Genomic DNA, 57,671 nt, shown 5'->3' on the forward strand with positions numbered 1-57,671 from the left:
CATAACCTCAAATATATCATCTTGCTTCGGCTGTCACCCTTCTTTTATTACTCCAGCATACTTTTTGATACACCACCATGAATAGGGTGGTGTTCTAAAAAGTATGCTGGCATCAGACATAGCCATAATTGACATAGAAGAATACCAAATCAAACACCTTAAAGTGGTTATCAAACTTCTTTGAGAAGCAGCAGGTCTTTCGAACGGCTCGTCGCAATCGGTGCCTAAGGCGACAGTTATTACCTTCTATGCCTACCGTATGCTGCTTGCCGATTTGTTTCTTGTCAGGCTTGAATGCGGTTATAAAGCTATCCCAGTTATCCATGCTAATAGAGCCATAGCTGACTTTCAGTTGTTTAAGACGGGCTCTTAGCTTCTTAGCTGTTTTCAGGTCACGTTTGCCCCAAACATAAGCGACAATCTCATTGGTAGCGCGGTCATAAGCATAAATAAGCCAAACTTTACGCTTCTTGCGATACACGTAAGTCCAAAACTCATCAACCTCTAAGCGTTCATAATAGCGCTTCTTAGGCGCAATCTTATAAACAGATGAGCCTATGGTGCTAAGCACTTTACCAATGCTAACTGAGGCTATAATAGCAATGTCTCTAATGCCACAGCCTCTCACTGTCATTAGCCGTATTTTATCTTCTATTCTAGAGTGACAGCCGTTATAAGTTAGGGCATGATCGCCAATAAACTGGCGTTTGCAGTCCTTACATTGATAGTTCTGCTTGCCATAGCTTTTTTTGCCGTGTATCGAAAAACTGGGACTGTGACAGTCGGGGCAATTGATCTGTATTTGTGTCTTCATAACCTCAAATATATCATCTTGCTTCGGCTGTCACCCTTCTTTCATCTCCTCAGCATACTTTTTGATACACCACCATGAATAGAAGTAATTTTTGATAGGAATAGATTTTACAATTGACTGCCGTGCGCTAACGCATAGGCTGATAGATGATATTGATGAGAGTTCTGAGAATTAATGACTGACAAGCCTGTAAATTGACCGCTTAAAGCATGACCTAATGCTTGTAGGCTAGCACCTGTGGTCGCGACATCATCAAATAATAATAAGCGTTTAACCGGAGGATTTTCGGTTAAAGCAAAGGCGTTTTCTAAGTTGGTTAAGCGCTCGGCACGTGTCAGCCCTTGTTGACTGATAGTATCATCGATACGTTCTACGCCTTGCCAAAGTGGAATGTGCCAATGCTTAGACAATTGCGCGGCTAAAATACTGACAGGGTCAAAACCTCGTTTAACTAAACGTTGTTCCGTCGTTGGCATCGCAACAATGACACTATTGTCCTGATGACAGCCGTGCGGCCTAGGCAATTGACGCAATACATGTAGCAATAACGGCAACTTGGTCATATCTTCATGATACTTAAAAGCACGAATAGCTTGGCGTATTGGATAATCGTAATAGGTTGCTGCTTGAATAGAGAGAACAGTACCCGCAGCGATATCAACTTCGAAAGGTTTGGGTAGCCATGCGAGACTGTGATGGCAATGTGAGCAGAGCAAGCCGCTATTAAAACGGTCATTAACCTACTGACGCAGTTTGGTAAAGAATGAATGCTTGTTTGGCGGACTTGATGAGGAGTGATTTTGTGGCAGGTGGGATTGCAGTGTACTACGATAAATACGGCATAACTGACAGCGTACGTCTCCATACTCTGCCAGCCATAGTCCGCTTTGATAAGGCGCTAAACGGCGCATCTATCGATACCTATCAGCGCGTTTATCCTAAAAACCTTTCCAGTCATTTAGCACGATACCAAAACCAATCGAAGTATTTTCATGGTTATAATCAATAATAGATTCGCCATAACCTTGGAATAATTGAATATAGCCGTTAACGTTTTTGGATAATGGATAGACATAGTCGATTTGGGCAGCACCCTTGTTGGTACTCGGATTATAACGCAAAGTACCGCTTAGGCTTTGCTGCTCTGGCAAATCATATAAAAATTTGATATCGCCATAGCCCATGTAATCTTCGATGTCTGGATTGTCCTCGCTGCTAGAGCTTTCGTTATTGACGCGGGCCCATAGGCGCGGTATGACCGACAATTTGCCCCACTCTGCCCCTGCCATCAGATAAGCACGGTTCCACGAGCGCGATAAGGGATCATCTTGCCCATTAGAGTGGTGAATCGCACCCGCTCCTAACATGCGCAGACGGCCACCAAAAGGTAGGTCAGCTGTGACCGGCTGGGTCAAAAATATCTCCGGCTGATAATCGGTAGCACGAAATGGTCGCGAGTTGTCTTCGTTATAAACCTGCCAGTGCGACTCTTGGGTATAACCAAACCATAAATCGGCACTGGTATCAAACAAATCTTCCATCACTTTGGTTTTTAATGACAGCTGGAACTTTAGCTCTGTATTACGGGTGTCGTTAGAAGTTAAAAGCGGATCAGGTCTAAGCTGTGAGGGCGTACTTGGGTTTAAATTGGGATCAAAGGTATAAAATAACGGTAGCAAATAAGTTGGTCGGTGTGGTCTGACTGTCCAGGTGCCGCGCTCGCTGTTTTTATCCAAATCATAAGCCAAACTTAACGGCGTATATTTTTCGATATCAGCTTGGGTGACGCCGACGTTCTCTAATACTTCCGCCTCCCTTTGCGTCAGTCCTACCGTATCCAAACTTTCGCCAACACCAGCTTCGTTATTTGCCGCAGTATTACTGTTTGCAGAAATAGTGGTGTTTTCTTCTACTAGGACAACTTGCGGATTACCAGCAAGGGTACTTTGTAGGGTTTTTGCCAAATCAACGGGTTGTTTAGTCGTGGTGTAGCTCGGCGTTTTACCTTGCTCAGCGACTTTATCAAAACAAGCCAAACGCGCACCACTGGTTTGCACTTGTGTACATTCATAAAACAGTCTTGCTTGCTCGGCGACAAACTCCTTACTAATCACCATGTCGCTTTGAGCCGCTGCATTTGGATTGACCACGCGCTTATTAACAACTTTTGCCGCCTCATCAGTATCATACTCAAATGCGATACTCTCTACCGGTAGCTCTTCATAGCTTTGAGTGCCATTAGCGGCGTTGGCTTGTAAGGTAAAACAAGCAAGCGCCGTCCCAACCGCCATGGTTAAATAGCATTTGGACCGCTGACTGTTATTATTTTTGCCTGCTGTGTTAAGCACTAAAGAGGGACGCTGCGGCGTAATAGGAGAAAACATAAGTGTCCTTTATCTAACTGGCATGCGTGCCAGCAGAGTCTATGAGATAATTGATATAACCATTAGCATGATTGCTAAAATAGAGTAAAAACCAAAGAAAACCAATAAATATGGACGTGTCAGGTAGCTATTACTTGTGGTAATGCGCCTTTCGCAATGTTGCTTTATTGTAATGAAAATAAGGGCACTATACTAGCGTTATTGCGAGCAAATTCTGATGTAAATAATAAGGTAAGTAGTTAAATGAATAGTAATAAATAACGTTAAACCAAGGATTTAGCGTCTATATTAAAAAGGCTATTTAGTAAGATTGAAAAAGACAACGTCCTATTATCAAAGGACGTTGGCTTTTTAATGGGTAGAAATGATGTGGAATTTATCTACATTTAAACGATTAATTTAGCGCGGTTAAGGTTTGCTCAAACGCTGCGCGCCCGATTTCACCCACTTGCTGATTGACCAATTGCCCGTCTTGATAATACAGCAATGCTGGCGGACCAAATAGTTTATAACGCGCTAAGATTGCTTTTGAATCAGCCGTAGTCTCCGTGATATCAAGTCTGACCAATTGCCAATCTTGCATTTGCGCAGGGCGATTATGAAATAAGTTTTTATCCATAATCCGGCACTCAATACACCATTCGGCGGTGACATCGACCAGCACTTTAGGATTGGCGGCGACAATAGTGTCTAGCTCAGCCAGCGTCGTGACCGTCTTATCGGTTGCATTACTGGTGGCTGGTTGACCAGCAGTTGTCTGCAGCACCGGAACCGCAGTTAGGGAGGCAAGCGGATGTAAACTATCATCATTACCCAAGGCGGCGCCGACGATTAAACACGTCGCCCAAATACCGGCGGTTAAGCTTAATGCTTGGGTCAACATTCGACCTTTGCCTAGCCAGCTCCACGCCCACATCGCTACGACCATAAACCATAACGCCCAAACCATCAGCATCACAGGTGAGATAAAGACGCGCTCAATTAATAGCAATGCCACGGCAAAAAGTAGCAGAGCAAAGCCTTGCTTGACCCAGTTCATCCACTCACCCGCTTTTGGCATGATTTTACCTTGGGTCGCGCCGATTAAAATAAGCGGCGCTGATAAACCAAAACCGAGCATAAATAAAGCCGCAAAGCCAAGTAATGGACTTCCAATCGTTGATACAGCAAGCAGCGCCCCAAATAAGGGTGCCGAAACACAAGGCGATACCACGAGTGCTGATAAGAATCCCGCAATTAAACTGCCGCCCGTACTACCAAGCTTGCTATCCCCCGCTTGGCTTAGACCCTGCATTTTACTACTGATAAATCTCGGCAGACGAATGCTAAATACGCCCAACATATAAAGGGCTAATAAGACAAAAACGATGGCAAAGGCAATTAGTATAATCGGGTTTTGTAGCCAACCGATAATGCCTAACGATTCACCAAATATAGCAATGACCGCACCTAAAATACCATAAGCGATAGCAACACCAATCGCATAACTGGTGGTTAAAATGACACCTTTTTTAACTGTTGGGTTTTGCTGGCGAGCGACGATATTGGCGACAATCGGTAGCATCGGTAACACGCACGGCGTCAATGCCAAGCCTAATCCTGCCAAAAATAATAACACCAATGCCAACCACGGATGCGAGGCTAAGCCAAAAGGGTCGCTATCAATCGTGTTATCACCAACAACGGTATTGTTTGTTGCAGCAGCATTATTTATGACAGCGTCATTGTTCGCTGCTTCACTTGTGACATTATCGCCTACCACTTCTTCATCGGCTCCAGAGATGGTATTGATTGCACCAAGCTCTGCATCTAACGCTTCGTCATCTAACAATGCATAATCAATCACCTCGTCATCTGGCGTAGTTTGCTCTGTAGCAAGACTATTGGTAACTGTCCCATCTGTAGAGGCTTGCGCAGTTTCTACATTGCTGTTATTGCTCGCAGAAACTGTAGCAGTACTACTTGAACTATTGGCTGCCGATTGTGACGCAGCAGCGATATTGACCGTGGTTTTTATTTTCTCCGGTGGATAGCATAGACCCGCTTTGGCACAGCCTTGCCAACCTATCGTCACGGCGGCATTATTTATCGCCTTGCCATTACTACTACTCAAAATGGTAGTAGCAACCATATTGGCTTGGTCAAATACCAATACTTGCCCAAAGGTTGGATCATCAATGGAGACTGGCTTTTGGCTAAAGGTAAAAGGTGCAGCGCTCACGCCAGCAGGCAACGTTAGCTTAATTTGGTCTTTATAAACATAGTGCTCAGGTGTAATGTCAAAGTTAATCGATAAGCGCGTGCCATTATTGGTCGGTTTGCTGCTACTGCTAACTTGAAACGCTTCATCAACAGGCAAAAATTTCGGTTGGGCAGCACTTTTATTACCAAATAAATCACCCAATCCTGCCGCTTGCGATGCCACTGGCACGGCCGTCAGCCCAGTAGCTCCTAGCCCTGTCAATAATGAGCCCGCGCTGAAAGCGAACGCCAACAGATAAGATTTTTTTGACGGTTTATTTTGCGTCAATGACGGAGACTTTTCTGCGCTCTTAAGGGACATGAAGGGCTACCTATTATTTCCAATATTCGAATTGACCAATTCACTGTCTGTATGGACTTGTCTATTTACATCATTATTTATTTACGAGCTGTTTATTTACGTGGCTGTTTATTTACCAGCTGTGCCAATATTGACTGTGGTTTTAATTTTCTCTGGCGGATAGCATAAACCCGCTTTAGCACAACCTTGCCAGCCGATGACAACGGGGACATTTTTGGCGCCTTTACTATTATTGGTGCTCAGCGTGGTGGTAGCAATTATATTTTTTTGCGTAAAAACAGGCACTTTCCCAAAGGTAGGATCATTAATAGAAATTGGCGACTGGCTAAAGCGAAATGGCGTCGCACTGATGCCCTTTGGAAAGCTTAGCATCAGCTTGTCTTTATAAACGTAATGGCCGGGCGTGATATCAAAGGTAATCGATAACTGCGTGCCTTTAGACGTCGCTTTGGTAATACTATCTACTTTAAAAGCTTTATCGACTGGCAAGAACTTCGATTGTGCTGCATTGTTATTGCCAAACAATTCACCAAGCCCTGCTGCCTGCGCGCTCATTGAAATTGTTGATAAACCTGTCATCAACGAAGTGCTTATAAGCGCCATTGCCAATAGATGAGTTTTTTTAGCAAGGCGTTTATTGATAACTGGCGTGGCTGTTTTGATAAACATAAATAACTACCTTTGATAGCGGGTTTTAAAATTACTCTTAATAACTGTTTGTAATGACTTTTGATTAAAAAGGCTGAACGTATATGATGGGCGTCTACTTATCATGGTACTTACTAGCATAGTACTTATTTTATGCTGTAATAAAAAATATCAACCAATAAAGGGCTTTATTGGTTGATATTTAGAAATTTTAACGCCGCTTTAATCAGTAAAGTGTTAGAAAATGCTATGTTGCTCAGCGCTAATCACTTTAATCTAATCACTTTAAATCGCAGCTTATAACTGGGCATAAATATCGGCGTCCTGTCCTTCGCCGCCTTGCTGCCCATCAGCCCCTAATGAAAATAAATCATAAGGACGACCTTCGCTACCTGGCGCGACATATTGCAACTCGTTTTCCCAACCATCGGTCGGATAGCCACCTTTGATATAACCGCCATCGGGATAGTTTTTGGCGTCAGCAGGCGGTGTGGTTAGGGCTTCTAAACCTTGCGCCGTCGTCGGATAACGTGAATTATCAACTTTGTACATATCAAGCGCATTGGATACGGTCGCTAGCGCCGTTTCTGTGGTCTTGACGCGCGCTTTATCACTTTGTCCGACCACTTTTGGTACGACTAGACCTGCGAGAATGGCCAAAATCACAATCACTACCATAATCTCAATAAGGGTAAATCCAGACTGGCTATGACGCAATAACGCACGACCTTTCAGAGCAGCGGGCGTATTTTTATTCATATTTTCTGCCTGCAACTTCTCATTATTCCTAGCGTTTTTTGGCATGGTATCTACTTGCGTCGTGTCAATTATAGTCATCGCTTTTGTCATCGCTTTTGGTATCAGGTGATATAAATAATGAATATGCTGTTCAGAGCGTTTTAATGGGTTGGCTTCAGATTGATGAACCCTCAACCGTTTATCACTATAAACCATGCTTTTATTTTTATCCAGCGCTGCAATGGATTGTTATGAATATTGACTTTTATGGATACACGCCGTGAAATATTGGATGACCGCTATCCTTTATAAGCAGTTTATAAGCAAAGCTTTTAACTGGTACTTACTATAAGCCTTATGATCGGCTGCGCTCTAGTAAAAACGTACCGTTGTCAACAATCTACAACACTAAGCAAGGCTTAAGAAAGTTAGCGGAAGCTTTAGCAAGATAGATGTAATGGATTTTGAGCCAGCTACAGAGAAATTAATAAAGCTTAAGCGTTTACTAACCTGCCAAATCATTCATATTTACAATCGGTAGCATCACTGCCATGACAATAATCATGACTACCACGCCCATCAATACCAACATGAGCGGCTCAAGTAACGACAGCAAGGTGCTGATAAAGTTGGTCGCTTCCGCTTCTTGCATAGTGGCGGCGCGGCTAAGCATGTTTTCAAGCTCGCCTGAGTTTTCCCCACTTTTAATCATTTGCACCATCATCGGCGGAAAGTAGCTGGACTTTTCTAATTGACTCGATAAGCTTGAGCCTTCGGTGACTCTATCGGCTGCGGTGATAATGGTTTTTTGAATATGTAAATTGGTCGTCACCGCCGCCCCTATATGCAGCGCTTCAATCAGCGGTACCCCTGAGCGCACCAATATCGCAAGCGTACTGGCAAAACGCGCCGCATTAAGCCCTTTTGATAAGCGCGCCAGTATCGGCAGTCTTAGCACCATACTGTCTATGGTTAATTTGCCTGCTTGGGTTTGCGCAAAGCGATGAAACAAAAACGCCGCCCCTGCCAATACCAAAAGCATCAACCACCACCACTGGGTAATGATGTTTGATAAGTTCAGGACGATTTGGGTAATCAGCGGCAGCGCTTGCTCAGATTGCTCAAAAACTTTGACAATCTTGGGAACCACAAAGCTCATTAGCCCCATAATGACCCCGACTGCCATGACCATTAATACAATTGGATAGACCATCGCCCCTTGGATTTTCTTTTGTAGGGCAAAACGGTTTTCGGTGTAATCTGCCAACTGATTAAGGATTAAATCTAAATGACCGGACTTTTCCCCTGCCGCAATGGTGGCGATATAAAGCGGCGGAAAACTGGCGGCTTGTTGCAGGGCGCGTGCGAGGCTTAAACCTTCTAGCACATGCGAGCGCACGGCCAGCATTAATGATTTAATATGGGTTTTTGGTGATTGCTTAGCGACGGCAGCCAGCGTTTCCTCTAAAGGAATACCGGCGGCAAGTAAGACTGATAATTGACGAGTCAGCAGTGCTAGTTCATAGGCTGATGGCTTTTTATAGCGGTTTTTACTTTGGCTTTGCCGGTCATTGACGGCGGTGACTTCAACGGGCGTCCATTGTTTATCACGCAGCTGCTGACGTACTTGCCGCGCAGAATCGCCTTCAAGTAAGCCTTTTTGGACACTGCCATGGTCGTCTAACGCTTTATAATGATAAGCGGGCATAGCAGCAAATATCCTAAGGTGAGCAATTTAACATGCTGATAAACAGCAATCTTATAATAGATTTTAAAAAATAAATGTCTTAAAAAAGCGGCGTAGAATCGCTGCTATCCGGCATCAAGCCTTGTAATAATAAAACATCCAAATGCTGTTGTTGCAATTTTTTATCAAAATCATTGACCTCAGCAATCAGCATGCGCTCGATACGCTTATCGCTAGCAAAGACGCTAAGTCGCGCACAAATAACGGCCAATTGATAAATACGTTTTTTGCAATAACCATCCAAGCCTTGTAGCAACCTCACCATATGCGGCGTCTCAAGACTGGCGTATTCGTAGTCGTTCACGATTTGCGGAGCAAGGGCGGTAACCCCATAACTGATAGACAGATGGGCGCAAAAATAGCAGCTAAATAAGTAACCAACCACGTGTCCAATATAATAAGCGCGGTCATAGGTAAAACTACTGACACCAAAATGACCAAGCACATAACTGTTTAAGCTGCCTTGATCTACGATAGGTTTGTCGTGTTTGAGCTTACCAACGGTAGGAAAACGCAGTGGATTATGACCATCTTGCGTCGTCAGCTGCCAACCAGCGGGCTGCTGCGCCGGCATATGACGGACGATATCTTCGATAATATCATCGACCACGTGCAACTGTTGCCATAAACGCTCTAGCCCATCGGTATCCATCAGACCACGTTTATCAAGCTGCTGCGCCAGTAAATATTGCTGATATTCTGCAAACTGCGTTTTTAGCGTTTGCACCAGATACGTAGGACGAGTAGCGGCGGAGGCCATATATAGCTGGCGTGTGCGCTCATGCTGACGACGATAAAGCGCTAACCGCTGCGTGGCGACATTGGTTTCGCTGCTGTTCGACTCACTGCTGCTAAGAGTATTTAGACTTGCTTGCTCAAAACCTGATTCAACATTTGACTCAGTATTTGATAACGTAAATAACGCGAGCAGCGCCGCTTTATCAAGCGCAGGCGTAATATTGGTTTTTTGCTTATTTTTTGCCGTACGCGGTTTATTTTTTGCCTTACTTTTCACGTCTTTTTTATCAGCGTTGGCTGTCGAAGTAGCGGACGCAGTAGTACGCTGGCTATTTGAAGTCACGGTTGGCTTAGCGGTTGGTTCAGTCATAAAATACCATTAGCTGCAAAAATAAACTTTGCCCAAGTTATCCTAAATGAATAGTCTATCAGCGTTTAAAACCAACTACTTACCGATAGCGGCCAGCAGACAGTGCCATAAAATGCGCTAGAATCTCACTATGAAGCTTGGGCAAAACATGACTCTATAGTACCTTAACCTAAGTGCATTGTCAGCTAGCCATCGCCGAAATACTCAGTATCGAAATCAGTGATAAAGGTGGTGGTAAGCAATAGCTATGCTAAAAAGCGGGAGTTTTAATTAATAATGAGCATCGAGCAAAAAAGCGCTAAAGCCGATAAATAGCCTGAGCGCTTTTAAAAAGGTATAGCAATTAACAGCTAATTAAGAGAGCGTTTGTTGTTGATACTGCTGCCGATAAGCTTTAGGTGAGATGCCGTAAACACGCTTAAACGCTTGGCTAAAGGTTGAATCCGAGGCATAACCAACCAAACCGCTAATACGGCTGATACTGTTTTGCTGCAAACGCAAATAACGCGCGGCCAAGCGCAAGCGATAATCCATCAAATAGGTCAACGGCGGTATACCAACGACTTCTTTAAAGCGCTGTGCAAAGCTTGAGCGCGACATCCCTGCTACCTCAGCAAGCTTATTAATCGTCCAATTTTCGTTTGGCATCTCATGCATCGCAACCAGCGCTTTGGTTAAAAACGGATCTTTCATCGCTTTTAGCCAGTTCTCAGTGGCTTCAGGCAGACTCTCAATATATACCCGCAAACATTCAATCATCATAATACTTGCCCAATGATTGATGACCGCGGTTTTACCCATGCGCTCGTGCTCAGCCTCTAGCGTCAGTAGCCTAATCTCGACATCAATCACCTCAAACCGGCCATCATCTTCATCATTAACTTCCGGCAGAATTGATGGCAGTACGGACAATAAAGGCCGAATCATCGCCTTATCATACTTACACTCGATTAATATCAATGACGCCTCAGAATCACCGTCACCCTTCAAATCCAGCGTATGCTCTTTACAGCTCGTCAATAACTCATCTAACGGCTGCGCCTCATCACTATGATAGTTTAGCGCATAACTCACATGCTGATGCGCGCTTGGGATCATAATCATGTCACCGGCGCGCGTTTCTCGTGGGCCATTGCCGACGTCGATACAAAATCCACCCGACATCACCAAATAAAATAAAATCGTATCTTGCCTAGTGAGTGAATAAGACCAATTGCCCGTCACATTTAATCGATAATACTTCGTTTCGAATAAATGTACATTTTGTAGCAATACGCTTAGTGCGTCCATCCATCACTTCCTCAATCATGGGTAATTAAAATAGCAAAATTTAAAAATAGAAACAAAGCACTGATGACTGCAAAATCTTTTGAAATAATGGGGCAAAAAATTTTATTTTTATTTGATAGGTATTTTATTTTGGATAAAATCAAAGCAAAAATTTGAATAAGAATATCAAGTAAATAATTTAATGTGATAGCTTAATTAAACAAGGCTTAACAAATGATAGAACATTCGCGAGCCTATCTATCATAAGAAAAACAGCGAAAAAAGGCTAGCAGATGTTTAAGTCATTAAATGTCTCATAAGTTTTTAACTTATAACCACTAAAGCAGCATGATAACTTAAAAAGTATGCATTGATATAAAACAAACAGGCACAAAAAAATGCCAGTAAAGGCAAGCAGTGTTATTTTGATATTTTTGAATTTAATGAGGAAGGAGATACAGAATAAAATATGGGGCGACTGATGGGACTCGAACCCACGACAACCGAGATCACAACCCGGGGCTCTACCAACTGAGCTACAACCGCCATAACTATTGCCTGATAAGGCAAGATTGACAGGCTAAATGGTGCGCCTGGCAGGATTCGAACCTGCGGCCACCTCCTTAGAAGGGAGATGCTCTATCCAGCTGAGCTACAGGCGCTCTTAGAGGACTTTTATATATTTTGATTGGTTTATCATATCAGAAATATCTAACATAAAAAACTATATCATCATACATAAAAAAAAGCCTGTAAGGCTCTTTAAATAGATGGTCGGAGTGATAGGATTCGAACCTACGACCCTCTGGTCCCAAACCAGATGCGCTACCAAACTGCGCCACACTCCGAAATTCTCTATTATCTCGATAATTTGTTACTTAACTTGCTGTTGGTAATACCGCTAACTTGTTAATGTTCCTCGCTATCGAGGTGCACATATTAAGGGGTAAAGCCGATTGTGTCAACACCTATTTTTGATTATTTTAAAGAATTGTTAAATTCTTTCAAAAATGCGCCATTTTTATAACAATGGCGGCGTCGCAACGTTGGTTTTTTACTGACCTTAATACTACATTGCCAACAGCGCTTATTATACTACATTCAAATCTGGAAGCAAGTCACCGTTTACTTTTCCGGTCAGCACATTAAAGGGTATCAGCCATAATTTGGCATGATTGGACGGCTTTTTGTAGCTTTTATCATTGTCTGCGTCATTATAAGCTTGTTGCTGGAGCAGGATTGGTTGTCTGCTATCGTCCTGTACCGGATAAACCAGCCAGCCCTGCTCGGCGTGATAAGCCTGCGCGTAACTGCTCAACTGATAGGCGTCGCCCGCACTAATCGCCCCTGCATGCGGTAAATGCTTCCATTTAATATCAATCACATGGCTATAATTGCCTGATTGGGGTGAGCAAGCAGAGGTATGCGTTTCTGATTTTACGTCATCCTCACCCAGCGCTTTAATGTTAGGTCCAGTCTGCAAATGAGCACTTTTATAAATCAATAAATCAGGACGAATGGACAAACACGCCTGCCCTTTTACATCATGTAGCCACACTCGCTGTGCTTGAAACAAAGGCTTATAAGCCAAATCAATTTGCTGAAACTGGGCCGCTATGCGCAGGCTTGTCCATTGCTCGAACGCTTGATTCATATCAATCAATAAGCATAAACGCGGTTGTGCGGCGTTTTGCTTGGCTAATGTTTGCGGCTTAATGCCATTGCCAGTATGAGCGTCACATTGCTGCAAGAGCCAATAAGCCAAGTCTAATAACTGCTGCGCCGCTTGTAATTGCTGCTGAGATAAAGGCTGCAGTGCCAATTGCCTCTTTGCTTGCTGATAAAAAGACTCAAGCCGCTGTAGCTCATAACGACTTAACACTGCTACTTGTCGCCACTGCTGTAATGCGGGCAGTGACATTGATGGCGGAGATAACGGAGTAAGTAAATTCAGCGCGCTTTTAATCAAGCGATTACACAGCATCTCTTGGCTCAGTACACTGCTTTCACAGACAAACTTATGCGGCTGCATGCTGTTATGGCGCAACTGTTCTTTAATCAGCAAGCGACCTTGTAACGCTGCTTGGTTATGGATTTGCGCCTGATAGTGCTTCGTCGGCTGATAATGCGTCAAACGCTGTAAAAACTGCGCAATCAGCCAATCAGATAATGACATTGCTTTAGTCGTCGGTAGCGCGGCTAACTGATTGCTAAATTGGCCAAAGTTTTTTGTATTAGGAAGTTTATTTTTATCATGACTGCTACTGGTTAAATCCGCCAGCATATTCTGCACCCATTGCCGCGTTTGATTGATGTCATTGGTTTTAGCTAAACCGTATGGCTGTGACGAATTATGTTTGCTAGACGTTTTTGCTATTAACTTGGGCAATATCTCAAGTAACATCCCACTTGGCAATAAAATAATACCAATATAATGGCCGAATTTTAGCTGCCATTGTCCTTGCTGACGTTTAATGCTAAAAACGGCAAACTCTTGCGCCATTAGCCAATGAAAATCCGCTACGTGCGCAAAATCATGGGCTGTTAAACGTTGATGCTCAAACACCGTAATAATATTAGCACTAAGTGCAGCCGCACTGACGTTATTAGCAATACTCGCACTATTACTATTGCCACAATTAACGTTGTGATTAATGTGGCTGCCTATCGCTTTGTTATCAGACTGTAATACTCTACTCATCATAAGCTAGTAACCTTGTTAATATAAACGCTGATAGACAAACGGCTTGGCAAACTCAGCCGTATTATTGATTAAATCGGCATTAATTTTATAACTGCCACTACTCATAGACTGGCCGAGCAATGAATGCTGGTCGGCAAACATTGAGTTTGAATTATTAGGACTGGCTAAGTTATTGGCATTATCAATCAGCGCTTGGCTATCTTGTATAAACTGCGCCCTCAGCGGCTGCTGCTCATCTTGAAAGATATATTGCAAAACAGTGACTTGCCCGCCCACTGCTTGCGCCAATTGCGGAATGATTTGTTCAATAAGTGCCGTTTGCAAGTGCTCAAGACTCTTTACTGACCATAAGAATGCATGACCTAATTGTGCCTCTGCCCCAAGGGTTTGCGTAATACGATGATTTAAACCGGTTAAGATTTTCGCCAAATCTATTGTTTCTTCTGACTTAAACGCTTCTGTATTATCAGCTTTTAAGTCTTGATTGAGATAAATAACAGGTAATAATTCCGACTGCGGCGGACAATCAATAAAGCGAAAACGCCGCCGTAATGCCATATCAAGCGGCGCTAATGAATGGTCTTGGGTGTTCATGGTGGCATAAATATCAACGTTGGCAGGGACGTTAAAGGTTCGCCCTGAATAGGCCAAATTAACCGTCATCGCATTTGCCATGCCAGCGCGTTTATCGGGTTCAATCAAACTTAATAGCTCGCCAAAGACCCGTGATACGTTAGCGCGATTAATTTCATCAATCAGCATCGCATAACGCTGCTCGGGATCATTAGCAGCGCGTTGGCACAATTTCAAAAATGCACCATCTTGCACGTCATAACTCATTTGAGATGAGCTATTTTTTGTATGATCGGATGACGCCATCACCGGACGGATACCTTCGACAAATTCCTCATAACCATAGGCTTGATGAAAGCTGACCATACTAAAGCGCTGCTGACGGAACTCTTTATTTTGGCTATTATTCTCGCGCTGCGCCTGTTGAAACTCAGCTAATTGCTGCGCTAAATCACTTAACAAATCCACGCTTTCTGGCAGTAAATACCATGCACCGCTATGGTCTTTATCAAAATAGGCTTGGCTGGCTCGATTTTTATAACTCACCGTTTGTGAGCTCGTAGGCGTGTGCATTTGCAGCACAGACCAAGCGGTATTGCTTAAGTTTTTCTCGCGCGCATTTTGCGCCGCTTTATTGACAAAAAACTCATGATTGACAATTTCTGGTACCTTGACCAAGTCCTGTTTTTTCGACTTAAAATCCAAAAATATTAAGCAAACCACGTCACGCCAGCTTAACGGCTGCAAAAGTTGTCTCAATAACTCTTTGTCATTTATCTTTGGTAAGCAGTCAGTATATTGCTGTGCGATTTGGAGCAAGCGATAGGTTTTACCTGTACCAGCAACGCCTGTATAGATGATATTGGTTGGTTTGGAAGGAGACATATTTGGCATGACCTTATCTAGCATGGCATTGTCGAACATGAGAAAAAACGGCAAAATAGTTGAAATGTGCTAAAACCTGACGATTATAACGTGGCTCGCTAAAATTAAACGAGCTAACAAAAATGGCATTATTTCTCATACCTAAGATACCGTTACGTTAGTCATATTTTATACGCGCGGCAGTTCATGTTAATAATAGTAGCGATACGGCACTTAATGTACCATAACTAACATCGTTGCTAAGTTAAGTTGCGAAGATAAAAAGAATTTGTCGCCTTACCTATCGTTATCGTCTTAACATTTTTAACGCACTAGCAAAACACTGTAAATCCCACTTAAAATTGAGGAATGTTGTATGTCAGGATTATTAAAGAAACTCCCTAGCAAACTAAGTAGCAAACTACCAGCCAAAGTTTCTGACAACACCAAAGTGCCAGCTGCACAACCAAACACTACGCTAAAACCCATCAGCAACCAATTTACCAAACTGCTATCTGTCACCAAGTTTCTGCCTGCGGCCGCGCGCGCCAGCATTTTATCAAAAGCCTTTGGTAAAGTGGTGCCGTACGTGGGCACAACAGGTATTTATTATGAAAAAGTCGATCCCAATCAAGTGGTGGTCAGCTTAAATAATACCAAAGCGGTGCAAAACCATATTGGCTCCGTCCATGCCGTTGCCATCACTTTACTTGCGGAAACTGCAACTGGGTTTATTTTGGGTTTAAACCTACCCTCTGACCGCGTATTATTGATTAAATCTTACTCGGTGAATTTTTATCGCCCGATTAAAAAAGGTCAAATCGCCGCGGTAGCATCATTATCTGACGAGCAACGCTTGGATATTTTAAATACGCCAAAGGGTGAGATGGTCATACCGTGCGTGATTCATGACCGCGAGTCAGATAGCGACCGTGACCCTATCGTCGTTGAAATGACGTGGGCTTGGATACCCAAATCTGAGCTAGAAACACGCCGTCAAGGTAAAGCCGCTAAAGCGCTAGAAAACAAGCAAAATGACAATGAAAAAACCAAAGATGAGCAATCTAAGTCTGAGCAAAACGAGAGTGAAGAAAGTAGCAATCACTCAACGCAGGAACTCGAGAGCAATTAATTCAAACCTGTTAAAGAAGTAATTAGCTACCAAAAAATGGATTTGAAAAATATCACAATAATAAGGAGACAAGTATGTCTAGATATATCAATAAACTGACGACTCATTTATCTAAAGTAGTGCTGATTAGCGCCTGTTCATTAGGCTTAGGTTTTGCGGTTACGGCCAATGCCGCGCCAACAACTAATAATGCAACCGTCACCAAATCTAGCCCAGTATTTCTCGGTGATGGCGGCAACTATCCGTTTTCAGAAGCGGTACGTGTCGGCGATACGTTATATATGTCAGGACAGATTGGTTTTAAAGACGGTAAATTGGTCAAAGGCGGCGTCAAAGTCGAAGCCAAACAAGCACTCGATAATATCAATGAAATCTTGTTAAAGTACGGCTACCAAAAATCAGACATCGTCAAATGTATGGCGATGCTGACTGATATGGATGACTTTGATGACTTTAATAAAATCTATAAAGCAGAATTGGCTAAGCCTTATCCGGTACGCTCAGCTTTTGGTGTCGCAGAGCTGGCAGCGGGCGCAAGTGTTGAAATTGAATGTATCGCCGCAAAATAGCAATACTATTTAAAATAAACCAAACTGACTTTTTGATTAGCGGTTATTGAGCCAATTGCACCGACTTTTGACTCAATAACCGTTTTGCTTTATACAATCGTTTTTCTTTATACTATCGTTTTTTTATACAATCATAGCGTCATCAGTTAGGGCGCTTTCTTTGGTTACCCGCAGCACTTCTTCTAACGTCGTCCGACCCTCTATGACTTTGCGTAGTCCATCAGCACGTATCGATGGCGTTTGCTGACGGGCGTATTCTTCTAGCTCGTACTCGGCAGTATTACTATGAATCATCCGGCGCAAGGTATCGTCAATCGGTACCACTTCATAAATTGCCGTCCGCCCTTTAAAGCCTGAATTATTACATTTATCACAGCCCACTGGTTTCGGCAAATTAATAATATTCTCTGTTAATTTTTCAGTAGCCGTATTTGTAGCATTTGCCGCAATACCAATTTCAGTAAATAATTTGGCCTGTTCATTATCGGCAGCCTGCCAGCCATGACAATGTGTGCATAACGTCCGTACCAAACGCTGAGCGACGACACCAATCAGCGATGACGATAATAAAAATGGCTCTACGCCCATGTCCTGCAAACGCGTGACCGCACCGATGGCGGTATTGGTATGCAGTGTCGATAATACCAAATGTCCTGTTAAAGACGCTTGCACGGCGATTTCGGCGGTTTCTAAATCGCGAATCTCACCTACCATCACCACGTCTGGATCTTGTCGCAACATGGCACGCAGGCTCTTAGCAAAAGTCATATCAACTTTATTATTCACCTGCGTTTGCCCAATACCATCGAGCTGAAATTCAATCGGATCTTCGGCGGTCAAAATATTGCGGGTTTGGTCATTTAAATCGGTCAATGCCGAATATAGCGTGGTGGTTTTACCTGAACCGGTCGGTCCAGTCACCAAGATAATGCCATGTGGACGATGGATTAAGCGCTTAAGTTCGCTATAGTCATTATCAGATAGACCAAGATACGTCATATTGAGACGACCCGCTTGCTTGTCTAATAAACGCATGACCACGCGCTCACCAAAGCTTGACGGCAGCGTCGATACCCGTACATCGACCTCACGGCCTGCCAGTCTTAAACTGATGCGACCGTCTTGTGGTACACGCTTTTCGGCGATATCCAGTTTGGCCATCACCTTGATACGCGAGACCAGTAACGGCGCCAATTGGCGTTTTGGCGTGATAATTTCTTTTAGCTCTCCATCGACACGAAAGCGTACCACTAGCCGTTTCTCAAAAGTTTCAATATGAATATCTGAGGCATTTAAACGTATCGCTTCAGACAACAGCGCATTAATCAGACGAATAATCGGCGCATCGTCTTGTTGATCCATCAAATCTTCTGTTTCAGGAACGCTATCGGCCAGGCTATCGAGGTCAGGATGGTCTTCAAGCCCAGCGGCAATATGCTGCGACTCGCCCGTATTACCGGCATAGGCGGCATTCATACGTTTTTCGAAATCTTCAATGCTGATATTTTCATAATTTGGTACACCGCGTACGCCTTGCTGCTGTAAAAAACGCACCGCCTCATTAATGGCGGACAATGGCGTAGTTTTGGTCAACACCAAGGTCGGCGGCAACTCCGGATCAATAGCAAGAATGGCCAAAATTTGATGGCGTTTTGCAAAACTGTACGGCAGCTGCAGCATAAAGACGACCTAGTGAGTGGTTAATTTAAAAAAGAACTTAAAAAACAGCTTATAAAATAACTTTGAAAATGGCTTTGAAAACACAATAATACATGCTAAAAAACACTACTGACCTGACTATTTAAAGCCGCCTGCCTAAATCGTTAAACTGGATGAACTACCCACTACCTTAGAAGTAGGGGCTTTCTGCGCGGTTTTTGGTAAAGATTGTCAGTAAGCGCGTATGAGTTTGTTATAATAACATTTTGTTTTAGGCAAGTAGCAAGGCTTTGCTTGGATTTATGACTTTGCTTTTAAAGCAGTTATATTATTAGCATTTAACATCGCAAGCCTTTGGCCACATAACGCCTATTTACGTTTTGCCTCTACTACTATTTAATAAAAACTCTCATTAAACACAGTAACAAACTTAATAACCTCGTTAGTCACTTTTGTTCGCACGCTATTAGGATTATCCTTATGTCACAAGCCGCAAATGCTCCTGCCAACGCTCAATCATTTTCACAAAATGCCTTATCGAATGATACCTTTACGGTTGGCAGTCGTACATTCTCTTCTCGATTGTTGGTCGGTACTGGTAAATATAAAGATATGGCTGAAACCGGTGCGGCAATTGGCGCGTCAGAAGCTGAGATTGTTACCGTTGCCATTCGCCGCACCAATATTGGTCAAAATAGCAATGAGCCGAACTTATTAGATGTCATTTCACCAGATAAATATACCATCTTGCCCAATACCGCAGGTTGTTTTGATGCCGAAACCGCGATACGCACATGTAAGCTTGCTCGCGAGCTATTAGGCGGGCATAATCTGGTGAAGCTAGAAGTATTAGGCGATGAAAAAACCCTTTATCCAAACGTGATGGAAACTCTAAAAGCCGCCAAGGTGCTAATCGATGATGGTTTTGAAGTCATGGTTTATACCTCTGACGACCCCATCGTCGCTCAAGAATTAGAGAGCATGGGCTGTGTGGCAATTATGCCGCTTGGTAGCTTAATTGGCTCAGGTTTAGGTTTGCTCAATCGCCATACGCTTAGCCTTATTATCGAAAACGCTAATGTACCCGTATTGGTTGATGCTGGCGTCGGTACCGCTTCTGATGCCGCGATTGCGATGGAGCTTGGTTGTGATGGCGTGCTGATGAACTCAGCGATTGCCAATGCACAAAATCCCGTGTTGATGGCGCAGGCCATGAAACATGCTATATGGGCAGGGCGTCAGGCGTTCTTAGCAGGTCGTATGCCGATGCGCAAAATGGCCGCTGCCAGTTCGCCGCAGACCGGCTACTTCTTTCAGTAGTTTTTAGCTTAGATTTTTCAAGTTGAATCCTGCAGGGCAAACTTTCTAGCTTAAACCTTTAAAAGCACAGCTTAACACATAATGAAATAATAAAAATCCCGTGCGCCATGCTTTTTATATTAAGATATTTTTGTGACTACTTTTAGGTTTTTAATCGTTTTTGCTATATTTTTTAGTTTTACTATGCTTTACCTTTGCCTAACTGAATACTTATATAATTTATTGCCGTTTTTTATTCATCGTCATAAAAGGATTTATTATGCGACTTCTCACAGCAGTCGACCAGTTGTTTTTACTTCTTGAGTCGCGTAAACAACCCATGCATGTTGGGGGTCTATTTTTATTCGAATTGCCCGAAAATGCGGACAGCAGTTTTGTTTGTCAATTGGTCAAGCAGATGCAGCACTCTGAGGTGCCGCCGACTTTTCCTTTTAACCAAGTGCTTGAGCATTTGATATTTTGGAAAAAAGACAAACACTTTGATGTTGAGCATCACTTGCACCATGTAGCGCTACCACAGCCCGCGCGTGTACGCGAGCTTTTGATGTACGTATCAAGAGAGCATGGTCGCCTGTTAGATCGGGCAATGCCGCTATGGGAATGTCATGTTATTGAAGGAATTGAGCCAGAAAGCGAAGGCGCGCCTGAACGTTTTGCCTTATATTTTAAAATCCATCATTCGATCGTTGATGGCATCGCTGCCATGCGCTTGGTCAAAAAATCCTTATCGCAATCGCCAACCGAACCGGTGACGCTACCGATTTGGTCACTAATGGCACGTCATCGTAACCAAGTCGATGCGATTTTGCCGAAAGAGCGTTCGGCGCGGCGCATTATCAAAGAGCAAATATCAACCATTAAACCGGTATTTACAGAATTGCTCGATAACTTAAAAAATTTCGGTGATGACAGTTATGTCAGTACCTTTGCCGCGCCGATGAGTGTGCTTAATAAACGCATTTCAGCCTCGCGGCGCATCGCCGCGCAGTCCTATGAGATACAGCGCTTTAATGATATCGCTGAGCGCTTAAATATCAGTAAAAACGATGTGGTGCTTGCCGTTTGTGCTGGCGCTATTCGCCGTTATCTCCTGTCGATAGATGCGCTACCAAGCAAGCCTTTGATTGCTTTTGTACCCATGTCATTACGTACCGATAATAGTGTGGCGGGCAACCAGTTGTCATTTGTTCTTGCCAATTTGGGCACGCATTTAGACGATCCACTCAGCCGCATCGAGCTGATTCATCGCAGTATGAATAACGGCAAACGCCGCTTCCGCCGTATGAATCAAGCGCAGGTTATCAATTACAGTGTGATTTCTTATGCGTGGGAAGGCATCAATTTGGCAACTGGGCTATTTCCGAAAAAACAGGCCTTTAACCTGATTATCTCCAACGTCCCTGGGTCAGAAAAGCCGCTGTATTGGAACGGCGCGCGTCTGCAATCTTTGTATCCGGCATCGATTGTATTCAATGGACAAGCGATGAATATCACTCTCGCCAGCTATTTGGATAAGATTGAATTTGGCATCACCGCTTGCAGCAAAGCTCTACCGCATGTACAAGATATGCTCGTCCTCATAGAAGAGGAGCTGCAGCTGTTAGAGCGAACCAGTAAAGAGCTTGAATTTCAAGGCATTACGGTGACAGATAAAAGTAGTGACAAGAAAAATGGCAAAACAAAAAAGCTGGCGCCATAATGGAACCAGCTTTTTCAATATCAATTTTCTAAATCTTTAATAAGTTAAAACTACAAAATATCGCCCCACGTTGGGACAACCACTTGCATTAACGGTTTTAGTAATTTGACGTTACAAGCAAAGATAGAGCCTGAGGTCATTGAGTTGTGCGCGCCTGTATGGTCAACGACCACGCCGCGTGCTTCGGTCACGATAAGCTCACCAGCAGCAATATCCCACGGCTTAATAGACATCTCAAAATAACCGTCAAAACGACCAGCGGCGACATAACATAAATCTAGCGCGGCTGAGCCTAAACGGCGAATTTGACCGCCCGCTTCAGAGATTTTTTGTAAGCTTTCAAAGTGCTGCTTGGCATAAGAGATGACTTCACCATTGCGTTTACGCTCAAGCGGATGACCAGTAGTAAATAGACCACCGTCAAGGGTTTTACGTTCGCTCACTTGCATACGGCGATTGTTCAAGCGTGCGCCTTTACCACGGCTAGCCGAGAACATCTCATCACGTACAGGGTCATAGATAACACCGTGCTGGGTCACGCCTTTATGTTGCACCGCGATAGAAACACAAAACTGCGGTACGCCATGGACGAAGTTTTTAGTACCATCTAGCGGATCAATAATCCAGCACCAGTCAGCATCTTCGCCGCGACCTTCTTGCATACCAAACTCTTCACCCAAAAACGAGTGATTTGGATAGCTGGCTTTTAGGGTCTCAATCGTCAGCTCTTCACTGAAACGATCAATGCGCGTCACTAAACCATCAAGCCCTTTTGACTCAATATCTAGCTCGATTTTGTGGCGGTTTTGATGTGCATATAAAATCTCTTTACCAACTTTTTCAGCAGCACGCGCTGCGATAACGACCATGGGTTCCATAAATAACCTATTTGCTTGATGAATGAATACTACTTGAAAGATAGGACTGATAAAATGTACGAAAAATAAAAGCCGCTTAAAATTAAATCGGATTAATAACTCATGAAAACCATCGCCGCCTAGCGAACCAAATAAATGATTGCCAGCAGTAGTGCCGCCCAAGTTGTCAAATAATTCACACCTACGGCAAGTAGGCGAGGTTTAAACAAAAATGCTTTATTTTTCAATCCGCTATTTTAGCAATTTTTTTTGAGTGATAGGATTTTATTTTAGCAATTGCTGCAGCTGGCTTACGACCCCTGCAACATCCAGACCACAATCAGCCATTTGTTCTGTTGGCGAACCATGAGCGATAAAGCGATCAGGTATACCAATATTACAGATTACTGGGCGGCTATTTTTAAAGGCTATTGATTCGTTAAGTAAATATTCATTGATTGCACTGCCCGCGCCGCCCATAATCGTATGCTCTTCTAAAGTAGCGATATGGGTAACGCCTTGCTCGATTAAGCTTTCAAGCAAGTGCGTATCTAATGGTTTCACCCAGCGCATATTCACCACATGTACTTGGCAGTCTGTTTCTGTATTATCGTTAATCAGGCTCTCTGCTGCTTGCTGAGCCGTCGCCACCATGGTACCAAAGGCTAATAAGGCCAACTTATTAGGTGCGTTATCTTGACCTAAAACCGACTCTACCACCGCTTTACCAATAGGATAGACTTGCGCTGGCTGGGTAATCGTCGCGCCAACGCCAACTCCGCGCGGATAGCGCACAGCCGTACAGCCTTGATATTCATAGCAAGTATTTAGCAAGTGATAACATTCGTTTTCATCTTTTGGCGCGGCAATCAGCATATTCGGTACGCAGCGTAAAAAGGCAAAATCAAACACACCGGCATGGGTAGCACCATCTTCACCAACTAGACCAGCGCGATCAATAGCAAACATCACATCAAGATTTTGTAGCGCCACATCATGAATGAGCTGATCGTAACCGCGCTGCAAAAAGGTTGAATAAATGGCGACGATTGGTTTGACGCCTTGGGTCGCCATGCCGCCTGCTAACGTTACCGCGTGTTGCTCAGCAATCGCTACATCAAAAAAGCGCTTAGGAAATTGACGGGCAAACTCAATCATGCCCGAGCCTTCTTCCATGGCTGGGGTAATCGCAAGCAATTTCTCGTCAGTAGCAGCTTTATCACATAAGAACTGACCAAAGACTTGCGAGTATTTTAATAGCGGTGTACTCGGTGCTAAGTTAGCGGTTAGCGCTTTCTTCTCGCTATCTTCAGCAGGCAATCTACTGATAGCATGATAGCCAACTGGATCTAATTCAGCAGGCGCAAACCCTTTACCTTTGGTGGTATAGATATGCACCAACACTGGGCCTTTTAATTGCTTGGCAAGCGATAGTACGCGCAGTAGCTCAGGGATATTGTGGCCATCAAACGGACCGAAATAAGTAAAACCAATGGCTTTAAATAGATTGTCTTCTAATTGCGGCACATCGCGCAGCTCGTTATGACGTTTACGGCGGTCGTAGGCTTGCATGTCAGGACGCTGGCATAATATTGGCTCGCCAGCATCAGAGATATCAACCTGATAGCCTGACTCCCACAATGTCGCTAAATGCCGTGAAAAACCACCAATCGAGCAAGATATCGACATGTCGTTGTCGTTTAAAATGACCAGCAAATCCGCATCTTGTTGGACGGCGTCATTCATCGCTTCAAACGCCATGCCGCCGGTCATTGCGCCATCACCTATAATACATGCAACCGTTTGCGCGCGGCCTTGATAGCGTAGCGCCAGGCTCATGCCAAGACCCGCCGAAATAGACGTCGATGAATGCCCAACGCCAAAAGTGTCATAAACCGACTCGGCGCGTTCTGGAAAAGCGGTCAAACCATCTTTTGCGCGAATAGTACCAAGCTTTTCACGGCGACCCGTCAACACTTTATGGGCATAGGCCTGATGACCGACGTCCCAAACAATCTGATCTTGGGGCGCATCTAACAGATAATGCAGGGCAATGGTCAACTCAATGACGCCTAAATTGGCCCCGAAATGACCGCCACTTTGACCAGCTGAATAAAGCAGAAAAAGCCGTAGCTCATCCGCCAAGGTAATGAGCTGACTTTCGCTAAACGCTTTTAAATCAATCGGGGCGTCTACCGTATCAAGTAGCGGCGTATGCGGACGCTCACGTGGAATGACTGCATAAGTTTTTTGCAGGTGCGATAGCGATGCAGCAGAATCAATGGCTGACGCAGATGATGACTTAGACTGTGGGGAATGAGGTGACTGCTGCATAAAACGTACGATACCTACCAATCTGCTAACAAGATGCTACCTTAGATACGGGCTATCACTAGCTAGCATCTAGGTGGCGTTAATAATAGTGCGGACATTATAAATCAACAAATGTCATCGACTATAAGTTTATTAATACAGCGCTTAAAATAGCTGTGAATAACGATTCAAAATAAAACAAACTTTCAAAATTTAGAACTTTCAATTTTATAGACATTTTAAAATGAGACTATGTCCTCATATAAAATATTATAGCGCCTGCTAATTTTGCTTTCATATTGAGCGCATATCGGGCGACAGTGACGACATAGTAATGCAAGGGCTAAGACTTGTCACTGTATCCGTCAAAATAGTATGGCATAATAGCATTTATTTTTAATTGTCGCTTTAATCATCGTGCGCCGTCTGTGAACTTTGTGTGTATTTCCACCAAACAGCTTTCGTATGCTATTTTAGTTAGCAGCGCTTATGTCACACCTTTATTATTATAAAACTTTAACCGACCGCTAGCGTCACGATGATCGGCTTATGCAGGACATTAATGTCATATCAATTTATCACCAATGCCAAACTACCGACTCGTCACGGCGAGTTTGATATTCATATCTTTGAAAATGCAGACGGTCAAGAGCATGTGATGCTTACTGTCGGTTTACCTGTGGCCAAGCAAACTGAGGTTTTAAATCAGCAGGACACGGCATCAATCGAAGACAGTCAAACGTCAAAAGAAGCGCTCATTCCGCTCATTCGCATTCATTCGGAATGCTTGACGGGTGATGCTTTTAGCTCATTAAAATGCGATTGCGGTCCCCAGCTTAATACCGCGATGCAGGCGATACAAGAAACCGGCTGCGGGGCGATATTATACTTGCGTCAAGAAGGACGCGGCATTGGCTTGACCAATAAAATCCGTGCTTATGCCTTGCAAGATCAAGGGCATGATACGTTAGATGCCAATCTTATGTTGGGTTTACCGGCTGATGCGCGCGTTTATGATATGTGCGGGCCGATGCTTGCTCATGTCGGCGTCGATAGCGTGCGCCTGATTACCAATAATCCCGATAAAGTGGCTTACTTAACCGAGCATGGTATTAATGTCGTCGAGCGCGTGCCGTTATTGGTTGGGGTGAACGATATGAATGCTGAGTATCTCGCGACCAAACGCGACCGCATGGGGCATCTACTCGATAAAGATTTCAATACCGCCTTACACCTTAATAAATAGTAAATAATTAGATATTTTATGACCATACCAAATATAGATAATCATGACAATTTTCCAGAGACGAATTCTGCCGTGACGCCAACCCACAATGACATCACGCGCGTGCGTGAGTTTTTGGTGGATCTGCAAGCGCGTATCTGTCAAGCCTTAGAAGCGCAAGAGCGCGACGGCAGCAGCAATGATCAGCCGGCAACCTTTGTGCCTGACGATTGGGAACGTCCTGAGGGCGGCGGCGGCCGTTCTTGCGTGCTCGCAGGTGGCGAAGTGATTGAAAAAGCGGGCGTGATGTTTAGCCATATTCATGTGCATAACCTACCCGCTTCTGCAACTGCGCGCCATCCTGATATCGCTGGCCGTAAAGCGCAGGCGATGGGCGTTTCATTGGTCGTGCATCCTAAAAACCCCAATGTACCGACCAGCCATGCCAACGTGCGTTTATTCGTTGCTGAAGCCGAGGGCGAAGAGCCTATTTGGTGGTTTGGTGGCGGTTTTGATTTGACGCCGTTTTATCCGGTGCTTGCCGACTGCGTACATTGGCATCAGGTTTGTCACGACCTGTGCGCGCCGTTTGGCGACAGCGTCTATCCTGACTTTAAGCAGTGGTGTGACGAATACTTCCATCTGCGCCATCGCGATGAGCAGCGCGGTATCGGCGGCCTGTTTTATGATGACGTCAATACTGAGAGCCGCGGTTGGGATTTTGATACCTGCTTTAAATTTATGCAAGCGGTCGGTAATGGTTATCTTGAAGGTATATTGCCAATTTTTGAGCAGCGTAAAAACACCCCTTATACCGAAGCACAACGTAAATTTCAGCTTTATCGCCGCGGACGCTACGTCGAATATAACCTTGTTTATGACCGTGGCACCCTATTTGGGCTACAAAGTAATGGACGCATTGAGTCCATCTTAGTCAGTATGCCGCCGCTTGCCAGTTGGCATTATCGCTTTGAACCTGCCCCCGGGACGCCTGAGTTTGAATTGACCAATTTTTATCTAAAACCGCGTGATTGGTTGACTTTATAGTCGTCATTGGCATAATAAGCCGCAGACAGCGTTTTGGTTCTTGGATAAACAGCCCTATTTGCTCTCCTTAAAATTTCAGAAAAACACTATCAAGGTCAGCGTTACTGCTGACCTTTATTATTTACTATTTTTTATTTGAGAGCAGCCTAAGAGCAGCTAAACTGTTAAACGGGGCATTTTGACTTTTAGCTTATAAAACGCGCTTTGGCGAACGTTCATAGCTGATTAAGATGCCATTACAAAAAGGTACTTTATTATCCTACTTTATTTTAGCTTGTTGAGGTTTAATTAACAGCAGTATGGGTTTAAAGTAGTATAGATTTAAAGCCATGTTGTTTTAACAGGCTATATGGTAAAAGACCAGAACGTAGCTGTCTTTAACATTTAGAACAACCACATAATATTTAATTCATAGTAGCAATATAACAGGTGGCGAGCATGCAAGTGCTTCGGCACCTTTTTATTAGCCACGTATAAAGGAGCAATACAGATGGCACAGCTTTCTAATAATAAATCATTCAAGTCTATCGTCGGCGTAACGTTGATAGCAGCCGCCTTAGGTCTAACAGCTTGTAGTACGCCAGTTGACCCTGACGTCAAAGCGCGTCAAGACACCATGAAAAGCTGGGGCGATGCGATGGGCATCATGGGCGACATGGCTGAAGCGCCAGATACGTTTGATGCCGAAGTCTTTAAAGAACAAGCGGCATTTTTAGCAAAAGACTCTGCCAATCCTTGGAGCCACTTTGAAAACCAAGAAGCCACAGGTAATGCTACTGAAGCGGTTTGGAGCAATGTTGACGATTTTCGCGCTGAAGCTGATGACTTCCAAAAAGCCACTGCTAACTTGAATGCAGCGGCACAAAATGCAACCAGTGTCGATCAAGTCTTACCTACGCTTGGACAAGTCGGTGACAGCTGTAAATCATGCCATACCGATTTTAAAGTGAAAAAAGACTAATGAGTATTCGCTTTCAGATACAAAAAAGCCGCTACTGTTAATATAGCGGCTTTTTTATTGGTTAAAGAGTAACTTATTTAACCCATTAAGTCCGCTTGGACGATTTCAATCCAGTAACCATCAACGTCTTTGATAAAGGCAATATTTTTCATGCTGCCGTCTTCTGGACGTTTTTTGAACTCGACGTTGTTTTGATCAAACCAAGCAACCGCTTCGTCAAGACTTGGCACACTAAAGCAGATATGACCAAAGCCTTGTGGTTCACCATTACCATCATGATAACTAAAGTTCGCTTGGGTTTCGGTACCGTAGTTATGAGTCAGCTCTAAAATACCGCGCTGACGGAAGGCGAAAATTTCTAAATCGTCACCCGCTGGCAGATTTTCCCGCTCGCTGTCAGTCAACTTGGCTAAAAAATATAAATCAAAACCCATCGCAGGGAATTTTTTTACCGCCAGTAACGTCATGCCTAAAATCCCCGTATAAAAGGCCAACGATTTGGCAGGGTCTTTGACGCGTAGCATGGTGTGGTTAAAAGTATAACCTGCTGTCTGTGCTGAAATCGGCTGCACACCTTCTGCTTTTACGCTGCTCTCAGGCTGAGCGATACTGTCTTTATTAGCCTCTAAATCTGTTGAATCCATCATAATTTTTCCCATATATAAGTGTTTTTAATCTTCAGCTAGCAATCGCGTTAATAGTGGGTACCTTCACAATTCACTTGTAGTCACTATTCCGAGCGTTTAATGATAAATAGCTATTAAGTATCTAAAAAGCGTACTTTTCCAGTCTCTAAATTATACTCAGCGCCAACGACGAGTAGCTGGCCGCTACTGGTTAAGTCTTCTAGCGCGCGCGAACCGTGCTTTAATTGGCTAACCGACATGCGTACATTGGCACGAATAGAACGATCGACCAATTCATCCGCATCGACATCTTGTCCGTTGGCCGTTGCCAGCTCATGTAAGTTATAGACACTTGGGCGAATACGATCGACGATTGATTGTAAATTTGGCGAATAGTTTTGCTCAGGATTGATCAGCGCATCGACGCAAGCGGTCACCGCTCCGCAATGCGAATGCCCAAGCACTACCACCAGTTTGGTGCCAAATTTTTCTGCCGCAAATTCAATCGAACCGATTTGAGATGGAGCAACCACATTACCCGCCACGCGTATGACAAACAAATCGCCCAAACCTTGGTCAAACACAATCTCAACTGGGACACGGGCGTCCGAGCAACCCAAAATAATCGCTAATGGATCTTGGTCACTGATCAGCTCAGGACGTTTTTGCATGCAAGGGTCAGTGCTGGTCAGACTTTCTACGTAGCGTACATTTCCTTCTTTGAGTAGTGCCAGTGCTTCTTGTCCAGTTTTTGGGCGGTTACTGTTAGGCATAAGGGGTCCTTGTTTATCAAAATGGTTTAAATTATAAATTGCGCTAGCATTCTGTTTTCTACTTTAAGATACAGCTTTCAGCTATGCTTATCTTTTAAGCTTATCTCTTAAACTTAGCCGTTTGCTATTGCAAATATCCTTGTATGTGGCATACATAAAATTATTGTAGCGCAAGCAAGGCAAAAAAATGGTAAAAATTCTTTATTGTAAGATGGCAGCATTGCAAGCCAAAGCATTTCAAGACAAGAAATTTGCAGCCAAGCATTTAGCTCATTATTTTTTTAACAACCTAAACCAACCAATAACGAACTTGCACTGACTTATAACAAGGGTTTGTTATAATACTCAGCAACCAGATTGTATATATAGCCAACGCTTATCGCCAGACTTAACAACATGCAAATTGCTGCCAGTCACTAGTATTTTAGCGCTGCTGCGCATTTGGTGTTTTAGGAATCAACCTTATGACCGAATCAAATGTAAACCTGCAAACCGCACCGGTGTCGCCCACTACTGACAAGGCGCTGCTGCAGCTGACTGGTCTCCAAAAAATTTATGATCAAACCGAAGTCTTAAAGGATATCAACCTTGATATTCAGCATGGCGAATTTATAACCTTGCTTGGTCCATCAGGCTGCGGTAAGACGACCTTGCTACGATTAATTGCGGGTTTTGAGCAGCCAAATGCAGGGGCGATTTATCTTGATGGCATGCAAATGGCAGGCTTGCCAGCGGATAAGCGTCCGGTCAATACCGTGTTTCAGCAATATGCGTTATTTCCGCATATGACGGTGGCGCAAAACGTCGCTTATGGGCTTAAATTAAAAAAAGTGCCAAAAGATGAGATTCAAACGCGGGTACGTGAGATGCTGGCGATGGTGCAGCTTGAGCATTTGGCCAATCGTCGACCGCAAGATTTATCCGGAGGTCAGCAGCAGCGTGTGGCGATTGCGCGCGCGGTGATTAATCGTCCTAAGCTATTATTGCTCGATGAGCCTTTATCGGCGCTCGACCATAAGCTGCGTTTGCAAATGCAATCTGAGCTTAAACGTCTGCAACGTGAGCTTGGCATTACCTTTGTCTTTGTCACCCACGATCAAGAAGAAGCGCTGTCGATGTCGGATCGCATTGCGGTAATGAAAGACGGCAGATTTCAGCAAATTGGTACGCCCATCGAGATTTATGAAACCCCTGCCAATCTCTTTACCGCCAAATTTATCGGTGAAACCAACTTGTTTAAAGCGGAAGTCAAAGGCGTTTACCCTGAGCAGCCCGATCGTGATGGGCGCGTGACCAATGGCCGTATTGAGGTCGAGGTCTGCGAAGCACAAGCGCAAGAGGGGCCGACGACCTTACGCAATCTGCGCCGCCCTGACTTTGCCAATGACGTGCAAGTTGGTGATATCGTTAACTTACTATTGCGCCCTGAAGATTTACGCATTTATGACCCCAATGATAAAGAACATGGCGGCTTACTGGGGCGGGTGATTGAAAGTAATTATAAAGGCAGTACCTTAGACTCGATTATTGAGCTAACCAACGGCCATATTATTAAAGCCTCGGAGTTCTTTGATGAAGACGACCCAAGTTTTGATTATAAGCTTAACGAAGGCGTTAAAGTATCGTGGGTCGATGGCTGGGAATGGGTGTTGCCAGAAGAAGATACGCTTGCTAGCGGCATTGATAACGGGATAAACAATAGCCCTAGTAAATTAGCTGCCCAAAAGGATATCAGCTAATGGCGCGTCCTAACGTAGGTAATAAAAAATCAAGTCATAAAAACTTGAGCAATAAAAGCCCTTTTCGTACCGCAACGCTATGGCTAATTTGGGGTTGGCTGCTCATCTTTGCGCTATTGCCAAATATACTGGTGATTGCCGTCAGCTTTTTGACCCGTGATAGCACCGCTTTTATTAGTTTACCGGTCACTCTCGACAGTTACGTGCGCATGATTGACCCGCTTTATTTTGACGTCTTTGTGCATTCATTATGGATGGCGGGCATTACCACAGTCATTTGCTTATTACTTGGCTATCCCTTTGCTTGGTTTGTTTCTCGAGTGGATAAACGCTGGCAGCCACTATTGATGCTTATGCTGATATTGCCATTTTGGACCAACTCTTTGGTGCGGACTTATGCGCTAAAACTATTATTTGCCAGCAATGGTTTGATTAATAAATCCTTATTAACACTTGGTATTACCGATGCGCCCATTGATATTCTATATACCCAAGGCGCGGTTATTGCCGGTTTAACCTATTTGTTATTTCCCTTTATGGTGCTGCCACTGTATGCGGTATTCAGTGATTTGCGTAATGATATGCTGCTTGCCTCGCAAGATTTGGGTGCTTCAAAGCGCCAAACCTTTTGGCACGTAGTACTCCCTTTAACGACGCCGGGGATTATCTCAGGGGTGCTGTTGGTACTACTACCAGCGATGGGGATGTTTTATGTCGCCGATATCTTGGGCGGCTCACGTAACTTACTCGTTGGTAATATTATCAAAAACCAGTTTTTGGATGCGCGTGATTGGCCATTTGGTGCCGCCGCCAGTGTGCTATTAACGCTGGCGATGGCGGTATTATTACTCGCTTATCGTGCCAGTAGCCGCCGTATTGGCAAGACTGATTTTAACGAGGTGGCCTAATGTCTGATAGTTCACTGAATAGTACTCCAATTAAAAATAAACGCTCTATCAAATTAGGTAATATTGCCGCCAAAGGCTATCTTGGTCTGATTTATATTTTATTATATCTGCCTATCATCGTTTTGGTGGTAATGTCATTTAATAAATCAAAAATTGGTTATAACTGGAGCGGCTTTAGTTTAAAGTGGTACGAGTCGCTACTGAATAATCAGGCGATGCTTGATGCCTTTTGGCACTCTATTGTTTTAGGCTTGGTTGCGGCTACGGTTTCGACCGTTATCGGTACATTAACGGCGCTTGCGCTACATCGTTATGACTTTCGCGGTAAAGGGCTGCTCAATGGCCTGTTATTTGTGCTGATGATGTCACCTGAAATTGTCCTAGCGATATCGCTATTGGCGCTGTTTTTATTAATCGGATTGCAGCTTGGCTTTGTCTCGCTATTACTAGCGCACATTACCTTTTGCTTGCCGTTTGTCGTTATCACTGTCTTTGCGCGTTTAAGCAGTTTAGACGAGCGTTTGATGGAAGCGGCGCGAGATTTAGGTGCTAGCGAATCAACGATGGTTCGTACGGTGTTGATTCCAGTAATTTTCCCTGCGGTGATGGCTGGTTGGCTACTTGCCTTTACCTTATCGCTTGATGATGTGGTGGTATCGACCTTTGTGACCGGCCCTAGCTATGAGATTTTACCGCTCCGTATTTATTCTATGGTGCGCGTGGGACTTAAACCTGAGGTCAACGCGATTGGGACAATTTTACTCGTCGCTTCCTTAGTTTTAGTGGTTATCTCGCAATTACTGCTGCGTCGGCGCTAGTTTTAATTTTTACGGTAAAATAATGGCAATGTAATTTTAGGCAAAAAGCGCCTATGATTTTCCAAGATTATAAACACCTATTTTCCTATTTCTTTAACGTCAGTGGTTAGGTTATTTTATGCTAGAGCTTCGTCATCTTAATACGCTAACTGCGCTGCGAGCCCATGGATCATTGGCCGCTGCTGCCGATGAGCTGCATGTCACCGCCTCTGCGGTCTCGCATCAGTTAAAAGAGTTAGAGAATTACTACGATATTAGCTTGGTCAATCGGCGCACGCGTCCGCTGACCTTTACGCCAGCGGGCAAAACGGTACTGGCGCTGGCAGACAGTATCATGCCGCAGGTCACACGCACCAAAGCCAATTTAAAACGCTTAGCTCATGGTCAAGCGGGTAGATTGCGCTTGGCTTCTGAATGTCATAGCTGCTTCGATTGGCTGATGCCCATTCTCAATCATTATCGCCGCGAATGGTCAGATGTTGAGCTGGATTTTGCCACCGGTTTTGAGCCTGAGCCGCATCATTTACTGCAAGAAGGTGATATCGATTTATTGATTACCACCAGTAATTTACCGATAGAAGGTATCAGTTATCAGCCATTGTTTGAGTACGAGAGCCGTTTGGTGCTGTCGCCGACTCACGACTTGGCTGAGCAACCATTTATTCATGCTCAAGACTTGGTTGATCAGACCTTGATTGCTTATCCAGTGGAAGCTAAGCGCCTCGATATCATTGCCAATTTTATGACGCCAGAAGCGGTCAGTTTTAAAGCGATTCGTACCACCGAGCTCACGGCGATGCTAATTCAATTGGTGGCAAGTGAACGCGGGGTGGCGGCACTGCCTGATTGGGTGGTAAGCGAGTATGAAAAAAAAGGCTGGGTGGTTTCGCGGCCGCTCGGTAAAGGCGTTTACTGCCAACTTTATGCGGCGACGCGCACCGCAAGCCAAGATACGGCGTATATGCAAGGGTTTGCGAGTCTATTAGAAGGGATTGTGAAGCCGGTATAGCTAGTGCTTTTTTTAAAAAGTTGTTTAAAAAAGAGCCGTATTAAACATTAATATGGCTCTTTTTTATTGTTGAGTTTTTATTATTATAAAATCAATTTAAACAAATAAAAGCCAATTGCCGTTGCTAATAACGTCAGCCCCACATGTAACCCAATCAGTCCTAAACCCGCAAGCAGTTTGCCGTTATGGATAAAGGTAAATACTTCAGCACTAAAGGTACTAAAAGTCGTCAGTCCGCCCAAAAAACCAGTTATGACAAACAACCTGACATTAGGAGATAAGTCGCTACCCATACGCTCAAACCAAACTAATGCTAATCCTATTAAAAGTCCACCTAAGACATTGGCGCCAAGCGTACCGAGCGGTATCCAGCTATGCAGCGGATTAAAACGCGCCAACCAGCCACGCAGGCAAGCACCAATGGCAGCACCTAGTCCAATTGCAAGCCACTGCATAAGCTATCCTTGTAAGATAAAGTTTAATAGGTTAAGTATAAGATAGTTCATAGCTTATAGCATTTATAGCGCAGGCAGCTCGGTCATCGGCCAACGTGGGACACAGCTAACAGCCAAATCATCTGCTTGACCGGCTTGCAAACGCTCGTAACCCGCATAAGCAATCATTGCTCCATTATCGGTACATAACGCTGGCGGTGCGTAATGGACGGTCGCATTGATTTTAGCAAGCTCACGCTCTAACGTCTCACGCAAATGGCTATTGGCACTGACGCCGCCAGCTATCACCAAGCGACTCATCTCGACTTGTTTCAGTGCCTTGACGCATTTTTTCACTAGCGTATCAACTACTGCATGTTGAAAGCTTGCCGCAATATCGGCGCGCACTTTTGGATCGCTGTCGGAGCCATCAGTGTCCTTGATAAGATTATGCACCGCCGTTTTCATACCGCTGAAGGAAAAATCTAAACCGCGATGTAGCATCGGGCGCGGTAAGTCATAGGCATTTTGATTGCCATTTTCTGCCAATTTGGCAATATTTGGTCCACCAGGGTATGGCAGACCAAGCATTTTAGCCGCTTTATCAAAACATTCACCCGCCGCGTCATCGATAGACTCACCAAGGATTTCATATTGCCCGATACCATATGCGGCAATCAGCAAAGTATGACCACCAGAAACCAGTAAGGAGACAAATGGAAACGCTGGCGGATTCGCTCCCATCAAAGGCGCTAACAGGTGTCCTTCCATATGGTGAACGCCAATCGCTGGCACATCCAAGCCATAAGCCAAGCTACGTCCAAATAATGCGCCCGTCATCAGCGCCCCTATAAGTCCCGGCCCTTTGGTATAAGCAATCGCATCAATCTCATTTTTAGTGATATCGCACTGCTCTAGCAATTCGTTAAATAAAGGCACTAGCTTACGAATATGGTCGCGGCTGGCAAGCTCAGGCACTACTCCGCCATAAAGTGCGTGCAGCTCTATCTGTGAATACAGCACTTGCCCAAGCAAGCCTTTATTATTGCTATCTATCTGCTCGCTATCAAAAATCGCCAGACCTGTTTCATCACAGGAGGTCTCTAAACCCAATACTTTCATCTATGTGCCTTTATATTTGCTTTGTAGCATTAATAAAAAACCGCCACTGTTAGCTTACAATGGCGGTCATTCTAGCAAATTTCAATACGTAATATTAGCGAGCGGCAGCAACCATATAATCAACTGCGGCATAAACTTGTGCTTCAGTGACGTCTCCAACCGCTTGCGCAGGCATTTTATTAAAGCCTTTAGCAGAATGCATGTGTAACGTTTCTATGTCTTTGGCAAGGTGCGGTGCCCAAGCTTCTTTATCACCAAATTTCGGTGCGTCAAGCAAACCATTCTCATGGCAAACTTTACACTGCTTTTCGTACAGCTGAGCACCAGCATCGGCCGCCAACACTTCTGGTTCAGCAGCAGCTTCAGGTTCAGCCTCTACGACAGGTACTTCCGTAGGCTCTGCTTCAACCGCAGGCTCAGGGGTGACCACTTCGGTTTCTGTTACAGGCGCTTCAGGTTCTATAGCCACCGTTTCAGTTTCATTGGTAGTAGCTGGCTCTTCAGCCGCTGTATTGTCGCCGCCACTACAAGCACTCAATGCCAAAAGTGCACTCAAGCTTAGGCTTGTGAGCGCCAATTTAGCAACGGATTTTTTCTTCATTGTATTTTGCTGCATAGTCATAGTTAATCCTTCATCTATAGTTTGTTAATATAAACTTAAATATCGTAGCTGGCATATTAATAGTCATCGCTGGCAATGATGAATCGCTATTATGAAATGAGCATGCGGCTTACTTACTTAATTACTCATAGCTACTAAATACTATTAGTTCGTTGCAGGCTCAGTCGTATCAGTAGTCGTAGCGGCTGCATCGGTATTTGTCGTCGTGGCACTATCAGTAGTAGCCGCTTCTGTATCAGTACTTGTAGTAGCCATATCTCCTGCCGCATCTGTCGCTGCGCCATCTTCTGCTACTGCAGTGTCAGTACCCGTAGCACCCTCTTCTGTCCCTTCTGCCGTGTCAGCAGCAGGCATCGGCGCTGTTTCTGGGAAGTCCATATCTTCTGCTTCAGGTGCGTTTGCACGTGCAAGTTCTGAAGCTTCATCGACTTTATCTTTTGCTAAGACTTCACCTGATTCAGTGCCCGCTTCTTCCTTGTCACTGCTACAAGCACTTAGACTGACGCCCATCGTCAGAAACAATGTCGCCCACAATGCAGTACCAATCGTTGTTTTCTTCATGCCATTTTTCATTCAAAGATCCTCAAAATAATAGCTATAAAAGCCTTGTAACGTCTATCTAGGCATATTTTTAAGCGTCTAGTTTCAATAGCTAAATCTTGAAATTTAAAGCAGCTTAAATATGAGCGACAGACTGAGTATAGGATAGGATACCATAGACTCCATATAAGCCGTTATTGCTAAACAGCTGTTTTGTCCACAATTTATTGATTATTTGTTAAAAGATTATTAAAAATATTAACACTCACGCCTTCGGTTAAATCTTATTATATTTGTACGGTGTAATTAAATTTTATTGTCTATTATTTGACCTCTATTTAAGCCCTTATCTTACATAAATACGCTAAAGCCTTTGACTTTACTGCAGTTTTTGATTAAAATAAGCGCCCTTGTGCTAGTGCGCAAGACTATCCTAGTTTGAGCTGATGCCGATAATCTTGAGATATTACGGCTAAATACTAATACACAGCCAAACTAATGCCCTTATATCTCATCCTAATCAAGGAGATTTCATGCCTGCAGTTAAGGTTAAAGAAAACGAACCAGTTGACATCGCTATCCGTCGTTTCAAACGTGCTTGTGAAAAAGCCGGCGTTCTATCAGACGTACGTAAGCGTGAATTTTATGAAAAACCAACGCAAGTACGCAAGCGCAAAAAAGCCGCTGCTGTAAAGCGTTATAAGAAAAAATTACAACGCGAAACTATTCGTACCACTCGTATGTACTAATCACTAATACGATTAGCTACCTACCAGCGCTACACTAACGCCACTGTTATCGATGAATAACAGTGGCGTTTTTTATGCTACAATTTTTGTTATTGCTGCTGATAAATGCCCAGCAGATTTTTATTTAACACTTACCAAAAACTATTTTACCCATACTTATAAGGAATAATAACAATGAGCCAACTTAAACAGACGTTATCTGACACCATCAAAACCTCTATGAAAGCGCGCGAGCTTGAACGCGTCAAAGTGTTGCGCAACGTCCAATCTGTGGTCAAGCAGATTGAGATTGATCGCCAAACCGAGCTTGATGATGCGCAAGTGTTAGAAGTGCTACAAAAGCAGCTCAAACAGCGTCATGAGTCCTTGTCTATCTTTACCGAAAATGGCCGCGATGATTTGGCCAGTAAAGAGCAGTTCGAGATTGATATTATTAATGAGTTTATGCCAAAACAAATGGATGATGCCGAGCTTGCCGCTTTGGTCAATGCCGAAATCAAAGAGCAAGGCGCCACCTCAATGCGCGATATGGGCAGCGTGATGGGGGTGTTAAAGAATAAAACCGCAGGCCGTGCTGACCCTGCATTAATCTCTAAATTGGTAAAAGATGCTCTGCAAGGTTAAGTGAAGTTAAAAAAAGTTATATATTCTTAATCTGCGTATCGACCCAAGCTAGCAAACAACCGCCTAAGGCTTAAAGTCTTTGGCGGTTTTTACTGCCTTGATTTCGGCATTGATGTTGGCAAGTAACGGTCGGGCACTGCTCGCTTGCGCGGTTTTTTGCATTTGCTCGGTCAATTGCTTGGCTTGCGTTAAGGAAGTCAGCGCACGCTCATAGCGTCCACTCCACAGCTGGTCATGACTGCGATAACGCAGCGCATTGATGGTGGCAATTTTTGCCAGTTGCGGCGACTCGGTAGTTTTGGCGATTTTTTCATTGGCCAATTGCAAGCTTTGCCACGCATAGCGGTCGCTTGGCTGCTGCTCGGTCAGGGGCTTAAGCAGTGCTTGCGCCTTGGCTGGCTGATTGCTATTGGTCAGTGCTTCCGCTAAATAAAGACGCAAGTCGCGGCGTTCAGGATATAAGCGCTGCTGACTCTCAAGCAGTTCAGCCGCTTGTTGCCATTTATTCTGCTCAGTGAGAATTTGACTTTGGGTTATGGACAATAAGGGTTCCAATACTTGCCGCTGCGTTGCAGGTAGCGCTGACAGCTCGGTATATATCTCATTGGCCTCGCCAAAACGCTGCTGCTCGCCATACCAATACATCAGCGCCAATTTTGCGCCAACACTATTTTTTGCGGCGATCGTCAACGCGGTTTCAGAGACATGCTCGCCGGTGCTTTGCGTGCGCCAATAGAGCAAATCAAACAACGCTTGATGGCGCTGCTGCTTGGATAAAGGCAGAGCATCATAACGCTGGGCGCGGCTTTGCGATTCGCTTAAACGCTCATTACTCAAAGGATGCGAGCGCACAAAACTGGGCAGGAATTGATTGGCGGTTTGGTTGAGCTGGCTTTTTTGATTCATGGTTGCAAAAAAGCGCGGCATGGCGCGTGGATCGTAACCCGCTTGGTTCATGATTTGCATGCCCACACGGTCGGCATCACGCTCATTACTACGGCTAAAAGCCATGCTGCTATTCATGGTAGCGGTTTGGCTGCCCATCATGACTGCCGCCGCCGCATCGCCATCGACCGCTGAGGCTGCAATCGCTGCCAGCATGCCGCCTATTTGCATCAGCAAGGCTTTTTTGCGCTCATCCGCGCCGCTCTCATAATGGTGCTGGCTAATATGAGCCACCTCGTGAGCAACGACGCTGGCAAGCTCATCCATGCTGCTTGCCGCCAGTATCGTTCCAGTATTGAGCCCAATTACCCCGCCGGGCGCTGCAAAAGCATTGATACTAGGGTTATCAATAATAACCAAACCTAGCGGCGCTTGCTGGCGAGCTTGCGCATTTAGCCGCCACGTCATCTCTTTTATGGTTTCATAAATCCAAGGGTCGTGCTCCATCTTCGCGCGACTATTGATGTTTCTTAATGACCACTCCCCAAGCAGTTTATTTTCATATTGCTCAGCAAAGCTTAGCCCCTGCCCGCGCAAATTGGGTAAATCTAATTCTTCAGCACTTGACGTCTGCCAGGAACCGTAAGTAAATGGCGCGACTTGCGTGCCAGCACTATTGGCAGTAGTGGCCAGTGCCAGCAAGGTAGCCGATATACCCACCTTTAGTACAAAAACGCCTGTTAGCGTTTTTAGCGTTCTTTTAAACAGCGATTTTTTAAGCAATGCTGGTCTATGAAAATAATACAAGTGCGTATCCTATCCGAGTAATCCTAACGTCTTTTTGACTATACGAGCTTGTTTAGTTAAGGTCAATTGCCGTCTGCATCTGGCTACCAATAACGCTGCCACGCGTCACGCTTGTGCAACATGCTTGTGTAAACTTAAGCGTTATAAAGCGAAGTATTAAATGTAAAGTTTATCTTATCGCCCGGTTGTTATTAGATATACTGATTGACCAATGATTATGATAACTATATTCAACTGCAATTGAGTAGTGGCAATTTGCTATAATAGTAGGTCGTGGTAAGCGCTTGTTATCCATGGACTACAAGTGATACTTTCTCAAACATTGATATTTTAAAGGTTTATTTTATGTCTACTGATAACCAATCTGTCATTGTACGAGACTCATATCCTATTTGTTTTGTCGAAACCGTATCTGACGCGCAGCAACAATCGATAACGCAGCTGCTCGATTTATTGCCAGCAGATACTCTTAACTTAGTAGAAAATCTTAACTCGACGGATAGCGCAGAGCAAAGACAGCCAATCATAATTAAAAATATGGTCGATGGGCGCGGTCTTGCCTGCCCTATGCCGCTATTAAAAACCAAAGTGGCGCTACGAGAAGTAGCGGTTGGTGAATCGCTATACGTGGTTGCCACGGACCCAAACTCACAAGCTGATATCAGCGCTTTTTGTCAGCAGAGCCAGCAAACAGGCACAGCAAACCCCTTATTACTGCTTATCAATCAAGCAACAGCGGCAAGTAGCGACAAAATGCTAGGAACAAAAACCAGTACTGCTGTTGATACAATATATCACTTCATCATTACCAAAACTGATAGCAACTAAGCGGCGCTATCCTTTACAATTATAACTATAAGATTTTTATCTGACTCATTGCTTATCTATTTAACCAAGGTCAAGAATATGGCTAATACTTCTAATAACGCTGCAAATACCCGTAAAAAAGACAGCGCAGCACCTGAAAAAAACGAAGCACGCGATGCGGCCTTGAAAGCCGCTGCGGCGCGTCCGCCTTACGATGCGAGCGCACTTGGCGATACACGTACTCGTGACTTAGTGCCTGCTATGCCAACACATTTATCAGCGCCTGGCGTAAACTTGGGCGCTTATATTAATACCGTGCATCAAATTCCGATTTTGACACCGACTCAAGAGCAAGAACTTGCTCACCGCTATTATGATGAGGGCGATGTTGAAGCGGCGCGTCTGCTGGTTATGTCGCATTTACGCTTTGTGATTCATATTGCCCGTAGCTACTCAGGCTATGGTCTGCCGCAAGCCGATTTAATCCAAGAAGGCAACTTGGGCTTGATGAAAGCGGTTAAACGCTTTGATCCTAATAAAGGCGTGCGTTTGGTATCCTTTGCCGTGCATTGGATTAAGGCTGAGATTCACGAATTCGTCATTCGTAATTGGCGTATTGTCAAAGTTGCTACTACTAAAGCGCACCGTAAATTATTCTTTAACTTACGCAGCCTGAAAAAGACCAACAACCAATTAACGCTCGAAGAAGCCGATGCCATTGCCAACGATTTAAATGTAACACGTAAACAAGTGCTAGAAATGGAGTCACGCTTGACCTCGTATGATGCGTCGTTTGAAGCGCAATCGAGCGATGATGACGATGGTCGCTACGCGCCGCAGCTGTTTTTAGAAGATGGTATCGACCCTGCAGAGATGGTTGAAGAGGATGACTGGGAAGAGAACAACTCATCGGCTCTACTAGCAGCGATGGATACGCTAGATGATCGTTCACGCGATATCGTTGAGCAGCGCTGGCTTTCTGAGCAAAAATCAACCTTACATGAACTAGCAGCGGTTTACTCTATCTCAGCAGAGCGCGTACGCCAAATCGAAAAAAACGCCATGGATAAAATCCGTGAAGCCATGACCATCGATAGCGTTATTTTGCCCGATGATATCCAATAAGCTTTAGTTTGTTAGTTAAAACTTACCTATGATAACAATCCTATTTATAACACGAGTTTTACCATGCTAAATTGGATAAGTATCGCCGCTATTAATATGGCTATCGCCGTCGCCTTGGGCGCGTTTGGCGCTCATGGGCTTAAAAATTCGGTCAGTATCCAGCAGCTTGAATGGTGGCAGACGGCAACTCTATATTGGTTTGTACACGGGCTTGGATTATTGCTCGTTGGTATTCTTATTCGCCTTAATTATACGACCCAAACCACAGCATGGCTGCTACAAATCGGCGCACTTATTTTTGCGGGCAGTTTATATGCCATGACGCTTGGGGCACCGCGCTGGCTTGGAGCGATTACCCCTATCGGCGGTATGCTGATGATTGCCGGTTGGCTATGGCTTGCGGTCTCGACATTTCGCTTAGGCCATACTGCTTAAGTTGAATAAAGAAATAGTTTAATAGATGAGTAACAAAGGATTATTAGCTTTTAGGGAGCACATATTATGAGTAATATTAGTGTTAATGGTAAAAAATTGCAGACCACGCATCAAACCGTCCAAATGGTCGTCAATGAGCTTGGACTGAGTAAAGGCCGCTATGCGGTCGAAATCGTTGGTGAGCTGATTCCAAAAAGTGAGCTGGATAAAATGCGTATCGTTGAAGGTATGAATATAGAAGTCGTCCAAGCAGTTGGCGGTGGTTAAGCGAATATTAGCTCGCTAATTTTTTCATGGATAAAAGTTAAGCAATAAAAAAGACCTCTAACGTGAATACGTTGAGGTCTTTCTTTATTTGCCGTGCTCTTTAATAACTAAAGCAACTTTACGAGCTATCATTCCAATATGTTTACTTAAAAAATATACCAGTTATAATAATTGTCTTATAGGCTATATTTATCAAGCAGTCATAATAATAAAGCTAGCTACTATGTATAGCGGTTGCTATAGTAAATACTACTTAGATCAATGACAAACCATCTACATCGCAGGTGCAGCATCATCAACTGTCAGCTCTTCGTAGCGTTCATCGCGCCCCGGACCTTGAGTTTTCTTACGATCCTGACGGGTTTTATATTTACGTACTTGTCTATCAAGCTTGTCCGCCATCTCATTAATGGCTTTATACATATCGTCTTCGCAGGCTTGGACGAACATTTCTTGACCTGCAACTCGCATAATCGCTTCGGCTTTATGGGTTTTTTTCCCACCTTCACTTGAGCCGCTATTATCTAGCGATAATTTTACCTGAATACTTTGAATCTGATCGAAATGACGTTCTACTTTTACAAGCTTTTCGCGAACGGCGTTGTCCATGGCTTCGGTAACACTGATATGGTGACCACTGATAGAAACATTCATATTATCGTCCTTTTATTATTGCTTATATTATTACGTACAATCAGCAGTGAGTTAGCTTTATAGCTTTTGTCATGCTGCCTTACCAATAATTCATCCAGTACCTTTCTTATCATAAAGTTTGGCTTGTCATTTTCTATTCGCTAACTGCTTTATTCTTCTACTCCTTTATTAAAATAAAAAATTAAAATACATTTTTATCATTTGTTAAATTAACTAAATCGGCCAAACCAATACTGGGTTTTCGTTGTTGGTATGACTCTAATTTGTCATGAAAACCAAAGAGTAGCAAGCCATCAAATTGTAAGTAAATGTAATAAAAAATGATGTTTCATAAATGTTTCTATATAATCAAAAAATTTTATTTTTTATTTACGTTTGAATTGGCTTAATTCTGGCGGTATGACATTTATAAGTCGTTGAATGACAACATTTAATATTTTTGTTTGCGCTGAGTGGATGATCCGATATTCATTGCTTCACGATATTTGGCTACCGTTCGTCTGGCGATATCGATGCCTTCTGCAAATAAAAAATCTTTTATGCGGCTATCAGATAATGGCTTCTTCGGGTCTTCATCAGCGATAAGCTGTTTAATCATGGCGCTGATGGCGGTTGAGGAGATGTCACCGTCGCTACTGCTAACGTGAGATGAGAAAAAATGCTTAAGGGAAAATAATCCTTGTGGTGTCAAGATGGTTTTGCTCGTAGTCAGGCGCGAAACGGTGGATTCGTGCAAATCAACTTCTTCGGCAATGGCTTTTAAAATCAAAGGCTGCATGGCAGTGGCGCCATGTTGCAAAAACTCTTGCTGGTAGCGCACGATACTGGTTGCTACTTTTAATAGGTTTTGATTGCGCTCTTCGATACTGCGAATAAACAGGCGCGCATCGGTGAGATTTTCGCGCAGATATTGATTGTCAGGACTGTCATCGCCACGTTTGACCAAATTGGCATATTCTTGATTGACCCGCAACTTAGGTAAAGTGTCAGGATTGAGGCGCACTTGCCAGCCGTCTATTTGCGCAGTCGTGTCGTTTCCATTTTTGTTATCAGTGGTGTGATTGCTATTGTGGCGGCGAATCGGCGTGACTAATACATCAGGAATATCGTAGCTTTCTGACGGCTGCATATAATCGGGCTGACTGCTTTGAAATAGTAGGCCGGGTGATGGATTTAACGTACGTAGCAGGTTAAGCGCGGGAGTAATTTGTTCAGGCGCGAGGCCGGTGAGTTCAGTCAAGGCTTTGATATTATTGCTGACCAAATGCTCACTGGCTGAGAGAAGCGCTTGGGCTTCTTTAAGATATTTTGTATTCGTATCAAGCTTGGACAATTGCAGCGCTAGGCACTCATTGAGGTTGCGTGCGCCAACGCCAAGCGGGTCGCACGATTGGATCATGCGCAGTACCGCCATGACCTCATCGTGCTCGACGCGCTCGTCCCATTGATAAAAGCTGGCGATGGTATCAAAGCTTTGTAACAACTCATCGATATCAAGGCGTATAAAACCCATCTCATCCATAGAATCCATGAGATATTCGGCGATAAGCGTATCTGTTTCGGAGAGGCGCTTAAAGTTCAGCTGCCAGCGTACATGGTCTTGAATGGTGGCGCTGGTACTGCCCTGATAACTATTAAAGTCCTCATTGTTGCCGTTAGCCGAATGAGCTGAAAGACTCCCTGAACCTATCGCGGCAGAGGCATAATTACCGCTGTCAAAACCGCTATAATCGTCGCCCTCCACGGCATAGTTATCGATTGCTTCATCATCAAAACTGGCTTGCTGTAATTTATCTAAGCTATCACTACTATTGTCAGAATAGTCGAAACCATCATCCAAAGAGTGGGTAGATTTAGCAAACGAATCAACGCTAGTATTTCGGTTCCAACTATCTAATGTTAACGGCTCGCCATTATGACTGTCGTAACCATCACAATCAACATAGTCATCTTCATCCTCTTCCACACGTTCTAGCAAAGGATTGCTATCAAGTTTCGCCTGCACCTCCTGCGCAAGCTCAAGACTAGAGAGCTGCAGCAATTTGATGGCTTGCTGCATTTGCGGGGTTAGCTTTTGCGAGGTATTTAGCGTGGTCGCCAATCCAAACGACATACTCATGGGTGACTGATTACCTTTCGATCGTGGTGATGCTGACTAGGTTATGCTGGTTAAAGCCTGCGCTTATTAACGCTTATCATCATTAAAAAGCGCTTTGGCCTATCAGGTCATGACGATAGCATTTTTTGCTACAATGTTGCTATGATAATTTATATTCTGTTCAGGTAAGCTATTTTTTAGCTTTTGTTCACATTATAAAACTGCAATAGCTTTGCAGGGATGCCAAGCTTTTAAATATAACAGAATAAAAATAACTAAGAGTAAAGCCCTATAAAGCTTAAAAATTGAGAATAATATTATGAATGAGATTACTAAAAATGAACCGCTGACCGTTGCTGCTGTACAAATGAGCAGTCAGCAAGACATCGAAGCCAATTTAGCCGATATAAAAGCTGCTATTAGCGAGGCAAGTAAGCAAGGCGCGCAGTTAATCGTTTTACCAGAAAACTGCTGTAGCATGGGTCGGCAGTTTGCCACTGCCGAGCGTTTTGATGAACTATCCGACGCAATGGCCGAGTATGCACGTGCTTTTGGTATTTATCTATTAGCAGGCTCGCTGCCCTGCCCTTATCGCCCTGATGGCGTCATCGTGCCCGATGGAAGGCTACGTCAAGTCAGTCAGCTATTTGCGCCCGATGGTACGCGTGTGGCACGCTACGACAAAATTCATTTATTTACTGCAACCGTTGCCGATAAAAAAGGCAGCTATAATGAAGCGGCGACTTTTGAGCCTGGCACGCAAACGGTTGTGGTTCCACTCGAAGCAAATGATGCCGTTTATCAGCTCGGTATGATGGTCTGTTTTGATTTACGCTTTCCAGCCTTAGCGCAGCGATTACGGCAGGCGGGCGCAGAGGTGTTAAGTGCGCCATCGGCGTTTACTTATTTAACGGGACAGGCACATTGGTCGCTATTGCTACGCGCGCGGGCATTAGACAGTCAGTGTATGGTGATTGGTGCCGCACAAGGTGGTGAGCATCTTTATAAGAATGGCGATAGTCGGCAAACATGGGGACATAGCACGATTACTGCTTATAACGGCACGATTATCAATAGCTATGAGGATAGTGACTTAAAAAACTCTGCTAATAAAAATTATGCCTTGGTATTAGCAAACTTAGATAAAGCAGGACAAGCGCAAGGACGGCAAAAGATGCCAATCTTTGACTGTCACCGTTTGGCATAAATGTAGGATTAAATGCTTAAGAAATAACCAGAACTTAAGTAACATCAACACCATTTTGCGTATGCGACGCACGCGGATGAGCGCGATCATAAACTTGGGTCAATTTAGCAAAATCAACATGAGTATAAATCTGCGTGGTACTAATGTCGCTATGACCGAGCATTTCTTGTACCGCGCGCAAATCGCCACTGCCAGATAGCATATGCGATGCAAAGCAGTGGCGCAATAAATGTGGATACATATTTTGCGCAATCCCAGCCCGCGTAGCCGCAACTTTGAGTCGCTGCTGCACCGCCCGCGTGGATAAACGTGTACCTAACTTTTCACTGATAAACAACGCATTGTCCATCTGCTCTACCCAAAGATTGCGGTGCGGTAGATAACGTTTAATCGCCTCGGCGGCTTTGATGCCTAAAGGTACTAAGCGCGTTTTGTTGCCCTTACCCGTCACGCGCACGCGCAAATCAGCCAAGTCTATATCGGCCATATCGAGCGCCACCAACTCGCCAACACGCAGACCGCTACTATAAAGCAGTTCGAACATTGCCTTATCACGCAACCACAAGCGCGCCTGCTCTGGCGTATCAGGGATTTCTTGGTCAAGCAATTGCGTCAATAAATCCACATCGGCGATAGACGGCAGCGGTCTAGGGCTGCGCTTAAGCTGATAGCCCGTAGTCGGGTTAATACGCGCTAAACCCTCTTCTATCAACCAGCCATAAAAATGACGGATAGCCGATAGCTCTTGCTGAACGCTCGCCAGTGCCAGCTTATCTTCATCTAGGCGTTGGCTGATATGCTGGGCTAACTGCCGCTTATCACAACGCGTCCATGTCAGACGTTTGCCGCGTAAAAACAGCGCCAATTGATTTAGACCTGCAAAATAAGCCACCAATGTGTGCTCGGAGTGATTGCGTACCGACAGCGTATTTAGCCAACGATGCACTGGCGCTAGCAGTTCACGTAGCGTACTATCTGCTTCGATGGTTGTTGCCAATTCTGCCGATAGCCATGTGTTTGATTTAGTGTTTGATTTAGTGTTTGATTTAGTGTTTGATGTAATGTTTGACTGAATATTCGAGCTAGGCGTTGTCGTCATTATCTATTAGCCTTCTGGAGTAGGCTTAATGCCTGCTTGCGCCATTAAGCCATCTGGGCTAAACACCCCTTCATAGACAAACGCCGTTGGCCCAGTCATCATCACAGAATAACCCGGCTGCCATTTGATAATCATGCTGCCGCCATAAAGCTGCGCGCGTATGTCTTCGCCTTCATCAAGCCAGCCTTCACGGATACCAACCGCCACCGCTGCACAAGCGCCCGTACCACAAGCTTGGGTTTCGCCAACGCCGCGCTCATAAACACGCAGACGGATATGACGCTGATTCATGACCTGCATGAAGCCGACATTGACGCGCTCTGGAAAGGCCGGATGTGATTCGATGGCTTTACCCAAGGTCTCAACATCAGCTTCTAGGACATTATCAACCCTGATGACCGCATGCGGATTGCCCATATTGGCGACATAAAGCTGCACCGGCGTACCATTAACGTTTAGATGATAGGTATTTTGGATTTTGGTCGTCGCTCTTGGGGTAAAGGGAATCTCACTTGGCTCAAATTTGGGCTTACCCATATCAACCTCGACCCAGCCATAACGGTCGGTCGTTAAGGAGATTATCCCGCTCGCCGTTTCAACGCGCAGGCGCTGCTTAAATGACAGTTTACGCGCTTGCACAAAACGGGCAAAACAGCGCGCGCCATTACCGCATTGCTCAACCTCTGTGCCATCGGTATTAAAAATGCGATAACTAAAATCAACATCGGGGCGCATCGGCGGCTCGACGACGAGCAATTGATCAAAGCCGATGCCTAAATGACGATCACCCAACAGCTGTACCAATTCCTTGGTCAACTCTAAGCGTTGGGTCACCAAATCGATGACCATAAAATCATTGCCCAGCCCATGCATTTTTGTAAATTCTATTAGCATATCCTTGTTATCCTATCCTATTTTTATGTATGCCTTATATTAGCACGCTGTCAGATACAATCATAATTATCACCGCTATCAAACGCTAAGTTAAAGCTCTATCACCGAACAAATATTTCTTATCCAAACCTTCATTAAAGCAGGCAATAAAAAACCCATTGTCGTTATCACAATGGGTCATTTTTAACTAAAAAAACTCGTAAGCACTAAACTGGCTAAAAAACTATTTATCCTGCCACAACACTTCATCAGCATATAAAGATTCAAGCGTTTCGCGTTTGCGAATCAGTTGATGCTTATCATCGGCTACCATCACTTCGCTAGCACGACCGCGCGAATTGTAATTGCTACTCATGGTAAAGCCGTACGCACCAGCGCCAGTGATAGCTAAAATATCACCTGTTGCTAATGACAGTAAGCGGTCTTTTGCTAAAAAGTCACCAGTTTCACAAATCGCCCCAACGATATCCCACGGCTGTGTACCATCGGTATCTAAACCGTCTTTGGGCAATGTCGCAGGAATCACTGCCATTTCTGCTTGGTATAAAGCAGGACGTATCAAATCATTCATTGCCGCATCGACAATAGCAAAGTTCTTGTGCTCGGTTGGTTTTAACACATCAACCTTGGTTAATAATACACCGGCATTGGCCACGATACTGCGACCTGGCTCGAAGAATACCGTTAAACCAAGCTCACCCAGTTTAGGCAGTAATGCTTGCGCAAACGTCTCGATAGACACTGGCGTCTCATCGATATAACGTACGCCAAGGCCGCCGCCCAAGTCGATATGACGCAGCTCAATGCCTTTAGCTCGCAAACTATGTATCAGCTCAATCACTTTATCGAGTGCCGCGACAAATGGCGCAACCTCTGTCAATTGCGAGCCGATATGGCAGTCGATACCGACGATATCAATATGCGCTAATTGCGCCGCTTGTTCATAAACCGCAACGGCATTTTCATGGCTGATGCCAAATTTATTATCTTTTAAACCGGTTGAAATATACGGATGGGTTTTGGCATCGACGTCTGGATTGACCCGCAATGAAATCGGCGCTGTTTTATCAAGCGCTTTTGCCACTTCGTTAATCAGCGCCAATTCACTAATCGACTCAACGTTAAAGCAGCCAATACCTTGGTTAAGGGCATATTCGATTTCGCTATAGGTTTTGCCAACACCTGAAAATACCACGCGCTCAGCTTTCCCGCCCGCTGCCAATACGCGCATCAACTCACCGCGTGAGACAATATCAAATCCTGCCCCTGCTTGCGCCAAGATGCCAAGTACGGCAAGGTTAGAGTTTGCTTTCACCGCATAGCAAATTTGATGCTTTAGGTTGGCAAAGCTTGTGGTATAAGCCTGATAAACGTCTAAAATTGCTTGTTTTGAATAGACATAACACGGCGTACCATAGTGCTTGACCACCTCATCAATACTTACCTGCTCCATGTATAACGCGCCATCGCGATAATCGAGCGCGGGCAAATGGGCGGTTAAGGCTTCAGGATGCACATACAATCCTTGCTCAGTTTTGGTCGTGACTGACTGACTCATAAAGTTGTCTCTAATATAATCAATGTATTAAGGGAGTAAACAATTTAGGGGTTTAGCAGCTTGAATAGGCTAAGAATCGTTTGAATATTTGGCTTTTAATAAACAAGCATTAGTAGACAAGCATTAATAATCGTTAGGATCCGTACTCGGAGCAGGCAGCTGAAAATCTTCGGCATCTGGCTCGTTATTTGCATTGTCATTGAGCTTAGCAAAGGCGGCATCTTGCGGATGACTGGTGCTCTCAAGCACAGCCGTATTGTCTTTTACCGTTTGGCTACTCGATTCTGCTAAATACAAATCGCCTTTTTGTCCGCAACCTGCCAACGCAGTTGCCCCGATTACCAGCGTCGCTATGGTTACCTGATAAACAGCAGGTTTGACGTCAACGCTTAAATTAGCGCTGTTAAAATTTGAGGTACGGCGTATAGTAAACATAGAATGGCTAACCTTTCATCTTGCAATGGTTTGCAGGCGATAACAATCACTATCAGCGAAAATAAGGCTGCAGTAGAAAAATAGGACAATTTTTTAATCATAGCATTATTCGATAAAGTTGTGCGCCCCCTGCTGCTGATTGGCGCATAAATTTATAAGAATTAACGACTAACGCTAGGCAAAATGGGATTTTATAAACGCTATCAATAGCTACAGACAGAGAACCACAGACAAACTTACTTACAATTTTATAAAAACAGCTTTTATCCTATTATCTCTGGCAGCGGTTGATGGTATTCGGTGTACACTTGTATAAAACGGCATAATTAAAGCCTTATAGTTATCGTGGTATAAACCTCAAAATATGGTACATTATAGTGAACCCTTGCAGCAGCAATGATAAAAATCAGCGATAGGATTGTTGCGTATGGCAGCTGTTTGGCTTACGGCGACAAGAATATGGCTGGTTTTTTTTATGTAATCGGTGACTATCGATGTCGAATCACCACCCAAAAAATAACTTCTAAGGATAGAGTATGAGCGCTGGCGTAACCACCAATTTTAATGATAAAGACTCTGAAACATCGAATCTAACCAACCCCACTTTAGTCCTTAATTGCGGCTCCTCTTCAATCAAATACGCACTCATCAGCGAAGACAATGCTACGCGTATCACAGGTCTGGCAGAAAACTTAGGCCTCGACACTGCGCGCATCAAACACACAACGCTAAATGGTGAAAAGCTAGAAATCGCCATCGCTGGCGGTCGTCATGAACTGGCCTTGAAAAAAATCCTTGAGTTACTTGAGCAATATCACTTTATTGCTGTCGGCCACCGCGTGGTGCATGGCGGCCGCGAGTATTCAGAAGCGGTGCGTGTCGATCAGCATGTGTTAGAAGAAGTCAAACGCTTAAAAGTATTAGCACCGCTCCATAACCCTGCCAATGCGCTCGGTATCGAAGCAGTACAAACAATTTATCCCGAGATTCCGCAAGTGGTGGTATTTGATACCGCCTTCCACCAAACCATGCCACCTGTTGCCTTTCGTTATCCACTGCCAAAAGTCCTTTATGATGAATATAAAATCCGTCGTTACGGCTTTCATGGTACCTCGCACGCTTATGTATCAGAACGCGCCAGCGAAATCACCAGTGCTAAAGCGCCACATGGTTGGTTGACCGCGCACCTAGGTAATGGCTGCTCGGCGACGGCTGTCTATAATGGTGAAAGTCTCGATACCAGTATGGGTTTGACGCCGCTTGAAGGGCTGATGATGGGCACGCGCAGCGGCGATGTTGACCCAAGCTTGCATATTCATCTCAAGCGCCAGCTAGGCATGAGCTTAGAAGAAACCGATAAGATGCTCAATAACGAAAGTGGGCTGCTGGGTATTTCAGGCTTATCCAATGATTTACGTACTATCGAGCAAGCAGCAAATGAAGGTCATCAAGATGCTAAGCTTGCGATTGAGATGTTCTGCTACCGCGTCGCTAAGTACCTTGCCAGCTTAAGCTGTGCGCTACCTGACTTTACCGGCATTGTCTTTACCGGCGGGATTGGGGAAAACTCAGTGACCACACGGACGCGTATTTTAGAGATGATGCCGCATTTTGGTATCAAGGTAGATAGCACTAAAAACGCCAGCTTGGTCGGTGGCAAAGAAGGCAGTTTCCATGCCGACGATAGCAGCATTGAGCTGTGGGTGGTACCAACCGATGAAGAATGCCGCATTGCCCAAGAAACGCGCGAAGCCTTAGGTTTGTAAGCATCAGATTGCTAAACAAACCATTACTTGTGCCATAAGAAAACAGGGAGCGTTTGTATGGCACAAGGATAAAACGCGCTTAAAAAATAAAATAAATAGTAGGATACATTATGCAAACTTTTTTACTTGTGCCCATCAGTCGCGGTATCGGTGTGACGTCAGCGGCGTTAGGCTTGATTCGCGCCTTTGACTATAACGGTATCAAAGCTGGCTTTATGAAGCCGTTTTTACAAGACGATACCTTAGATAAGCAAAACAGTTTAGACAGCTCAAGCGCGCTGGCAATGCACGCTTTTGGTCTTAATCCACCCAAATCTATCAGCCGTCAGCGCCTTGAGCGTATGCTTGGCGACGACAATCTTGATGATTTGTTGGAAGAAGTAGTCGTCAATTATCATACCTTAGGCGACGACTACGATGTGGTGATTTGTGAAGGCTTAGTATCGACGACTGAGACCTCTTATGCGTCGCAAATCAACCGCGCCATTGCCCATGCCTTAGATGCTAAAATCATTTTTGTCAGCACCGCCGATACCAGTAAACCTGCCTATCTGGCTGACAAGCTTGACGTCCACGCTCGTGAATTTGGCGGTATCGCCAGTGAGCGCACGCTTGGTTGTATCTTAATGCGGATGCACGATTTACCAAACGCCCAAAGCACCCTCGAAAATCAGATGGTCGCCCCAGGCGAAGCCATCGTCAATTTAGACGAGGGCTTTATGCAAGAAGTGCAGCGCCTGTCACCGCACTTTAATACCGAAGAGTTTCGCTTAATCGGCGTGGTGCCCTTTAGTGATTCGCTCTCTGTACCGCGTACGTGGGATATCGCCGCTGAGCTCGACGCCACTTGGTTAAACGTCGGTGAGGCAAAATCGCGCCGTATCAACCGCATCAGTTTGACCGCGCGCTCGGTCGCTCGCGTTGATGAAGTCTTTAAACGTGGTACGCTTATCGTTGTGCCGGGTGACCGCGACGACTTACTGTTGGCCGCGGGACTTGCTTGTATCAACGGCATCCCTTTAGCAGGACTGGTATTAACGGGCGGTGTGGTACCAAGCGCAACCGTCGCTGAGCTTTGGCAATCGGCGCTCAAAACCGGCATCCCTATCATGAGTGTCGAAAGCGACAGTTATGAGACCGTACAAAGCCTGATGCATTTGAGCTCTGAGATTCCAAGCGATGATACCGAGCGCGCCGAAGAAGTGGCACGTTATGTCGCCGCGCATTTAGACCTCAACTGGATTAAAGAGTACTTTAGCCAAGAGTATGAGATGCGCCTGTCTCCTTCGGCATTTCGTCATCAAGTGGTCAAAAAAGCGCAAAATGCCAAAAAACGTATCGTGCTCCCAGAAGGCTCAGAGCCACGTACGGTCGAAGCGGCGTGCATTTGCCAAAGTCGCGGTATCGCCAACTGCGTGTTGATTGCCAAGCGTAGTGAGGTCGAGCAAGTAGTGAAAAATCGCGATTTGGTGTTGCCTGAGGGCCTTGAGATTATCGACCCTGATAGCCTCGATATGGATAAATATATCAATGCCGTGGTCGAGCGCCGTAAGGGTAAAACCAACGCCGAAGTCGCTGCTGAATACCTCAAAGACACGGTTTATTTGGGTACGACCATGCTCGAGATGGACGAGGTAGACGGTTTGGTTTCTGGGGCAATACACACAACCGCGAATACCGTGCGCCCTGCGTTTCAGCTAATTAAAACCGCGCCGCAGTATTCGCTGGTATCGTCAGTGTTCTTTATGCTGCTACCTGAGCAAGTGGTGGTCTATGGTGACTGTGCCATTAATCCTGACCCGAACGCCGAAGAGCTCGCTGAAATCGCCATTCAATCGGCGCAGTCTGCCGCCGCCTTTGGTATCAATCCAAAAGTGGCGATGATTAGCTACTCAACGGGTTCATCTGGTACGGGCGCTGATGTCGAAAAAGTCATTCGTGCAACCGAAATCGTCCGTCAGCGTGCGCCGCACCTCGCCGTCGATGGCCCATTGCAATATGATGCCGCTTCGGTCATGAGCGTCGGTAAACAAAAAGCCCCTGACTCACCGGTTGCCGGACAAGCAAACGTCTTCATCTTCCCTGACCTAAACACTGGTAACACCACCTATAAAGCGGTACAACGTAGCGCCAATGTGGTCAGTGTCGGACCGATGTTGCAAGGTTTGAATAAGCCCGTTAATGACTTATCGCGTGGTGCGTTGGTCGATGATATTATTTATACCATTGCCCTGACCGCCATCCAAGCGCATAGCGACGCGATTTAATCTCGGTACCGTTTATAATTTACAGTCATGCTTAATCGCTCTACATTTAACCGACTATCATCATGATGGTCGGTTTTTTATGGACTATTTTTGTTAAATCTTTAGGGCTTTAAAACATACGACCCTACTGAGCGCTCTCCAATAATGCTATAGTTCACTTAACGACACTGTCCATTCATAGCGCTTTTTGCTCATTTATTTATGCCTTATTCTAAAGACTATCACCTAACAAAAAACGCCAAACCCGCCATTCGTGCCTATTTGGGCGGCTCATTTGATCCTGTGCATAATGGTCATTTGCAAATGGCGCTGTACGTTTATCAAAGTTTATTACCAATAGCTGAGCAACAACAGCACGAGCTACAGGTGTCATTATTGCCCAATGCGCGGTCGCCTTTTAAAGCAGACAGCACCGACCCTAAGCACCGTCTGGCCATGCTAAAGCTGGCTATAAAAAATACCCCGCTACAAATCAATGAGCTTGAGCTGTGGCAAACGCCGCCGGTCTATACCATTGATAGTGTAAAAACCTTACGCGCGCGCTATCCGCACGATGACCTGATATTTATCATGGGCATGGACAGCGCGCAGAGTTTGGATAAATGGAAAGACGGTTTGACGCTGACCGATCATGTCAATTTATGGGTATTTAATCGGCTTAGCATTGCTGAAAATGACCCTATTATTAATAATAATGATGAAAATACTATTGCACAAGAAAAGCTTATTAATCAAGACTTAGTAACGTCAAACCTTACTGCACTGCAATCTCAGCTTCCCATAGCATTGCAACACTTCATCACTGACTCGGCTACTGACCTTGTCGCGCCAGCTTTGCAGCATTTAACAGCCAGCAGTAACTTGAAAAATGCCGCTCAAGGACGCATTTATATAGACCCGCGCCCTGTGGCAGCGATATCAAGCACCCAAGTACGTCAACAGCTGCGCAAGCAAGGTTCGCAAAACGCAACTTTACAGCCAATAAATGCTATCATTAACCCGACTGTACCCAATTCGTTCGCTAAATGGCTAAATCCTGCCGTTTATCAATATATTATCGACCATCAGCTATATTCTGCTGCTCAATTCCGTTAAAATCGCCTTATACGTTTAACTTTACCTATTTTATCCATGTTGCCGCAAAAACACCTGCCTATTTACCTATTTTTCAAGGGCTCGTGAGCAAGCAATGTGATGATTTACTATTTTATTTTTAATATTTATGATTGAAGAGAAGACCATTTATGACCAATACCATGACTGAAGAACGCTTAAAAGAATGCTTAGCGGTAGTCGAAAACACGCTTGACGATATGAAAGCAAAAAATATCACTGTTTTAAACGTAGAAAATCTAACGGACGTGATGGAGCGCATCGTCATCGCTGACGGTACTTCAAAACGCCACGTCCGTGCGATGGCAGACAGCGTCGGCGCTGAAGTTAAGCAAGCGGGTTTTATGCCACTTGGCCGTGAAGGCGGTACCGATTCTGACTGGACGCTGATTGATTTGGGCGCTGTTGTCGTGCATATGATGACGCCAGCTGCGCGTGAGTTCTATGACTTGGAAGGCCTATGGTCGTCACCTGATCAATTGGCGGAGCTGGTCGCTGTACCGCGTGAGAAGAAAACCGCAGGTCGCCGTAATAAAAACAAATAATCTTGTTTGTTAACAGTACTGCTTTATAAAAAGACCAGATTCTACTCTGGTCTTTTTTTGTTTAAAATTTGGTACAGATAAAGGTTAAATCGCTAAAGCCATATAATCACATGCCCGATTAGGCTAAGATAATAGCCATCTTTAACATCTCTAATGAATTAACCACTCGCCTAATAAATCCCGATCGATTAGGATAATCCATGAGCATAGAGCAAATAGCATCTTTTAGCCAAAAAAATAGTGCTGATTTCAATCAACCCTTACCGCTACATATTGCCAATCTAGTCTGCGTACGTGCTGGCAAAGCCATGCCGTTTGCGCGTGAGCAGATGAGCGCCATTGATAAAGCACCCATCAAGGAATCGGTTGCGGTCAATTTTATGGGTCTGAGCACTGATGAACAAGCCGATAGACGCCATCATGGCGGCCCCTTAAAAGCGGTGCATCAATTAGCAACGGCAACTTACGATAAGATTAACGCTGAGTTTGGCTTAAAGGTACGCGTTGGCACGCTTGGTGAAAACCTAACGACTGAAGCGGTAAACGGTCTGCCTGCAATGGATGAGTCGACGGTGTGTATTGGGGATATTTTTCAATACGGTGGGCAATATGGCAATACTGATAATAACAACAGCGTCCAACTTCGCATCGTGCAACCTCGCCGCCCCTGCTACAAAATCAATGACCAAATCGGACAGTTTAAACTGAACAAAGTGCCAAATATCGCCTCTTGGGTGACCAAACAAGGTATCGCTGGCTGGTATTTTCAGGTTGTACGTGATGGTATGATTAACACTGATTTGCCGGTTTATCTCATCGAACGCCCCTATCCTTTTGCGACGCTTGAAAAGCTATGGCAACTGGCCAATTCAAAAGAGAAATTTGATGCTGAGGTTATCGAGCCGTGGCTGGCGATTGAATGTTTGGAAGACAGTTGGAAAACGGTTTTGGCGAAGAAAATCCGCAAGGATTAAAAAGCTTTAAAAATATCTCAATCTTATCTATCTACTATCAATATCAGATAAAGCTAAGCATCATCGCCCACCCTTATTCATACAGAGCATTTCATGGCAAAAAATATCTTTTTAGCATTCGCATGTGCCTTAACGCTGCCCCTCATTGGCTGCGTGACCACTCATAACGCCCAAATAGCGACCAGCGAGCCTTTCGTCATCGATAGCGAAACCTATCAAGCGACGGGTAAAAGTGAGCGTATTAAAACCATTATCCTGCATTATACGGTGAGCAATAATGCCCGCGCTATTAGACTTTTGACCACCGGCGACGTCAGCGCCCACTATCTAATATTGGATAATAACGATAATAAAATTTATAACTTAGTGCCCGAAGGCGAACGCGCGTGGCATGCTGGCACGGGCGGTTTTGCTGGTAGAACGATACTCAACGATACCTCTATCGGCATCGAGATTGTCAACCCGGGCATCAAACCTGAATATCGAGACGCCTTAAAAAGCGGTGCGCTCGACTATCATCCTTATGAGCACTATGTCGAATTTAATGAGGTTCAGATTCAAAAAGTAGCGCAGCTGG

52 protein-coding genes and 3 tRNA genes (1 of these 55 running past the window's edge) are annotated in these 57,671 nt (G+C 44.6%); 24 read left to right on the forward strand and 31 right to left on the reverse strand.

Translation table 11 applies throughout. The annotated features are described in order from the left end of the window. Nucleotides 1-112: 112 nt before the first annotated feature. The 15 genes from H9653_RS01965 to H9653_RS02035 form a co-directional block, all read right to left on the reverse strand. Nucleotides 113-814: an IS1 family transposase gene (locus tag H9653_RS01965; RefSeq protein ID WP_191690063.1), complete on the reverse strand. Its 702-nt coding sequence runs from the start codon at nucleotides 812-814 to the stop codon at nucleotides 113-115. 107 nt (nucleotides 815-921) lie between these two features. Beyond that, complete coding sequence (locus tag H9653_RS01970; RefSeq protein ID WP_225211562.1) at nucleotides 922-1,530, reverse strand: ComF family protein; 609 nt, start codon at nucleotides 1,528-1,530, stop codon at nucleotides 922-924. Between the two features lie 24 nt (nucleotides 1,531-1,554). Continuing rightward, the gene (locus H9653_RS01975) at nucleotides 1,555-1,725 is read right to left on the reverse strand and encodes a hypothetical protein (RefSeq protein ID WP_191690065.1); all 171 of its coding nucleotides are present in this window, start codon (nucleotides 1,723-1,725) and stop codon (nucleotides 1,555-1,557) included. Between the two features lie 27 nt (nucleotides 1,726-1,752). Next, nucleotides 1,753-3,198: a phospholipase A gene (locus H9653_RS01980; protein WP_191690066.1), complete on the reverse strand. Its 1,446-nt coding sequence runs from the start codon at nucleotides 3,196-3,198 to the stop codon at nucleotides 1,753-1,755. A 394-nt stretch (nucleotides 3,199-3,592) separates the two neighbouring features. Continuing rightward, nucleotides 3,593-5,761 carry a cytochrome c biogenesis protein CcdA gene (locus H9653_RS01985; RefSeq protein WP_191690068.1) on the reverse strand — a complete coding sequence of 723 codons (2,169 nt, stop codon included), beginning with the start codon at nucleotides 5,759-5,761 and terminating at the stop codon, nucleotides 3,593-3,595. Between the two features lie 108 nt (nucleotides 5,762-5,869). Then, entirely contained in the window at nucleotides 5,870-6,430 is a 561-nt protein-coding gene (locus tag H9653_RS01990) for a protein-disulfide reductase DsbD domain-containing protein (protein WP_191690069.1), read from the reverse strand. 276 nt (nucleotides 6,431-6,706) lie between these two features. Next, complete coding sequence (gspG, locus tag H9653_RS01995; RefSeq protein ID WP_190295551.1) at nucleotides 6,707-7,168, reverse strand: type II secretion system major pseudopilin GspG; 462 nt, start codon at nucleotides 7,166-7,168, stop codon at nucleotides 6,707-6,709. A 484-nt stretch (nucleotides 7,169-7,652) separates the two neighbouring features. Beyond that, a complete protein-coding gene (gene gspF / locus H9653_RS02000; RefSeq protein WP_191690071.1) occupies nucleotides 7,653-8,855 on the reverse strand; it encodes a type II secretion system inner membrane protein GspF in 1,203 nt (400 codons plus the stop codon). Nucleotides 8,856-8,934: 79 nt separating this feature from the next. Next, the gene (locus tag H9653_RS02005; protein ID WP_191690073.1) at nucleotides 8,935-10,002 is read right to left on the reverse strand and encodes a hypothetical protein; all 1,068 of its coding nucleotides are present in this window, start codon (nucleotides 10,000-10,002) and stop codon (nucleotides 8,935-8,937) included. Between the two features lie 354 nt (nucleotides 10,003-10,356). Then, nucleotides 10,357-11,292, reverse strand: coding sequence for an AraC family transcriptional regulator (locus tag H9653_RS02010; protein ID WP_191690075.1), 936 nt, complete (start codon nucleotides 11,290-11,292; stop codon nucleotides 10,357-10,359). Nucleotides 11,293-11,741: 449 nt separating this feature from the next. After that, a tRNA-His gene (locus H9653_RS02015) sits at nucleotides 11,742-11,817 on the reverse strand. Nucleotides 11,818-11,856: 39 nt separating this feature from the next. Next, a tRNA-Arg gene (locus H9653_RS02020) sits at nucleotides 11,857-11,933 on the reverse strand. 109 nt (nucleotides 11,934-12,042) lie between these two features. Next, nucleotides 12,043-12,119: transfer RNA gene (locus tag H9653_RS02025), tRNA-Pro, on the reverse strand. Between the two features lie 242 nt (nucleotides 12,120-12,361). Next, nucleotides 12,362-13,975: an McrC family protein gene (locus H9653_RS02030; RefSeq protein ID WP_225211563.1), complete on the reverse strand. Its 1,614-nt coding sequence runs from the start codon at nucleotides 13,973-13,975 to the stop codon at nucleotides 12,362-12,364. A 15-nt stretch (nucleotides 13,976-13,990) separates the two neighbouring features. Beyond that, nucleotides 13,991-15,433, reverse strand: a complete 1,443-nt coding sequence (locus H9653_RS02035; protein ID WP_225211564.1) for an McrB family protein — start codon at nucleotides 15,431-15,433, stop codon at nucleotides 13,991-13,993. Between the two features lie 355 nt (nucleotides 15,434-15,788). Here H9653_RS02035 and H9653_RS02040 point away from each other — a divergent pair, with 355 nt between their 5' ends. Continuing rightward, nucleotides 15,789-16,544, forward strand: coding sequence for a DUF4442 domain-containing protein (locus H9653_RS02040; RefSeq protein ID WP_191690079.1), 756 nt, complete (start codon nucleotides 15,789-15,791; stop codon nucleotides 16,542-16,544). A 74-nt stretch (nucleotides 16,545-16,618) separates the two neighbouring features. Then, complete coding sequence (locus H9653_RS02045; protein WP_191690081.1) at nucleotides 16,619-17,113, forward strand: RidA family protein; 495 nt, start codon at nucleotides 16,619-16,621, stop codon at nucleotides 17,111-17,113. 123 nt (nucleotides 17,114-17,236) lie between these two features. Here H9653_RS02045 and gspE read toward each other — a convergent pair whose 3' ends face one another. After that, a complete protein-coding gene (gspE, locus tag H9653_RS02050) occupies nucleotides 17,237-18,793 on the reverse strand; it encodes a type II secretion system ATPase GspE (protein WP_191690083.1) in 1,557 nt (518 codons plus the stop codon). 459 nt (nucleotides 18,794-19,252) lie between these two features. Between gspE and H9653_RS02055 the strand changes: the two genes are divergently transcribed. Together H9653_RS02055 and H9653_RS02060 are read left to right on the forward strand one after the other, a co-directional pair. Then, nucleotides 19,253-20,092 (forward strand): thiazole synthase, encoded by an 840-nt coding sequence (locus H9653_RS02055; RefSeq protein WP_191690085.1) that lies wholly within the window; start codon nucleotides 19,253-19,255, stop codon nucleotides 20,090-20,092. Between the two features lie 259 nt (nucleotides 20,093-20,351). Continuing rightward, a complete protein-coding gene (locus H9653_RS02060) occupies nucleotides 20,352-21,791 on the forward strand; it encodes a WS/DGAT/MGAT family O-acyltransferase (RefSeq protein WP_191690087.1) in 1,440 nt (479 codons plus the stop codon). A gap of 50 nt (nucleotides 21,792-21,841) precedes the next feature. Here the strand turns inward: H9653_RS02060 and H9653_RS02065 are convergent, their stop codons facing one another. Both H9653_RS02065 and dxs read right to left on the reverse strand, forming a co-directional pair. After that, on the reverse strand, nucleotides 21,842-22,669 hold the full coding sequence (locus H9653_RS02065) for an inositol monophosphatase family protein (protein ID WP_191690088.1): 828 nt from the start codon (nucleotides 22,667-22,669) through the stop codon (nucleotides 21,842-21,844). Between the two features lie 264 nt (nucleotides 22,670-22,933). Beyond that, on the reverse strand, nucleotides 22,934-24,982 hold the full coding sequence (gene dxs / locus H9653_RS02070; RefSeq protein WP_191690089.1) for a 1-deoxy-D-xylulose-5-phosphate synthase: 2,049 nt from the start codon (nucleotides 24,980-24,982) through the stop codon (nucleotides 22,934-22,936). A 541-nt stretch (nucleotides 24,983-25,523) separates the two neighbouring features. Between dxs and ribA the strand changes: the two genes are divergently transcribed. From ribA to H9653_RS02085, 3 genes are all read left to right on the forward strand, one after another. After that, complete coding sequence (gene ribA, locus H9653_RS02075; protein ID WP_191690091.1) at nucleotides 25,524-26,207, forward strand: GTP cyclohydrolase II; 684 nt, start codon at nucleotides 25,524-25,526, stop codon at nucleotides 26,205-26,207. Nucleotides 26,208-26,225: 18 nt separating this feature from the next. Next, nucleotides 26,226-27,233, forward strand: coding sequence for an oxygen-dependent coproporphyrinogen oxidase (gene hemF, locus H9653_RS02080; protein ID WP_191690093.1), 1,008 nt, complete (start codon nucleotides 26,226-26,228; stop codon nucleotides 27,231-27,233). A 490-nt stretch (nucleotides 27,234-27,723) separates the two neighbouring features. After that, nucleotides 27,724-28,194: a c-type cytochrome gene (locus H9653_RS02085; RefSeq protein WP_191690095.1), complete on the forward strand. Its 471-nt coding sequence runs from the start codon at nucleotides 27,724-27,726 to the stop codon at nucleotides 28,192-28,194. A 77-nt stretch (nucleotides 28,195-28,271) separates the two neighbouring features. On the opposite strand, the gene gloA is transcribed toward H9653_RS02085, so the two are convergent. Continuing rightward, the gene (gene gloA / locus H9653_RS02090; protein ID WP_191690222.1) at nucleotides 28,272-28,838 is read right to left on the reverse strand and encodes a lactoylglutathione lyase; all 567 of its coding nucleotides are present in this window, start codon (nucleotides 28,836-28,838) and stop codon (nucleotides 28,272-28,274) included. A gap of 116 nt (nucleotides 28,839-28,954) precedes the next feature. After that, a complete protein-coding gene (locus H9653_RS02095) occupies nucleotides 28,955-29,593 on the reverse strand; it encodes a carbonic anhydrase (protein ID WP_068406318.1) in 639 nt (212 codons plus the stop codon). A 464-nt stretch (nucleotides 29,594-30,057) separates the two neighbouring features. Here H9653_RS02095 and potA point away from each other — a divergent pair, with 464 nt between their 5' ends. The 4 genes from potA to H9653_RS02115 all read left to right on the forward strand — a co-directional run bounded on the left by potA (nucleotide 30,058) and on the right by H9653_RS02115 (nucleotide 34,067). Further along, on the forward strand, nucleotides 30,058-31,332 hold the full coding sequence (gene potA / locus H9653_RS02100; RefSeq protein ID WP_191690097.1) for a spermidine/putrescine ABC transporter ATP-binding protein PotA: 1,275 nt from the start codon (nucleotides 30,058-30,060) through the stop codon (nucleotides 31,330-31,332). Next, nucleotides 31,332-32,240, forward strand: coding sequence for a spermidine/putrescine ABC transporter permease PotB (gene potB / locus H9653_RS02105; RefSeq protein ID WP_191690098.1), 909 nt, complete (start codon nucleotides 31,332-31,334; stop codon nucleotides 32,238-32,240). The genes potA and potB overlap by 1 nt, the downstream gene beginning before the upstream one ends. Continuing rightward, complete coding sequence (gene potC, locus H9653_RS02110) at nucleotides 32,240-33,058, forward strand: spermidine/putrescine ABC transporter permease PotC (RefSeq protein WP_225211565.1); 819 nt, start codon at nucleotides 32,240-32,242, stop codon at nucleotides 33,056-33,058. The genes potB and potC overlap by 1 nt, the downstream gene beginning before the upstream one ends. 118 nt (nucleotides 33,059-33,176) lie before the next feature. After that, entirely contained in the window at nucleotides 33,177-34,067 is an 891-nt protein-coding gene (locus tag H9653_RS02115) for a LysR family transcriptional regulator (RefSeq protein ID WP_191690100.1), read from the forward strand. An 83-nt stretch (nucleotides 34,068-34,150) separates the two neighbouring features. On the opposite strand, the gene crcB is transcribed toward H9653_RS02115, so the two are convergent. The 4 genes from crcB to H9653_RS02135 all read right to left on the reverse strand — a co-directional run bounded on the left by crcB (nucleotide 34,151) and on the right by H9653_RS02135 (nucleotide 36,818). Next, entirely contained in the window at nucleotides 34,151-34,522 is a 372-nt protein-coding gene (crcB, locus tag H9653_RS02120) for a fluoride efflux transporter CrcB (protein ID WP_191690102.1), read from the reverse strand. A gap of 63 nt (nucleotides 34,523-34,585) precedes the next feature. After that, nucleotides 34,586-35,623 (reverse strand): tRNA (adenosine(37)-N6)-threonylcarbamoyltransferase complex transferase subunit TsaD, encoded by a 1,038-nt coding sequence (tsaD, locus tag H9653_RS02125; protein WP_191690104.1) that lies wholly within the window; start codon nucleotides 35,621-35,623, stop codon nucleotides 34,586-34,588. A gap of 94 nt (nucleotides 35,624-35,717) precedes the next feature. Then, a complete protein-coding gene (locus H9653_RS02130) occupies nucleotides 35,718-36,245 on the reverse strand; it encodes a c-type cytochrome (RefSeq protein WP_191690106.1) in 528 nt (175 codons plus the stop codon). A gap of 144 nt (nucleotides 36,246-36,389) precedes the next feature. After that, nucleotides 36,390-36,818: a hypothetical protein gene (locus H9653_RS02135; protein ID WP_225211566.1), complete on the reverse strand. Its 429-nt coding sequence runs from the start codon at nucleotides 36,816-36,818 to the stop codon at nucleotides 36,390-36,392. Between the two features lie 500 nt (nucleotides 36,819-37,318). Between H9653_RS02135 and rpsU the strand changes: the two genes are divergently transcribed. Continuing rightward, on the forward strand, nucleotides 37,319-37,534 hold the full coding sequence (gene rpsU, locus H9653_RS02140; protein WP_010195908.1) for a 30S ribosomal protein S21: 216 nt from the start codon (nucleotides 37,319-37,321) through the stop codon (nucleotides 37,532-37,534). Nucleotides 37,535-37,708: 174 nt separating this feature from the next. Next, on the forward strand, nucleotides 37,709-38,158 hold the full coding sequence (locus tag H9653_RS02145) for a GatB/YqeY domain-containing protein (protein WP_068406303.1): 450 nt from the start codon (nucleotides 37,709-37,711) through the stop codon (nucleotides 38,156-38,158). Between the two features lie 63 nt (nucleotides 38,159-38,221). On the opposite strand, the gene H9653_RS02150 is transcribed toward H9653_RS02145, so the two are convergent. Continuing rightward, nucleotides 38,222-39,763, reverse strand: coding sequence for a M48 family metallopeptidase (locus H9653_RS02150; protein ID WP_318242141.1), 1,542 nt, complete (start codon nucleotides 39,761-39,763; stop codon nucleotides 38,222-38,224). Nucleotides 39,764-40,195: 432 nt separating this feature from the next. Between H9653_RS02150 and H9653_RS02155 the strand changes: the two genes are divergently transcribed. The 4 genes from H9653_RS02155 (at nucleotide 40,196) to thiS (ending at nucleotide 42,484) form a co-directional block, all read left to right on the forward strand. Then, nucleotides 40,196-40,678 carry a sulfurtransferase TusA family protein gene (locus H9653_RS02155; protein ID WP_068406298.1) on the forward strand — a complete coding sequence of 161 codons (483 nt, stop codon included), beginning with the start codon at nucleotides 40,196-40,198 and terminating at the stop codon, nucleotides 40,676-40,678. Nucleotides 40,679-40,918: 240 nt separating this feature from the next. Beyond that, nucleotides 40,919-41,782 (forward strand): RNA polymerase sigma factor RpoH, encoded by an 864-nt coding sequence (gene rpoH / locus H9653_RS02160; protein WP_197488882.1) that lies wholly within the window; start codon nucleotides 40,919-40,921, stop codon nucleotides 41,780-41,782. Between the two features lie 63 nt (nucleotides 41,783-41,845). Beyond that, nucleotides 41,846-42,217, forward strand: coding sequence for a DUF423 domain-containing protein (locus H9653_RS02165; protein ID WP_068406292.1), 372 nt, complete (start codon nucleotides 41,846-41,848; stop codon nucleotides 42,215-42,217). A gap of 66 nt (nucleotides 42,218-42,283) precedes the next feature. Next, entirely contained in the window at nucleotides 42,284-42,484 is a 201-nt protein-coding gene (thiS, locus tag H9653_RS02170) for a sulfur carrier protein ThiS (RefSeq protein WP_191690110.1), read from the forward strand. Between the two features lie 273 nt (nucleotides 42,485-42,757). Here the strand turns inward: thiS and hpf are convergent, their stop codons facing one another. Both hpf and H9653_RS02180 read right to left on the reverse strand, forming a co-directional pair. After that, nucleotides 42,758-43,138: a ribosome hibernation-promoting factor, HPF/YfiA family gene (hpf, locus tag H9653_RS02175; RefSeq protein ID WP_102077023.1), complete on the reverse strand. Its 381-nt coding sequence runs from the start codon at nucleotides 43,136-43,138 to the stop codon at nucleotides 42,758-42,760. A 430-nt stretch (nucleotides 43,139-43,568) separates the two neighbouring features. Further along, nucleotides 43,569-45,257, reverse strand: a complete 1,689-nt coding sequence (locus H9653_RS02180) for an RNA polymerase factor sigma-54 (RefSeq protein WP_191690112.1) — start codon at nucleotides 45,255-45,257, stop codon at nucleotides 43,569-43,571. Nucleotides 45,258-45,555: 298 nt separating this feature from the next. Between H9653_RS02180 and H9653_RS02185 the strand changes: the two genes are divergently transcribed. Further along, a complete protein-coding gene (locus tag H9653_RS02185) occupies nucleotides 45,556-46,443 on the forward strand; it encodes a carbon-nitrogen hydrolase family protein (RefSeq protein ID WP_191690113.1) in 888 nt (295 codons plus the stop codon). A 34-nt stretch (nucleotides 46,444-46,477) separates the two neighbouring features. Here H9653_RS02185 and H9653_RS02190 read toward each other — a convergent pair whose 3' ends face one another. The 4 genes from H9653_RS02190 to lptM all read right to left on the reverse strand — a co-directional run bounded on the left by H9653_RS02190 (nucleotide 46,478) and on the right by lptM (nucleotide 50,429). Beyond that, nucleotides 46,478-47,542 (reverse strand): tyrosine recombinase XerC, encoded by a 1,065-nt coding sequence (locus H9653_RS02190; RefSeq protein ID WP_225211567.1) that lies wholly within the window; start codon nucleotides 47,540-47,542, stop codon nucleotides 46,478-46,480. 6 nt (nucleotides 47,543-47,548) lie between these two features. Continuing rightward, nucleotides 47,549-48,436, reverse strand: coding sequence for a diaminopimelate epimerase (dapF, locus tag H9653_RS02195; RefSeq protein WP_191690115.1), 888 nt, complete (start codon nucleotides 48,434-48,436; stop codon nucleotides 47,549-47,551). A 223-nt stretch (nucleotides 48,437-48,659) separates the two neighbouring features. Continuing rightward, nucleotides 48,660-49,994, reverse strand: coding sequence for a diaminopimelate decarboxylase (gene lysA / locus H9653_RS02200; protein WP_191690117.1), 1,335 nt, complete (start codon nucleotides 49,992-49,994; stop codon nucleotides 48,660-48,662). A 123-nt stretch (nucleotides 49,995-50,117) separates the two neighbouring features. Continuing rightward, the gene (lptM, locus tag H9653_RS02205; protein ID WP_191690119.1) at nucleotides 50,118-50,429 is read right to left on the reverse strand and encodes an LPS translocon maturation chaperone LptM; all 312 of its coding nucleotides are present in this window, start codon (nucleotides 50,427-50,429) and stop codon (nucleotides 50,118-50,120) included. 536 nt (nucleotides 50,430-50,965) lie between these two features. On the opposite strand from lptM, the gene H9653_RS02210 reads away from it, so the two are divergent. The 6 genes from H9653_RS02210 to H9653_RS02235 all read left to right on the forward strand — a co-directional run. Further along, nucleotides 50,966-52,195, forward strand: a complete 1,230-nt coding sequence (locus H9653_RS02210) for an acetate/propionate family kinase (protein ID WP_191690121.1) — start codon at nucleotides 50,966-50,968, stop codon at nucleotides 52,193-52,195. Between the two features lie 110 nt (nucleotides 52,196-52,305). After that, the gene (gene pta, locus H9653_RS02215; protein ID WP_191690123.1) at nucleotides 52,306-54,462 is read left to right on the forward strand and encodes a phosphate acetyltransferase; all 2,157 of its coding nucleotides are present in this window, start codon (nucleotides 52,306-52,308) and stop codon (nucleotides 54,460-54,462) included. A gap of 201 nt (nucleotides 54,463-54,663) precedes the next feature. Beyond that, nucleotides 54,664-55,557: a nicotinate-nicotinamide nucleotide adenylyltransferase gene (locus tag H9653_RS02220; protein WP_191690125.1), complete on the forward strand. Its 894-nt coding sequence runs from the start codon at nucleotides 54,664-54,666 to the stop codon at nucleotides 55,555-55,557. A 149-nt stretch (nucleotides 55,558-55,706) separates the two neighbouring features. Next, nucleotides 55,707-56,120: a ribosome silencing factor gene (gene rsfS, locus H9653_RS02225; protein ID WP_191690127.1), complete on the forward strand. Its 414-nt coding sequence runs from the start codon at nucleotides 55,707-55,709 to the stop codon at nucleotides 56,118-56,120. A 200-nt stretch (nucleotides 56,121-56,320) separates the two neighbouring features. Next, nucleotides 56,321-57,094: an MOSC domain-containing protein gene (locus tag H9653_RS02230; RefSeq protein ID WP_191690129.1), complete on the forward strand. Its 774-nt coding sequence runs from the start codon at nucleotides 56,321-56,323 to the stop codon at nucleotides 57,092-57,094. A 93-nt stretch (nucleotides 57,095-57,187) separates the two neighbouring features. After that, nucleotides 57,188-57,671: the 5' portion of an N-acetylmuramoyl-L-alanine amidase gene (locus H9653_RS02235; protein ID WP_191690131.1), read on the forward strand. 401 nt of this gene lie beyond the right edge of the window; 484 of the gene's 885 nt are visible here — the first part of the coding sequence; the start codon lies at nucleotides 57,188-57,190; its stop codon lies beyond the right edge, outside the window.

The organism is Psychrobacter communis (assembly GCF_014836505.1).
Classification (GTDB): Bacteria; Pseudomonadota; Gammaproteobacteria; order Pseudomonadales; family Moraxellaceae; genus Psychrobacter; species Psychrobacter faecalis.

Excerpts from the sequence above, each read along its gene's own strand:
- H9653_RS02165 (WP_068406292.1), top strand. The coding sequence starts at position 41,846 with ATGCTAAATTGGATAAGTATCGCCGCTATTAATATGGCTATCGCCGTC.
- gspF (WP_191690071.1), bottom strand. The coding sequence starts at position 8,855 with ATGCCCGCTTATCATTATAAAGCGTTAGACGACCATGGCAGTGTCCAA.
- rsfS (WP_191690127.1), top strand. The coding sequence starts at position 55,707 with ATGACCAATACCATGACTGAAGAACGCTTAAAAGAATGCTTAGCGGTA.
- potB (WP_191690098.1), top strand. The coding sequence starts at position 31,332 with ATGGCGCGTCCTAACGTAGGTAATAAAAAATCAAGTCATAAAAACTTG.
- H9653_RS02040 (WP_191690079.1), top strand. The coding sequence starts at position 15,789 with ATGTCAGGATTATTAAAGAAACTCCCTAGCAAACTAAGTAGCAAACTA.
- H9653_RS02180 (WP_191690112.1), bottom strand. The coding sequence starts at position 45,257 with ATGAGTATGTCGTTTGGATTGGCGACCACGCTAAATACCTCGCAAAAG.
- H9653_RS02065 (WP_191690088.1), bottom strand. The coding sequence starts at position 22,669 with ATGGAACCCATGGTCGTTATCGCAGCGCGTGCTGCTGAAAAAGTTGGT.
- H9653_RS01975 (WP_191690065.1), bottom strand. The coding sequence starts at position 1,725 with ATGCGCCGTTTAGCGCCTTATCAAAGCGGACTATGGCTGGCAGAGTAT.
- H9653_RS02130 (WP_191690106.1), bottom strand. The coding sequence starts at position 36,245 with ATGACTATGCAGCAAAATACAATGAAGAAAAAATCCGTTGCTAAATTG.
- H9653_RS02035 (WP_225211564.1), bottom strand. The coding sequence starts at position 15,433 with ATGTCTCCTTCCAAACCAACCAATATCATCTATACAGGCGTTGCTGGT.
- gspG (WP_190295551.1), bottom strand. The coding sequence starts at position 7,168 with ATGAATAAAAATACGCCCGCTGCTCTGAAAGGTCGTGCGTTATTGCGT.
- H9653_RS02085 (WP_191690095.1), top strand. The coding sequence starts at position 27,724 with ATGGCACAGCTTTCTAATAATAAATCATTCAAGTCTATCGTCGGCGTA.
- lptM (WP_191690119.1), bottom strand. The coding sequence starts at position 50,429 with ATGTTTACTATACGCCGTACCTCAAATTTTAACAGCGCTAATTTAAGC.
- potA (WP_191690097.1), top strand. The coding sequence starts at position 30,058 with ATGACCGAATCAAATGTAAACCTGCAAACCGCACCGGTGTCGCCCACT.
- H9653_RS02055 (WP_191690085.1), top strand. The coding sequence starts at position 19,253 with ATGTCACAAGCCGCAAATGCTCCTGCCAACGCTCAATCATTTTCACAA.
- H9653_RS02220 (WP_191690125.1), top strand. The coding sequence starts at position 54,664 with ATGCCTTATTCTAAAGACTATCACCTAACAAAAAACGCCAAACCCGCC.
- hemF (WP_191690093.1), top strand. The coding sequence starts at position 26,226 with ATGACCATACCAAATATAGATAATCATGACAATTTTCCAGAGACGAAT.
- thiS (WP_191690110.1), top strand. The coding sequence starts at position 42,284 with ATGAGTAATATTAGTGTTAATGGTAAAAAATTGCAGACCACGCATCAA.
- lysA (WP_191690117.1), bottom strand. The coding sequence starts at position 49,994 with ATGAGTCAGTCAGTCACGACCAAAACTGAGCAAGGATTGTATGTGCAT.
- H9653_RS02060 (WP_191690087.1), top strand. The coding sequence starts at position 20,352 with ATGCGACTTCTCACAGCAGTCGACCAGTTGTTTTTACTTCTTGAGTCG.
- H9653_RS02045 (WP_191690081.1), top strand. The coding sequence starts at position 16,619 with ATGTCTAGATATATCAATAAACTGACGACTCATTTATCTAAAGTAGTG.
- rpsU (WP_010195908.1), top strand. The coding sequence starts at position 37,319 with ATGCCTGCAGTTAAGGTTAAAGAAAACGAACCAGTTGACATCGCTATC.
- H9653_RS02030 (WP_225211563.1), bottom strand. The coding sequence starts at position 13,975 with ATGATGAGTAGAGTATTACAGTCTGATAACAAAGCGATAGGCAGCCAC.
- dapF (WP_191690115.1), bottom strand. The coding sequence starts at position 48,436 with ATGCTAATAGAATTTACAAAAATGCATGGGCTGGGCAATGATTTTATG.
- tsaD (WP_191690104.1), bottom strand. The coding sequence starts at position 35,623 with ATGAAAGTATTGGGTTTAGAGACCTCCTGTGATGAAACAGGTCTGGCG.
- H9653_RS02145 (WP_068406303.1), top strand. The coding sequence starts at position 37,709 with ATGAGCCAACTTAAACAGACGTTATCTGACACCATCAAAACCTCTATG.
- H9653_RS02010 (WP_191690075.1), bottom strand. The coding sequence starts at position 11,292 with ATGGACGCACTAAGCGTATTGCTACAAAATGTACATTTATTCGAAACG.
- H9653_RS01980 (WP_191690066.1), bottom strand. The coding sequence starts at position 3,198 with ATGTTTTCTCCTATTACGCCGCAGCGTCCCTCTTTAGTGCTTAACACA.
- potC (WP_225211565.1), top strand. The coding sequence starts at position 32,240 with ATGTCTGATAGTTCACTGAATAGTACTCCAATTAAAAATAAACGCTCT.
- H9653_RS02005 (WP_191690073.1), bottom strand. The coding sequence starts at position 10,002 with ATGACTGAACCAACCGCTAAGCCAACCGTGACTTCAAATAGCCAGCGT.
- H9653_RS02230 (WP_191690129.1), top strand. The coding sequence starts at position 56,321 with ATGAGCATAGAGCAAATAGCATCTTTTAGCCAAAAAAATAGTGCTGAT.
- H9653_RS02185 (WP_191690113.1), top strand. The coding sequence starts at position 45,556 with ATGAATGAGATTACTAAAAATGAACCGCTGACCGTTGCTGCTGTACAA.
- H9653_RS02135 (WP_225211566.1), bottom strand. The coding sequence starts at position 36,818 with ATGAAAAATGGCATGAAGAAAACAACGATTGGTACTGCATTGTGGGCG.
- H9653_RS02115 (WP_191690100.1), top strand. The coding sequence starts at position 33,177 with ATGCTAGAGCTTCGTCATCTTAATACGCTAACTGCGCTGCGAGCCCAT.
- dxs (WP_191690089.1), bottom strand. The coding sequence starts at position 24,982 with ATGCAGCAGTCACCTCATTCCCCACAGTCTAAGTCATCATCTGCGTCA.
- pta (WP_191690123.1), top strand. The coding sequence starts at position 52,306 with ATGCAAACTTTTTTACTTGTGCCCATCAGTCGCGGTATCGGTGTGACG.
- H9653_RS02095 (WP_068406318.1), bottom strand. The coding sequence starts at position 29,593 with ATGCCTAACAGTAACCGCCCAAAAACTGGACAAGAAGCACTGGCACTA.
- ribA (WP_191690091.1), top strand. The coding sequence starts at position 25,524 with ATGTCATATCAATTTATCACCAATGCCAAACTACCGACTCGTCACGGC.
- H9653_RS02190 (WP_225211567.1), bottom strand. The coding sequence starts at position 47,542 with ATGACGACAACGCCTAGCTCGAATATTCAGTCAAACATTACATCAAAC.
- gloA (WP_191690222.1), bottom strand. The coding sequence starts at position 28,838 with ATGGATTCAACAGATTTAGAGGCTAATAAAGACAGTATCGCTCAGCCT.
- H9653_RS02155 (WP_068406298.1), top strand. The coding sequence starts at position 40,196 with ATGTCTACTGATAACCAATCTGTCATTGTACGAGACTCATATCCTATT.
- H9653_RS01985 (WP_191690068.1), bottom strand. The coding sequence starts at position 5,761 with ATGTCCCTTAAGAGCGCAGAAAAGTCTCCGTCATTGACGCAAAATAAA.
- H9653_RS01990 (WP_191690069.1), bottom strand. The coding sequence starts at position 6,430 with ATGTTTATCAAAACAGCCACGCCAGTTATCAATAAACGCCTTGCTAAA.
- H9653_RS01965 (WP_191690063.1), bottom strand. The coding sequence starts at position 814 with ATGAAGACACAAATACAGATCAATTGCCCCGACTGTCACAGTCCCAGT.
- rpoH (WP_197488882.1), top strand. The coding sequence starts at position 40,919 with ATGCCAACACATTTATCAGCGCCTGGCGTAAACTTGGGCGCTTATATT.
- crcB (WP_191690102.1), bottom strand. The coding sequence starts at position 34,522 with ATGCAGTGGCTTGCAATTGGACTAGGTGCTGCCATTGGTGCTTGCCTG.
- hpf (WP_102077023.1), bottom strand. The coding sequence starts at position 43,138 with ATGAATGTTTCTATCAGTGGTCACCATATCAGTGTTACCGAAGCCATG.
- H9653_RS02210 (WP_191690121.1), top strand. The coding sequence starts at position 50,966 with ATGAGCGCTGGCGTAACCACCAATTTTAATGATAAAGACTCTGAAACA.
- gspE (WP_191690083.1), bottom strand. The coding sequence starts at position 18,793 with ATGCTGCAGCTGCCGTACAGTTTTGCAAAACGCCATCAAATTTTGGCC.